Annotated in this window: 54 protein-coding genes and 2 tRNA genes (2 of these 56 only partly in view); 30 read left to right on the forward strand and 26 right to left on the reverse strand. The window is 35.5% G+C overall.

Features of this window, described 5'->3' with window-relative positions:
- Window positions 1-505, reverse strand: partial view of a class I SAM-dependent methyltransferase gene (locus AC6EIW_RS07250; protein ID WP_498520011.1) — the 5' portion only. 707 nt of this gene lie to the left of the window's left edge; only the first 505 of its 1,212 coding nucleotides appear in the window; it begins with the start codon at window positions 503-505; its stop codon lies beyond the left edge, outside the window.
- 231 nt (window positions 506-736) lie between these two features.
- On the opposite strand from AC6EIW_RS07250, the gene AC6EIW_RS07255 reads away from it, so the two are divergent.
- Window positions 737-1,201, forward strand: coding sequence for a GNAT family N-acetyltransferase (locus AC6EIW_RS07255; protein WP_498520012.1), 465 nt, complete (start codon window positions 737-739; stop codon window positions 1,199-1,201).
- Between the two features lie 19 nt (window positions 1,202-1,220).
- On the opposite strand, the gene AC6EIW_RS07260 is transcribed toward AC6EIW_RS07255, so the two are convergent.
- The 4 genes from AC6EIW_RS07260 to psbZ form a co-directional block, all read right to left on the reverse strand.
- Window positions 1,221-2,723 carry a glycosyltransferase gene (locus AC6EIW_RS07260; RefSeq protein ID WP_498520013.1) on the reverse strand — a complete coding sequence of 501 codons (1,503 nt, stop codon included), beginning with the start codon at window positions 2,721-2,723 and terminating at the stop codon, window positions 1,221-1,223.
- Between the two features lie 303 nt (window positions 2,724-3,026).
- Window positions 3,027-3,098: transfer RNA gene (locus AC6EIW_RS07265), tRNA-Gly, on the reverse strand.
- 84 nt (window positions 3,099-3,182) lie between these two features.
- Entirely contained in the window at window positions 3,183-3,659 is a 477-nt protein-coding gene (ribH, locus tag AC6EIW_RS07270) for a 6,7-dimethyl-8-ribityllumazine synthase (protein WP_498520014.1), read from the reverse strand.
- A 106-nt stretch (window positions 3,660-3,765) separates the two neighbouring features.
- A complete protein-coding gene (gene psbZ / locus AC6EIW_RS07275) occupies window positions 3,766-4,011 on the reverse strand; it encodes a photosystem II reaction center protein PsbZ (protein ID WP_498461676.1) in 246 nt (81 codons plus the stop codon).
- 123 nt (window positions 4,012-4,134) lie between these two features.
- Here psbZ and mutS point away from each other — a divergent pair, with 123 nt between their 5' ends.
- Window positions 4,135-6,885 carry a DNA mismatch repair protein MutS gene (gene mutS / locus AC6EIW_RS07280; protein ID WP_498520015.1) on the forward strand — a complete coding sequence of 917 codons (2,751 nt, stop codon included), beginning with the start codon at window positions 4,135-4,137 and terminating at the stop codon, window positions 6,883-6,885.
- Window positions 6,886-6,950: 65 nt separating this feature from the next.
- Here mutS and AC6EIW_RS07285 read toward each other — a convergent pair whose 3' ends face one another.
- Window positions 6,951-7,583 (reverse strand): precorrin-8X methylmutase, encoded by a 633-nt coding sequence (locus AC6EIW_RS07285; RefSeq protein WP_498520016.1) that lies wholly within the window; start codon window positions 7,581-7,583, stop codon window positions 6,951-6,953.
- 57 nt (window positions 7,584-7,640) lie between these two features.
- On the opposite strand from AC6EIW_RS07285, the gene holA reads away from it, so the two are divergent.
- The gene (gene holA, locus AC6EIW_RS07290) at window positions 7,641-8,669 is read left to right on the forward strand and encodes a DNA polymerase III subunit delta (protein WP_498520017.1); all 1,029 of its coding nucleotides are present in this window, start codon (window positions 7,641-7,643) and stop codon (window positions 8,667-8,669) included.
- Window positions 8,670-8,696: 27 nt separating this feature from the next.
- Window positions 8,697-10,463 carry an aspartate kinase gene (locus AC6EIW_RS07295; protein ID WP_498520018.1) on the forward strand — a complete coding sequence of 589 codons (1,767 nt, stop codon included), beginning with the start codon at window positions 8,697-8,699 and terminating at the stop codon, window positions 10,461-10,463.
- 7 nt (window positions 10,464-10,470) lie between these two features.
- Here AC6EIW_RS07295 and uvrB read toward each other — a convergent pair whose 3' ends face one another.
- Together uvrB and AC6EIW_RS07305 are read right to left on the reverse strand one after the other, a co-directional pair.
- On the reverse strand, window positions 10,471-12,507 hold the full coding sequence (gene uvrB / locus AC6EIW_RS07300; RefSeq protein ID WP_498520019.1) for an excinuclease ABC subunit UvrB: 2,037 nt from the start codon (window positions 12,505-12,507) through the stop codon (window positions 10,471-10,473).
- A gap of 78 nt (window positions 12,508-12,585) precedes the next feature.
- Window positions 12,586-13,374 carry a DUF561 domain-containing protein gene (locus AC6EIW_RS07305; RefSeq protein ID WP_498520020.1) on the reverse strand — a complete coding sequence of 263 codons (789 nt, stop codon included), beginning with the start codon at window positions 13,372-13,374 and terminating at the stop codon, window positions 12,586-12,588.
- A 130-nt stretch (window positions 13,375-13,504) separates the two neighbouring features.
- Here AC6EIW_RS07305 and tilS point away from each other — a divergent pair, with 130 nt between their 5' ends.
- The gene (tilS, locus tag AC6EIW_RS07310; protein WP_498521625.1) at window positions 13,505-14,485 is read left to right on the forward strand and encodes a tRNA lysidine(34) synthetase TilS; all 981 of its coding nucleotides are present in this window, start codon (window positions 13,505-13,507) and stop codon (window positions 14,483-14,485) included.
- Between the two features lie 20 nt (window positions 14,486-14,505).
- Here tilS and AC6EIW_RS07315 read toward each other — a convergent pair whose 3' ends face one another.
- The 3 genes from AC6EIW_RS07315 to AC6EIW_RS07325 form a co-directional block, all read right to left on the reverse strand.
- Window positions 14,506-16,455, reverse strand: coding sequence for a ribonuclease J (locus AC6EIW_RS07315; protein WP_498520021.1), 1,950 nt, complete (start codon window positions 16,453-16,455; stop codon window positions 14,506-14,508).
- A gap of 72 nt (window positions 16,456-16,527) precedes the next feature.
- Window positions 16,528-17,436, reverse strand: coding sequence for a 4-hydroxy-tetrahydrodipicolinate synthase (gene dapA, locus AC6EIW_RS07320; protein ID WP_498520022.1), 909 nt, complete (start codon window positions 17,434-17,436; stop codon window positions 16,528-16,530).
- On the reverse strand, window positions 17,433-18,464 hold the full coding sequence (locus tag AC6EIW_RS07325; protein WP_498520023.1) for an aspartate-semialdehyde dehydrogenase: 1,032 nt from the start codon (window positions 18,462-18,464) through the stop codon (window positions 17,433-17,435). The genes dapA and AC6EIW_RS07325 overlap by 4 nt, the downstream gene beginning before the upstream one ends.
- Window positions 18,465-18,617: 153 nt before the next feature.
- Here AC6EIW_RS07325 and tig point away from each other — a divergent pair, with 153 nt between their 5' ends.
- The 4 genes from tig (at window position 18,618) to AC6EIW_RS07345 (ending at window position 24,043) form a co-directional block, all read left to right on the forward strand.
- The gene (gene tig, locus AC6EIW_RS07330; RefSeq protein ID WP_498520024.1) at window positions 18,618-20,036 is read left to right on the forward strand and encodes a trigger factor; all 1,419 of its coding nucleotides are present in this window, start codon (window positions 18,618-18,620) and stop codon (window positions 20,034-20,036) included.
- Window positions 20,037-20,079: 43 nt separating this feature from the next.
- A complete protein-coding gene (gene clpP, locus AC6EIW_RS07335; protein ID WP_498506270.1) occupies window positions 20,080-20,736 on the forward strand; it encodes an ATP-dependent Clp endopeptidase proteolytic subunit ClpP in 657 nt (218 codons plus the stop codon).
- A gap of 104 nt (window positions 20,737-20,840) precedes the next feature.
- Entirely contained in the window at window positions 20,841-22,199 is a 1,359-nt protein-coding gene (gene clpX, locus AC6EIW_RS07340) for an ATP-dependent Clp protease ATP-binding subunit ClpX (protein ID WP_498520025.1), read from the forward strand.
- 152 nt (window positions 22,200-22,351) lie between these two features.
- Window positions 22,352-24,043: a DNA polymerase III subunit gamma/tau gene (locus AC6EIW_RS07345; protein WP_498520026.1), complete on the forward strand. Its 1,692-nt coding sequence runs from the start codon at window positions 22,352-22,354 to the stop codon at window positions 24,041-24,043.
- Between the two features lie 14 nt (window positions 24,044-24,057).
- Here the strand turns inward: AC6EIW_RS07345 and AC6EIW_RS07350 are convergent, their stop codons facing one another.
- Both AC6EIW_RS07350 and AC6EIW_RS07355 read right to left on the reverse strand, forming a co-directional pair.
- Window positions 24,058-25,374: a glycosyltransferase family 2 protein gene (locus tag AC6EIW_RS07350; RefSeq protein WP_498520027.1), complete on the reverse strand. Its 1,317-nt coding sequence runs from the start codon at window positions 25,372-25,374 to the stop codon at window positions 24,058-24,060.
- Between the two features lie 45 nt (window positions 25,375-25,419).
- The gene (locus AC6EIW_RS07355; RefSeq protein WP_498520028.1) at window positions 25,420-26,841 is read right to left on the reverse strand and encodes a SpoIID/LytB domain-containing protein; all 1,422 of its coding nucleotides are present in this window, start codon (window positions 26,839-26,841) and stop codon (window positions 25,420-25,422) included.
- Between the two features lie 225 nt (window positions 26,842-27,066).
- Here AC6EIW_RS07355 and rpmI point away from each other — a divergent pair, with 225 nt between their 5' ends.
- The 7 genes from rpmI to AC6EIW_RS07390 all read left to right on the forward strand — a co-directional run bounded on the left by rpmI (window position 27,067) and on the right by AC6EIW_RS07390 (window position 31,864).
- Complete coding sequence (gene rpmI, locus AC6EIW_RS07360) at window positions 27,067-27,264, forward strand: 50S ribosomal protein L35 (protein WP_498461692.1); 198 nt, start codon at window positions 27,067-27,069, stop codon at window positions 27,262-27,264.
- A gap of 52 nt (window positions 27,265-27,316) precedes the next feature.
- Window positions 27,317-27,661, forward strand: coding sequence for a 50S ribosomal protein L20 (gene rplT / locus AC6EIW_RS07365; protein WP_498520029.1), 345 nt, complete (start codon window positions 27,317-27,319; stop codon window positions 27,659-27,661).
- A gap of 152 nt (window positions 27,662-27,813) precedes the next feature.
- Window positions 27,814-28,371: a tetratricopeptide repeat protein gene (locus AC6EIW_RS07370; protein ID WP_498520030.1), complete on the forward strand. Its 558-nt coding sequence runs from the start codon at window positions 27,814-27,816 to the stop codon at window positions 28,369-28,371.
- Window positions 28,372-28,399: 28 nt separating this feature from the next.
- Complete coding sequence (locus tag AC6EIW_RS07375; protein ID WP_498520031.1) at window positions 28,400-29,206, forward strand: thiazole synthase; 807 nt, start codon at window positions 28,400-28,402, stop codon at window positions 29,204-29,206.
- A gap of 49 nt (window positions 29,207-29,255) precedes the next feature.
- On the forward strand, window positions 29,256-29,423 hold the full coding sequence (locus AC6EIW_RS07380; protein WP_269609104.1) for a high light inducible protein: 168 nt from the start codon (window positions 29,256-29,258) through the stop codon (window positions 29,421-29,423).
- Window positions 29,424-29,479: 56 nt separating this feature from the next.
- Complete coding sequence (locus AC6EIW_RS07385) at window positions 29,480-30,673, forward strand: NAD-dependent epimerase/dehydratase family protein (RefSeq protein WP_498461696.1); 1,194 nt, start codon at window positions 29,480-29,482, stop codon at window positions 30,671-30,673.
- Between the two features lie 36 nt (window positions 30,674-30,709).
- Complete coding sequence (locus tag AC6EIW_RS07390; protein ID WP_498520032.1) at window positions 30,710-31,864, forward strand: glycosyltransferase family 4 protein; 1,155 nt, start codon at window positions 30,710-30,712, stop codon at window positions 31,862-31,864.
- 3 nt (window positions 31,865-31,867) lie between these two features.
- Here the strand turns inward: AC6EIW_RS07390 and AC6EIW_RS07395 are convergent, their stop codons facing one another.
- The 5 genes from AC6EIW_RS07395 to AC6EIW_RS07415 all read right to left on the reverse strand — a co-directional run bounded on the left by AC6EIW_RS07395 (window position 31,868) and on the right by AC6EIW_RS07415 (window position 37,658).
- On the reverse strand, window positions 31,868-32,128 hold the full coding sequence (locus AC6EIW_RS07395; protein WP_498520033.1) for a hypothetical protein: 261 nt from the start codon (window positions 32,126-32,128) through the stop codon (window positions 31,868-31,870).
- A 123-nt stretch (window positions 32,129-32,251) separates the two neighbouring features.
- Window positions 32,252-35,158, reverse strand: coding sequence for an aminomethyl-transferring glycine dehydrogenase (gene gcvP / locus AC6EIW_RS07400; protein ID WP_498520034.1), 2,907 nt, complete (start codon window positions 35,156-35,158; stop codon window positions 32,252-32,254).
- 101 nt (window positions 35,159-35,259) lie between these two features.
- Complete coding sequence (gcvH, locus tag AC6EIW_RS07405; RefSeq protein WP_498520035.1) at window positions 35,260-35,646, reverse strand: glycine cleavage system protein GcvH; 387 nt, start codon at window positions 35,644-35,646, stop codon at window positions 35,260-35,262.
- 21 nt (window positions 35,647-35,667) lie between these two features.
- A complete protein-coding gene (locus AC6EIW_RS07410; RefSeq protein ID WP_498520036.1) occupies window positions 35,668-36,933 on the reverse strand; it encodes a methionine gamma-lyase family protein in 1,266 nt (421 codons plus the stop codon).
- Between the two features lie 35 nt (window positions 36,934-36,968).
- Window positions 36,969-37,658 carry a DUF8644 domain-containing protein gene (locus AC6EIW_RS07415; protein WP_498521626.1) on the reverse strand — a complete coding sequence of 230 codons (690 nt, stop codon included), beginning with the start codon at window positions 37,656-37,658 and terminating at the stop codon, window positions 36,969-36,971.
- 127 nt (window positions 37,659-37,785) lie between these two features.
- Here AC6EIW_RS07415 and AC6EIW_RS07420 point away from each other — a divergent pair, with 127 nt between their 5' ends.
- From AC6EIW_RS07420 to AC6EIW_RS07440, 5 genes are read left to right on the forward strand one after another with little or no spacing between them, the layout of a single operon-like run.
- Complete coding sequence (locus tag AC6EIW_RS07420; protein ID WP_498520037.1) at window positions 37,786-38,715, forward strand: acyl-CoA desaturase; 930 nt, start codon at window positions 37,786-37,788, stop codon at window positions 38,713-38,715.
- 41 nt (window positions 38,716-38,756) lie between these two features.
- Window positions 38,757-39,215 carry a 50S ribosomal protein L9 gene (gene rplI / locus AC6EIW_RS07425; RefSeq protein ID WP_498461703.1) on the forward strand — a complete coding sequence of 153 codons (459 nt, stop codon included), beginning with the start codon at window positions 38,757-38,759 and terminating at the stop codon, window positions 39,213-39,215.
- Between the two features lie 57 nt (window positions 39,216-39,272).
- On the forward strand, window positions 39,273-40,691 hold the full coding sequence (gene dnaB, locus AC6EIW_RS07430) for a replicative DNA helicase (RefSeq protein WP_498520038.1): 1,419 nt from the start codon (window positions 39,273-39,275) through the stop codon (window positions 40,689-40,691).
- Window positions 40,692-40,725: 34 nt separating this feature from the next.
- A complete protein-coding gene (gene mnmG, locus AC6EIW_RS07435; RefSeq protein ID WP_498520039.1) occupies window positions 40,726-42,696 on the forward strand; it encodes a tRNA uridine-5-carboxymethylaminomethyl(34) synthesis enzyme MnmG in 1,971 nt (656 codons plus the stop codon).
- A 5-nt stretch (window positions 42,697-42,701) separates the two neighbouring features.
- Window positions 42,702-43,289, forward strand: coding sequence for a chorismate lyase (locus AC6EIW_RS07440; protein WP_498520040.1), 588 nt, complete (start codon window positions 42,702-42,704; stop codon window positions 43,287-43,289).
- Window positions 43,290-43,295: 6 nt separating this feature from the next.
- On the opposite strand, the gene AC6EIW_RS07445 is transcribed toward AC6EIW_RS07440, so the two are convergent.
- Both AC6EIW_RS07445 and AC6EIW_RS07450 read right to left on the reverse strand, forming a co-directional pair.
- The gene (locus tag AC6EIW_RS07445; protein ID WP_498520041.1) at window positions 43,296-43,829 is read right to left on the reverse strand and encodes an RNA helicase; all 534 of its coding nucleotides are present in this window, start codon (window positions 43,827-43,829) and stop codon (window positions 43,296-43,298) included.
- A gap of 89 nt (window positions 43,830-43,918) precedes the next feature.
- Window positions 43,919-44,467, reverse strand: a complete 549-nt coding sequence (locus AC6EIW_RS07450; protein ID WP_498520042.1) for a SprT family zinc-dependent metalloprotease — start codon at window positions 44,465-44,467, stop codon at window positions 43,919-43,921.
- Between the two features lie 118 nt (window positions 44,468-44,585).
- Here AC6EIW_RS07450 and AC6EIW_RS07455 point away from each other — a divergent pair, with 118 nt between their 5' ends.
- The 3 genes from AC6EIW_RS07455 to AC6EIW_RS07465 are packed head-to-tail and all read left to right on the forward strand — an operon-like array spanning window position 44,586 to window position 47,276.
- On the forward strand, window positions 44,586-45,008 hold the full coding sequence (locus tag AC6EIW_RS07455; protein ID WP_498520043.1) for a hypothetical protein: 423 nt from the start codon (window positions 44,586-44,588) through the stop codon (window positions 45,006-45,008).
- 17 nt (window positions 45,009-45,025) lie between these two features.
- Window positions 45,026-47,098: an NAD-dependent DNA ligase LigA gene (gene ligA, locus AC6EIW_RS07460; RefSeq protein ID WP_498520044.1), complete on the forward strand. Its 2,073-nt coding sequence runs from the start codon at window positions 45,026-45,028 to the stop codon at window positions 47,096-47,098.
- A 19-nt stretch (window positions 47,099-47,117) separates the two neighbouring features.
- Window positions 47,118-47,276 carry a hypothetical protein gene (locus AC6EIW_RS07465; protein ID WP_498520045.1) on the forward strand — a complete coding sequence of 53 codons (159 nt, stop codon included), beginning with the start codon at window positions 47,118-47,120 and terminating at the stop codon, window positions 47,274-47,276.
- A gap of 1 nt (window position 47,277) precedes the next feature.
- Here the strand turns inward: AC6EIW_RS07465 and AC6EIW_RS07470 are convergent, their stop codons facing one another.
- The 3 genes from AC6EIW_RS07470 to AC6EIW_RS07480 all read right to left on the reverse strand — a co-directional run bounded on the left by AC6EIW_RS07470 (window position 47,278) and on the right by AC6EIW_RS07480 (window position 51,238).
- Window positions 47,278-47,895 carry a TVP38/TMEM64 family protein gene (locus AC6EIW_RS07470; RefSeq protein ID WP_498520046.1) on the reverse strand — a complete coding sequence of 206 codons (618 nt, stop codon included), beginning with the start codon at window positions 47,893-47,895 and terminating at the stop codon, window positions 47,278-47,280.
- 12 nt (window positions 47,896-47,907) lie between these two features.
- Window positions 47,908-50,709 carry a valine--tRNA ligase gene (locus tag AC6EIW_RS07475; RefSeq protein ID WP_498520047.1) on the reverse strand — a complete coding sequence of 934 codons (2,802 nt, stop codon included), beginning with the start codon at window positions 50,707-50,709 and terminating at the stop codon, window positions 47,908-47,910.
- Between the two features lie 73 nt (window positions 50,710-50,782).
- Entirely contained in the window at window positions 50,783-51,238 is a 456-nt protein-coding gene (locus tag AC6EIW_RS07480; protein WP_498520048.1) for a protein phosphatase, read from the reverse strand.
- Between the two features lie 63 nt (window positions 51,239-51,301).
- Here AC6EIW_RS07480 and AC6EIW_RS07485 point away from each other — a divergent pair, with 63 nt between their 5' ends.
- Entirely contained in the window at window positions 51,302-51,553 is a 252-nt protein-coding gene (locus AC6EIW_RS07485) for a hypothetical protein (protein WP_158467456.1), read from the forward strand.
- Window positions 51,554-51,580: 27 nt separating this feature from the next.
- Here AC6EIW_RS07485 and AC6EIW_RS07490 read toward each other — a convergent pair whose 3' ends face one another.
- Both AC6EIW_RS07490 and AC6EIW_RS07495 read right to left on the reverse strand, forming a co-directional pair.
- Window positions 51,581-51,931 carry an AIR synthase gene (locus AC6EIW_RS07490; RefSeq protein ID WP_498520049.1) on the reverse strand — a complete coding sequence of 117 codons (351 nt, stop codon included), beginning with the start codon at window positions 51,929-51,931 and terminating at the stop codon, window positions 51,581-51,583.
- 20 nt (window positions 51,932-51,951) lie between these two features.
- Window positions 51,952-52,023, reverse strand: a tRNA-Val gene (locus AC6EIW_RS07495).
- A 141-nt stretch (window positions 52,024-52,164) separates the two neighbouring features.
- Here AC6EIW_RS07495 and mazG point away from each other — a divergent pair.
- Genes mazG through speB form a run of 3 tightly spaced genes read left to right on the forward strand, consistent with a single transcriptional unit; the run spans window position 52,165 to window position 54,750 of the window.
- Window positions 52,165-52,977 carry a nucleoside triphosphate pyrophosphohydrolase gene (gene mazG, locus AC6EIW_RS07500; protein ID WP_498520050.1) on the forward strand — a complete coding sequence of 271 codons (813 nt, stop codon included), beginning with the start codon at window positions 52,165-52,167 and terminating at the stop codon, window positions 52,975-52,977.
- Between the two features lie 10 nt (window positions 52,978-52,987).
- On the forward strand, window positions 52,988-53,854 hold the full coding sequence (gene speE / locus AC6EIW_RS07505) for a polyamine aminopropyltransferase (RefSeq protein ID WP_498520051.1): 867 nt from the start codon (window positions 52,988-52,990) through the stop codon (window positions 53,852-53,854).
- Window positions 53,851-54,750, forward strand: coding sequence for an agmatinase (gene speB, locus AC6EIW_RS07510; RefSeq protein ID WP_498520052.1), 900 nt, complete (start codon window positions 53,851-53,853; stop codon window positions 54,748-54,750). The genes speE and speB overlap by 4 nt, the downstream gene beginning before the upstream one ends.
- Window positions 54,751-54,769: 19 nt before the next feature.
- Here the strand turns inward: speB and AC6EIW_RS07515 are convergent, their stop codons facing one another.
- Entirely contained in the window at window positions 54,770-54,985 is a 216-nt protein-coding gene (locus tag AC6EIW_RS07515; protein WP_498520053.1) for a metal-binding protein, read from the reverse strand.
- 130 nt (window positions 54,986-55,115) lie between these two features.
- Between AC6EIW_RS07515 and gcvT the strand changes: the two genes are divergently transcribed.
- Together gcvT and aspS are read left to right on the forward strand one after the other, a co-directional pair.
- On the forward strand, window positions 55,116-56,234 hold the full coding sequence (gcvT, locus tag AC6EIW_RS07520) for a glycine cleavage system aminomethyltransferase GcvT (RefSeq protein WP_498520054.1): 1,119 nt from the start codon (window positions 55,116-55,118) through the stop codon (window positions 56,232-56,234).
- A 74-nt stretch (window positions 56,235-56,308) separates the two neighbouring features.
- Window positions 56,309-57,671, forward strand: the 5' portion of a protein-coding gene (aspS, locus tag AC6EIW_RS07525) for an aspartate--tRNA ligase (RefSeq protein ID WP_498520055.1). It continues 458 nt past the right edge of the window; 1,363 of the gene's 1,821 nt are visible here — the first part of the coding sequence; the start codon lies at window positions 56,309-56,311; its stop codon lies off the right edge, out of view.

A 57,671-nucleotide genomic window follows, 5' to 3' on the forward strand; every position in this document is an offset into this window, starting at 1 on the left:
AAGCCAATAAATCAGGATGAATTGGATTAATATGAGTAGGATCTATATGAAAAGATTTAGTCGATACCAAAAGATTATCAATACTTGGTGTTTCCAAAATAAGTAAACCATCAGACTTTAAAACTCGTTTAGATTTTTCAATAAGTTCTTTAATATTTGAATAAGTCATATGCTCAATAACATGAAAAGCACTAACTATAGAAAAACTATTTTCTGAAAATTGATCTAATAGGGATAATGCGTCTCCCTGTTTGATATTTAACCCTAATTTCCTAGAATGATTTACCATTTCGCAATCTAGCTCTATACCAATAGAGTTAAACCCCATTTGATCACATTTCTGTATCCATTCACCTCTGCCAGAACCAATATCTAGAAGAGAGGGATTATTATCTATATTTAAAATATAATCTAACAAACCATCATAATTAGACTGAACTTGCATTATTTGTTCTCGACTACCACGAAAATTATTTTCGAATTCTAAATAAAAATCTGAATCCATAATTAGTAATAAATTCAGTTTTAAAATCTAACAATCATAATAGTTGATAATCTTCAATTGGAATTCTATAGAAAAAAAATTATATAGTTATAGTACTATTCAAGGGTTTGCGATTCGATTTATCACTTTGCTAATAATTAAGCATTCGCAATCATTGTACTATTATTAGAAATGCAAGATTAATTCTTGTAAATTAGAATTTAAGCATTAGGAGGGCCTCTAATAATTGTGATGAAGACGAAAGAAATATCGCTAATCACACATGCCCCAACAGCACCTGGACTCCGTTTGTTAGGCATTGGCCCTGGACTAAAACCTACTAATGGCTTACTTAAACTTCAGGCATTTCTGAATGAGAACGCTTTTTGGGCTAAAGGTAGAAATAAGAAACAGCTATGCAAAATGCTCTTAAACAGCACAGTAGTTGTAAGCCTTTGGAATAATAATCAATTAATAGGTTTTGGGAGAGCGACAAGTGATCTTGTTTTTAGGGCTGTACTGTGGGATGTAGTTATTGCTAGTGATCATCAGGGGCTAGGCATGGGGAAATTAATAATTGAAGCGATATTAACAAATAAAAAAATCAACTCTGTTGAAAATATTTACTTAATGACTACTAACAGTTCAGAATTTTATAAACAATTAGGATTTAAGATAAATTCTAAGCAATCTTTGCTAATACTAAATCAAAATTAATTCTGATACTTAATCAATACTAACTTCTAGATGTGACCAAATCAAGAATAGTGGCTTCAAAATTACCTTTAAGATTATCAAAAGAAGATTGGTACTTCCGAATACGATCCTTAATCTCATTTTCAATATATAAATCTAAACCATTTAATAAATTAAGTTCATATATCCAATGATCAAGGTTAGAAAGATCAAGTAATCTGAAATTTTTATTATTTTTGACAATATTTCCAATCTCTCTATGAGAAGGAATATCACTAACTATAACTCTCAAGCCAAGTGATGCAGCATCCAAAACTGGTATTCCAAAGCCTTCAACACATGATGGTGAAATAAACGCATAAGCATTCAAAAACAGCCAAGATTTTTCAGTTTCGTCTACATAATCTAATAATTTAATGTTGGGATAACCCTCACACATTCTCTTTATATCTTCCCCGTATTTATCATCATGTATCTTACCAGCTACACATAAATCAAAACCTTTATTAACTAGTTCACTGCTTTGAAATATATTAATTAAAAAGTGTAAATTTTTTCTTGGAACAACTGAAGAGTTAAATAAAATAAATTTATTACTGAGACCTCTCAAATTCTTAACCCTACTAGCCAATTTTAATTTATTTATATTTAATGATGGCATTGGATAAATTATATTTTTAGAATCATTTGATGAAGACTTTTCAAGCAATAAACATATTTTGTCTCTAGAAGCTTTAGAGATAAAACAATTTTTAGTTTCCATCGCATCTTTAAGACGATTATAAAAAGCAAATGGATGATCAGGATGTTTTGAAAAAGATAGTGGTATAAAATCCATAATCAACTGTAGGCAACCAGAACAGCTTTTATTATTACTTTTGACATCAATGCTCAATGGACAAGAGGTAATTAATAAGTCTATATTTAACTTTCTCAAATCAATACATGGAGCTTTAATCAAAAACCTTTTACTTCTTAAGGTAGAAAAATTATAAATATCTTTAATAGATAAAAAACCTGAGATCTTGGATAGATACTCTACTCTTTCTTGGCCAAAATAAGGACTATTTTCAAAGTTAGATAGATTAATTAAACGTCCTGAAAATCTGCCTATTTGTAGATAAAATCTAAATATAGAAAATAGTAAATTAATACTAAATTTTGACTCGTTTTTAAATTTTATAAACTTATTTGTTAATCTTTTCATTAAATCTTCATCAAGATCTAGATCTTTCTGCTTTTTTATTTTTTTTAATTGATTTGATGGTTCACAAAATTGATCAAGTATGTCTGCACAGTCAACTTCTAGGACTGACTTTTCGCTCATTGAAAGTTTCATAAACGGATTTAAGCGTCGTCCATAAAATCCAGTCAATAAATAAACTTCTGCTCCAAGATCAGATAGAGATGTTATTAAACTTTTTGATAAGTATGCAATTCCACGATGCTCTGCCTGCTCCAGATCAACAGCTGTTATTGCAACTCGCATATGGGAGAGAGGCTTTTCTTTTGAATAAATAGAATCAGCCAATTCAATACCCATGAATAACTTACTTTATTATTTTATTTGTAATAAGCAATTTATCATTAATTGATTGGTATATTCAACTTGAATAGACTAAGAAATATCAAACATAAGCAGGGTGTACTAACAAACATTGGAAAACTAAAAGCAGAGATTATATATTTTTAATATTAATCGTAAATAATTTACATGTAGTTGTGCTGGATAATTCAATCACCCTAATTATATCTTTATAAGCTGAAATCAAAAAATAAGTTAACATGAATATCTTTCTAAGAATGACCTGAAGCGTATATAAAATTAAGTTTGATCGTGAAATGAAGCGGATGAAGAGATTCGAACTCTCGACATTCTCCTTGGCAAGGAGATGCTCTACCACTGAGCTACATCCGCATTATGTCCAAAAATATTTTACCAATTAATAGGCCATAAGTTTAATAAAAATAAGCAATTGATTTCTTTTCCTTAAAAAATTGTCTAACCAACCACTTTCATTAACGAACCCATTTCAAGTGCTTGCAATGCATAGCTCCACCCTAAATTATTCTTAATTCCCGCTCTCTCCAAAGCCTGTTGCATAGTATCAGTTGTCAAAACTCCCAAAACGATAGGAATTCCTGTTTCCCTAGAGACAGTTGCAATTCCTTTACTAGCTTCAGAAACAACTACATCAAAATGAGGGGTATCTCCCCTTATCACTGCACCTAGGGTAATTAGAACTTCATATTTCCCTGTGCGAGCAAGACCTTGAGAAACAATTGGGAGTTCAAAAGAACCAGGTACCCATGCAATATCTAATTGTGAACTTGATTCTGATACATCAATGCCATGCCTGGACAAACAATCAAGGCAACCGCTTAAAAGTTTATTAGTAATTAAATCATTAAAGCGAGCAATTACTATTGCTACCCGCAAAGATGATGAATTTTCGAAGGTACCCTCTAAAGTCGCCATTTGTTAAGGCCTTACTTACTTACTAACAGTAACCTCCAGAGAGTAAATTTAAAACATTTCAATAAAATAACTCTAAATATATGTAATTTTCAATTAAAAATAGTCTCTAAACACTCATCTGATGTGTGATGTACTCACCTACCAATGCTTGTAGAAGGACCAAGTGGAACCACACACCTGCGAGTATTTCTATCTTTTTAATATTTGGATTTCTATTGTCCTCTGGGTTTGTTTGGGTCATGTAGAAAACAGGTACTCCAATTACCAAAAGCAATGAAGAAAATAAAAGTGCGTTTGCGACGATGGAATTAATAGCCAGCATGAGGGAGAAATCTGAAGAAGAATTACTCAATATCAGATAATTCTCCCACGGAAGTGTGATTTGATGAACCACCTCTTAATATTTGTAGCGAGGCTTCACATGCAAAAAAAATTAATTCTTCTAATATGCTTTCATCAAACAGTAATTAATTAAATGGCTGCCAGCCCAAATCCTTTGCAAGGCAGCCTTTTTAAAGAGGAAGATAAACCCTCTGCATCAAACCCTGAAGAGAATAATTCTTTCAAGATCTCAAACGACAATCTAGACAACGAACAACTTAAGGATGACGCTCAATCAAGACCACGCTCCAAAAAAACGAATAAACAAAAAAAACAACTTAAAGATTTTGATGGGTTATTGGTCCCAGAAATTGAAGAAACCAAATGGTCGCATCACAGCTTACCCAAAATCGATGATCTTACTCCTGCACTAAAACATTATGTAGAACTAAAAATAGAAAATCCAGACAGAATTTTGCTGTATAGGCTTGGTGATTTCTTTGAATGTTTTTTTGAGGATGCCATCAGACTGTCTGAACTTTTAGAACTGACTCTGACCAGCAAAGAGGGAGGTAAAAAGATTGGTCGCATTCCAATGGCTGGCATACCGCATCATGCTTCGGATAGATATTGCTCTCAACTAATAAAGAAAGGTTTATCAGTTGCCATTTGTGACCAACTGGAGGCTGCCCCATCAAAGGGGAATAAATTAATCAAAAGAGGTATTACAAGATTAATCACTCCTGGGACGATTCTAGAAGAGGGAATGCTTAGCGCAAAGAAAAATAATTGGCTGGCTTCAGTTTTAATTGACTCTCATTCGAATACCGAATTTATTCAATGGTCCCTTACGAAAGTAGACGTCAGCACGGGTGAACTTGTTGTACAAGAAGGAGAAGAAATTAATAATTTAAGACAAGAATTAATTAAATTAGAAGCAGCTGAGGTGATCTCAGAAAAAAATACAATAAGTAGAGGTCAATGGTACACGAGATCAATGAAAATATCCGAGTTCAATCAAACTTCATTTACAGAATTAGAGTCTGAAAGAGCAATATTAAACTATTATTATTTAAATAATATTGAAGGACTAGGGTTAGCCTCTCATCCTCTTTCAATTAGAAGTTTAGGGGGACTAATTGCATACCTAAATAAAACACATCCCAATCTAAGTAGTCATAATAAGAATTCAGTAGAAACTTATATATCCTTGGATTATCCACATATAAAATACGATAATGCTGGATTAATTATAGATAATCAAACAAGAAGAAATCTAGAAATTGTCTCAACTCAAAGAGGAGGACAATTTCAAGGATCTTTATTATGGGCAATAGATAAGACTTTAACTGGGATGGGAGGGAGATGTATCAGAAGATGGCTTGAAGAACCTCTAACAAATGTAAATGAAATACAGAACAGACAAGAAATAATTTCTTTACTAGTTAAATCGCCCTCCATAAGAAAAAATCTTCGAAAAACACTCAGATCGATGGGAGACCTTGAAAGGCTCTCAGGGCGAGCAAGTGCGCAACAAGCAGGCGCAAGAGAACTCGTAGCAATAGCAGAAGGCATTAATCGTTTACCATTACTCGCAAAAAATCTGAATAACGAAATTTTTGAAGAATCTAAATACTTCTCATCTATTATAAATTTAGATAAAAATTTAATAGAAATTGCATCAAAGATAAATAATGAGATCATAGAAAACCCTCCACTAAGTCTTACAGAAGGTGGTCTATTTTATGATGGTATAAACCTCATTCTTGATGGACTTAGAAATCAACTTGATGATCAAAATTCATGGCTAAGAGCTCAAGAAATTAAAGAAAAAGAAATAAGTAAAATAAATAATTTGAAATTACAATATCATCGATCCTTTGGATATTTTTTAGCAGTCAGTAAAGCAAAGTCAACTAATGTTCCAGATCACTGGATCAGAAGACAAACTCTTACTAATGAAGAAAGGTTTGTAACACCCGAATTAAAAGAAAGGGAAGGGAAAATATTCCAAATAAAAGCTCGAATATCACAGCTAGAATATGATTTATTTTGTGAACTTCGACTTCTTGTTGGAAAAAGAGCAAAAAGCATTAGAAAAGCTGCCAAAGCAATTTCATATTTAGATGTTTTGACTGGTTTAGCAGAGCTTGCTGCCACAAATAATTATGTTCAACCGAATGTCGTTGACAATACAAATTCTAAAAAGTCAAGAAAGCTATCAATTGTAGAGGGCCGACATCCAGTTGTTGAACAGATTCTTGTTGATAAACTTTTCGTACCTAATGATATCAATCTTGGATCAAAAACCGATTTAATTATTCTCTCTGGACCAAATGCAAGCGGTAAAAGTTGTTATTTAAGGCAAGTAGGTCTGCTACAAATTATGGCACAAATTGGTAGCTGGATCCCAGCAAAATCATGCACAATTGGAATTGCAGACCAAATTTTTACCCGTGTTGGAGCAGTAGATGATTTAGCAGCAGGTCAATCTACTTTCATGGTTGAGATGATTGAAACGGCTTTTATTCTTAATAAAGCAACAGAAAAATCATTAGTCTTATTAGATGAAATTGGTCGAGGAACATCAACTTTTGATGGCTTATCTATTGCTTGGTCAGTAAGCGAATTTCTGGCAAAAAAAATAAAAAGTCGTTCAATTTTTGCGACTCATTATCATGAATTAAATCAAATTTCCGAATTCAATGAAAATGTAGAGAATTTTCAAGTACTTGTGAAACACGATAAGAATTCACTTACTTTTCTTCACAAGGTTGCCAAAGGGGGCTCGATTAAAAGTTATGGAATTGAAGCCGCTAGACTAGCAGGAGTTCCAAAAGAAGTCATAAATAATGCTCGAAAAATCTTAAGCGATCTTGAAGAAAATAGCTTTAACAATATATAGATAATCCAAAAGAATAAAAATTTATAGGGTAGGTATTCAGGAATTCAAAAATTTACATAACAACACTAACAATCAGTAGCTCTCAGCAAAGCATTAACAGTTGCCGCCGCAAGAGATGCCCCTCCCTTAGAGCCCTCTAAAACGATATGTGAACAATCACTTTTTAATAATCGATTTTTACACTCGGAAACTCCTATAAACCCGACTGGCATTCCAATAATTAAACTTGGTCTTTTACTACCTTCCTCAATTAAATCTAATAAAGTCATCAATGCTGAGGGTGCACTACCAATTAGAACGATTGGTGCTTCCAAGTTTGCATCCGTTTTTTCTATGTCTAACCACATTTTTCGCATTCCCATTGAACTTCTAGTTTTCGACGATGAATCAATAAATTCAGGAGCCATTTCTAAAATACATTTAACATTTGAATTTAATGTTCTTTTAGCAACCGGAGAAACAGCTGCTTCTGCCATATAAGTATCAGTCAAAATATTGGCTCCTTTTTTTAGGGAATTAATAGCATTTTCACAAGCATTAGAGCTAAACCTCAAACAGCCCTGCATACCAAGATCACCGCTTGAATGAATAATTCGTTCTAAAACCAATTGCTGTAGTTTATTAAGCCCGGTAAATCCAATTTGAGATCTAATATATTGAACGCTTTTAAGAAAAATTGGATGTTCTGGAGTTTTCACTGCTTAAGTTCCTAGGCTAATTTAAGATCAGATCTTTTTAAAACATATCTCTAACTAATGCCAATACATCTAATATGGGGAGATGATTATGAGGCCAGTAACAGGGAAATAGAGGAAATAATTCAAAAAATTGTTGATCCAGCATGGAAAGATTTTAATCATAGTCAAATAGATGGGAATGATCCAAAGCAAAGTCTCCGAGCACTGGAAGAGGTAAAAAGTGCTCCTTTAGGAAGCGGAGGAAGAATTGTACTAGTCAGAAGAAGTCCTTTTTGTAACGGATGTTCCATTGAGCTTGCCAATAAGCTTGAACAAGCCATTGGATTAATTCCTGATGATACACATCTGATTTTAAATAATTCAAACAAACCTGATAAAAGACTTAAAACAACTAAATTAATACAGAAAACTATACAATTGAATTCTTTATCTAATGAAAAAAGCTTTATTCTTCCACAGCCATGGGATATCAATGGGCAGCGGAAGCTAGTTAAGAATATTTTATATAGATTGAATTTAAGAATGAATAATGAAACAATTGATTTGACGATAGAAAGTATAGGTAATGATAGCTCATTAATTAATACTGAGCTTCAAAAATTATCATTATTAGCAGAAGCAATGAATAAAAATTCAAATATCAATGAAACTCAAGAAATCACAAAGGATATAGTCAAAAAGATAATTCAAAATAATTCAACTAATGCTTTAGAAATTGCTAATTTTTTACTTAAAGAAGAGATAATCATAGCTCTGAATAAAATTCAATCCTTGCTTAAAAATGGAGAACCAGCATTAAGGTTAATTTCAACCTTGACTGGTCAAGCAAGAGGATGGCTATGGGTACACCTATTAGATTCCCAAGGACATCATGACGTCAAAGAAATAGCAAAACTTGCTGGGATTGCCAATCCAAAACGTATTTTCGTAATCCGAAAACAAATTCAAGGCAAATCATTGAAAACGTTACTTGAATTGATGAAAAAACTTTTAAAAATTGAAGTTTCAATAAAATCAGGAAGCAATCCAATCAATTCTTTTAAAGATAATCTGCTAACAGAAAGTATATTTTTGACTAATAACTGAAATAATTGATAAGTTACTGAGAGTTAAATGTCTTTGCTGGTTCAAAAATTTGGCGGCACCTCTCTTGGAAGCATTAAGCGAATAAAATCTGTTGCCCAAAAAATCAAAGCAAGTAAAGAGAAAGGAAATGATCTGGTTGTTGTTGTTTCGGCAATGGGACATACAACTGATGAGTTAACACAACTAGCCTCGGAAATAACTATTGATCCTCCTCATCGAGAGATGGATATGCTCCTATCAACTGGTGAGCAGATTTCAATATCATTATTGACAATGGCCCTGAATGAATTGGGGACACAAGCAATATCTTTAACTGGTACTCAAGCTGGAATTATTACAGAATCAGCTCATGGAAGAGCAAGGATACTCGAGATTAGAACAGAACGAATAAAAAATCTTTTAAATCAAGGTAAAACCATAGTCATTGCCGGCTTTCAGGGCACCAGTCTTGGAATAGGAGGAATTTCTGAAATCACAACTTTAGGAAGAGGAGGATCAGATACTTCTGCAGTTGCTTTAGCAGCATCTCTAGAAGCTGAAAAATGTGAAATTTATACCGATGTTCCAGGCGTTTTAACAACTGATCCAAGAATTGTTAAAAATGCACAATTAATGAAAAATATTAGTTGCGATGAAATGTTAGAGCTCGCAAGCCTTGGAGCTGCTGTTTTGCATCCTCGGGCTGTTGAAATAGCAAGAAATTTCGGGCTAACTCTCGTAGTCAAGTCAAGTTGGGACAACCTTGATGGAACGACTCTAACTAGTAAACAGAAAAATGTTTTTTCTAAAGGTGGAATAGAACATCGGAGCCCAGTAGATGGATTAGAACTTGTTGAGAATCAAGCTGTCGTAGCTCTATCTAATATTCCAGATCGCCCAGGAATTGCTGCTGAGCTTTTTGAATCTCTATCAGAAGGAGGTGTAAATGTAGATCTCATTATTCAAGCAACACATCAAATAAATTCTAACGATATTACTTTTACTGTTTCAGAAAATGAATTAAATAATGCACAAGCTCAATGTAAAAAACTTATTAATGCTATGGGAGGTGAAATTTCGTTTCAAAAAAATCTTACCAAGCTAAGTATTTTCGGAGCCGGAATTATGGGTAGACCTGGAATAGCATCTTCTCTGTTTCAAACTCTATCTGATTCTGGTATTAACATCAGGCTAATAGCTACTAGTGAAGTCAAAGTAAGTTGCGTTATTGACGCAGAATCAGGGAAGAAAGCATTACGCAATGTAGGAGAGGTTTTCAAGCTTTCTGATAAACAAATTACTCTTAATCCTATAATTGAAAATAATAACGAGCCGGAGGTAAGAGGAGTAGCTTTAGATAAAGATCAAATCCAAATTAGCGTTAAGAATGTCCCAGACAAGCCAGGTACTGCTTCAACGATATGTTCAACATTGGCTGAGAAGTTTATCAGCTTAGATACAATAGTACAATCAGAAAGAAAGCATAAGGATAAAACCAAAGATATTAGTTTCACATTAAAGAAAAATGATAGAAGCGAGGCTAAATATGCTTTAGAAGAATTGATAGCTAATTGGAAAGGGTCCAGACTCGAGGAGGGAGAATCCATAGCTCGAATTAGCGCAGTGGGTTCTGGAATGCCTTTCACTAAAGGAACAGCTGGCAAAATATTTAGAGCTCTTGCTAATCAGAAAATTAATATAGAAATGATTGCTACAAGTGAAATCAGAACAACTTGTATTATCTCAGAAAAACATGGTGAAAAAGCATTAAATGAAATTCATTCATGCTTTCAATTAGGAAAGAATTCAGAATAAAAATACATCATTTTCCAATTAACCTATGCCTTAATTTCTTGATACGATCTCTCAGAATTGCAGCTTTCTCGAAATCTAGATCTTTAGCTGTTAATTTCATTTTAGATTCCAATTTTTCAATTAATTCAGGCAGAGATTCTAAGGATGCACCGCTATCAGAATCTTTATCACTATAATCAATCAACTTATCAGCAATATCAACAAAATCATTAACATTTCCATCTTGATTTAATTTCCTGGATAACTCTAAGAAAGAGAGAATTGAATTATTAGCTTTCTTTCCTGCTGGCTTAGGAGTTATACCATTCTCAATATTGTAATTACTTTGTATTTCTCGACGTCTTTCAGTCTCACTAATTGCTTTTGCCATTGAGTCGGTCATTTTATCTGCATAGAGTAAAGCTAGTCCTTCAACATGCCTTGCTGCTCTACCGATTGTTTGTATTAAGGATCTCTCAGCTCTTAAAAATCCTTCTTTATCTGCATCTAGAATTACAACAAGAGAAACCTCTGGAAGATCTAAACCTTCTCTGAGAAGATTAACTCCAACCAAAACATCATATTCTCCCAATCTTAAATCTTGAATAATTTCAATTCTCTCAATTGAATGAATCTCTGAATGTAAATAACGAACTCTTATTTTATTCTCAGATAAATAGTCTGTAAGATCTTCAGCCATTCTTTTTGTAAGAGTTGTCACAAGTATTCTCTGATTTTTCGATGCTCTTTTTCTAATTTCAAAAAGCAAGTCCTCAACTTGACCATGTGTTGGACGTACTTCAACCAATGGATCTAGAACACCGGTAGGCCTAATAACTTGTTCAACTATATTTCTTGGACTTTGAGACAATTCCCAATCACCAGGAGTAGCACTAATAAAAACTGTTTGTTTTGCTTTATTCCAAAATTCTGTATCCTTTAGAGGACGATTATCAGCTGCACTTGGTAATCTAAAGCCATGATCTATTAACACTTTCTTTCTTGCTTGGTCGCCATTATACATAGCTCTTAATTGCGGACAAGTAACATGACTTTCATCAATAAGTAATAACCAATCTTTAGGGAAATAATCAATTAGGCATTCTGGTGCAGAGCCAGGTTCTCTACCAGATAAGTGACGAGCATAATTTTCAACTCCATTACAATATCCAACTTCTTTTAACATCTCTAAATCATAAATTGTTCGTTGTTCTAATCTTTGAGCTTCAAGTAATTTTCCCTCTTGATTAAAAAATTCTAATCTATCTTTTAATTCTTTTTTAATTTCTTTAATTGCAGAGTCTAGACGATCTTTCGGAGTTACAAAATGTTTAGCTGGATATATATTAATTGAGTCAAGTTTATTTAATATTTCGCCAGTAGTAGGATCGACATAACTAATACTTTCTATTTCATCACCAAACAATTCAAGTCTAACAAGTCTGTCATCATATGCTGGACCTATTTCTAATACATCTCCTCTAACTCTAAATCTACCTCTAGTAATTTCTATATCATTACGTGTATATTGGTTGGAAACCAATGATCTCAGAGAAGATCTTAAATCAATATTTTGTCCAACTCTAAACTTTACAGATGCTTTTAAATATTCACTTGGAATTCCCAAGCCGTAAATACAACTAATTGAAGCAACTACAATGACATCATCTCGCTCGAATAAAGACCTGGTTGCAGAGTGACGCAACATATCAATTTCCTCATTAATTGATGATGTCTTTGCTATGTAAGTATCACTAACTGGAACATAAGCTTCTGGCTGATAGTAATCATAATAAGAAATAAAATATTCAACAGCATTCTCAGGGAAAAATTCCCTTAATTCATTACATAATTGAGCTGCGAGGGTTTTGTTATGAGCTAAAACTAATGATGGCCTACCCGTCTGAGCTATTAAATTAGCTATAGTAAATGTCTTGCCTGTTCCGGTTGCACCTAATAAGGTTTGAAACTTCTCACCATCATTTACTCCTTCAACAAGTCCTTCTATCGCTGCAGGTTGATCACCTCTTGGAACGTATGGAGCTTGAAGCTTATATTCAGGCATATTCTTAATTCAATTCTAAAAAAAAATTTATTAATTCCATATTGTTATCATTTTGATCAAAAAAGGATTTCAATTACCTTATAAAATTGATTGATTAATTGTGGAAATAAGTTTTACAGAATCTAAAGCCTGACGAAGACCTTTGACAGTAGCAATCATAGCTATTTCAGTCTTCAATTTATTAATAGCTGAACCAATACCAACCCCATGAGCACCAACTGATATGGCCATTGGAACAGTCACTTCAGAAAGTCCAGAAGCGCAAATAACAGGCACATCATGACGACTCTCTTTTAAAGCATTGGAGATAGCAAAAGTTCCAGCCAACGTAGGTGAAGCTTTTTCTATTAATCCTAAAGTTCCAGGACTAATAGGATGAGAGCTCGTCCCTCCCTCAGTCTGAATTAAGTCGACCCCGTTATCTACAAGATCAACAGCTAATTGAGCTTGACTATCCAAAGGCAATATATGGGGAACAGTAACTGATAAAACAACCTCAGGTAAAAGCCTACGAGATTCCACCGCTAATGAGAGGACTTCCTCTGCCGAGAAAAAACGTCCATCTGGATAAAAAGAGTCGAAATTCCCAATCTCTATGATTGATGCTCCTGCCTGAACAGCTGGAGGGAAAAGTTTTGGTTCCACAGAACTTACACATACAGGAATATTTGATGTCTCCAAAGCCAGCTTTACTAATTTAGGCTCACAAGCAATATCCAGTAAATCTGCACCCCCAAGACCTGCGGCTTTAGAAATTAGAGATACTGATTCTGAATTAAAATTATTTAAACCAGAAATTACTTTTAATGTAGATCTATTTTGAATACTCTTTTGAAGTGAAAGTGGCAATGTCTGCAGGCGTGTCATAAAAATATCAGCTATTAACCTGATTGTGACACTGACTCAGCAAAAGAACTTAAAAAAGACGAATAGAGCTCTGAAACCAAAGCAAATGTCACCATCTACTAAAAATGACCTTTCATGGAGTAAATGGCATATGCGTTTACATAAAAGGTTAAAACACAATCAATCTCTGCTTCCGATCAAATCCACACTTCTTTTAGCAATATCTGGTGGTCAAGATTCTATGGCCCTTCTTAAATTAATTATTGATTTGAAAAGACTATATAAATGGCAAATCGAAGTCTGGCATGGAGATCACCAATGGCACAACGAATCCGAAAATATAGAAAAAGAACTAAAGCTTTGGTGTCTTAATAAGCAAATATCATTTCACTCTAATAAAGCAAATAAAGAAGAAGTAGTTAATGAAAAAAAGGCAAGAGATTGGAGATATAAAAAACTGGTAATGAAAGCTAAGGTGTTATCGTCAAAAAATATCAATTTCCCATATACAAGAATATTAACTGGTCATACAGCTACTGATCGAGCAGAAACGATCATTATGAACTTAGCCAGAGGCACTAATCTGATTGGTCTCAGCACCCTTAGAGAACAAAGATCTTTAGAGAATAGTATAGATTTAATCCGACCTCTATTAGTATTTAATAGAAACGAAACACTCGAAATTTGCAAAGAGTTTAATTTGCCAATTTGGATAGATCCTTCAAATGAAAATATTAATTTGACAAGAAATAAAATTAGAAAAGAAATTTTACCAATTTTAAATTCAATCCATAAAGGCGCAGACTCAAGAATATCATCGTTAGCTAATAGACTTGAAAGTTATACTAACGACCAAGAATCATTAGCAAAAATAGCAATAGAGTTTTGCCAAGGAGAAAAAATAAATTCTTTATCCAGAAAAAAACTAATAAATTTTACACACTCTGTTAGAAAAATAATACTTACTAATTGGTTAAAAATGTTAGGAGTCAAAAGAGTGACAGCTTTGCAAATCGAAGAAATAAATACCAAAATATCTCACAGTAATCCCCCTGGAAGAATCCATCTTCATGGAGACTTCCTAATACAATGGAACAAACAAGTTATTTACATATCAAATAAGACTAATTAAAAGAAACAAATATTCTTTTATCAGCTAATTGCAGATCTTCGACGTCTTGTTCTTCCAGATGGCATGTCCTCTGTACTTTTGTCACTATTTGTTTTTTGTTCTGTTGTTCCATTTTTATCTTGATTTGTTACGGATTCATTTCTCTGCTTAACTGCTGTATCTGCATTTTTCTTAACTACTTGTCGTGAGTCTGGCTGTTGATCAAGTTGAGGCTTATATGCACGAGTTCCACCAGGAGCAGGTTGAACAAGGCAAAGAATTAATGGCTCAGCCTGAACCTCCCTTCTTAATCGACGAGATAAACCTGATTCAACTTCTCTTTGCAAACCAATCCAATCAACCTCAATCGACTTACCTCCTGTCTTAAGAACAAGCTGTTTCCATCTATTTTCCAAGACCCAATTAATCTCTCTTTCAGTCCAATTGACCATTGTTTTAGCATCAACATTAGTAATAACACCTCGCAGATTGACCCTCGGAGGTGCAACCATTACGCCATCAGTGCTAATAGGAGTAAGAACCGTAATAACCCCGTCATCAGCCAGTTGCTGACGTTCTTTTAAGACGCGAGTATCAACAATCCCTGTTCTAGAAGAATCGAGTAATTCCACTCCTGATTTAACTGGTGACCCTTGAACAAGAGAATCTGGCCTTAATTCAGCTACGTCCCCATTTTCCATAACTAAAACATTATCTGGGTGAACCCCCATTGACACAGCAGTTTTTCCATGAAGAACTTGCATTCTGTACTCTCCGTGCACAGGAATAAAGTATTTAGGTCTAATTAATCCAAGCATCCATTTTTGATCTTCTTGACATCCATGGCCGGATACATGAATACCTTTATCTTTCCCATAAATAACTTTTGCACCCAATTTGATTAATTTATCAATCGTATGCATCACGGAAATAGTATTTCCAGGAATTGGACTAGCAGAAAAAATGACAGTATCACTGGTTTTTAATTGAACATGTTGATGCTCTCCCCTAGATATACGACTCAAAGCGGCCATTGATTCTCCTTGACTACCTGTCATCAATAAAAAAGTCTCTCTATCAGGCAAATCTCTTATCTGTTTAATTGGGAAAAACAAATCATCAGGGAAACGCATATATCCAAGCTCTCTTGCTTTCCCAACCACATTCAGCATTGAACGGCCTAACAAGCCGACTTTTCTACCGTTTTTCATCGCCAACTCTAGAAGCATAGCCACGCGATGAGTTGAACTAGCAAATGTAGTGACCATAACTCTGCCTTCAGCAGTAGCAATATATCTATCTAAATTTGGAAAAACAGAATATTCAGAGGGTGTGAATCCTGTGACTTCAGAGTTAGTTGAATCAGATAGAAGGCAAAGAACACCCTTATCTCCATAGTGAGCCATTCTGGCTAAATCTGAAGGTTGTCCATCAGGTGGCGTATGGTCGAACTTGAAATCACCAGTAAAAAATACTATTCCCACTGGAGTAGTTACGGCGAAGGAATAACTATCGGAAATTGAATGTGTATTTCTTACAAATTCAACTGAAAAATGTTGTCCAACTTTGATAACTTCTCTTGGGCCGCATACCTGTATTGTTGTCCGATCCGCAACTCCTGCTTCCTCCATCTTCCCCCTGAGCATAGACATAGCAAGGGGAGGACCATAAACAATTGGGATATTAAAGTTCTTTAAATGATGAGAAATCCCACCAATATGATCTTCATGTCCATGGGTAACTACTAAACCTCTTATTCGACTTTGATTTTCACGTAAATAAGTGGTGTCTGGCATCACAACATTTACTCCATGCATACCGTCGGTTGGGAAAGCCAGACCAGCATCAAGAATCATGATGTCATCACCATATTCAAATACGCAGGTATTTTTTCCAATTTCTCCTAGGCCACCTAAAGGAATAATCCTCAAACAAGGAGATTTAGATTGATTATTTTGTGAGCCTTGAGAATTCATTGAACTTGATGTCATGGAAAAATTTATGTAAAAAACTTGGTTGTTACCTAAATGAAAGTTGGATCCACTCGAAAACGAGGGAATAGATCAAATCAATCTCATAGAAGAGAGTATCTTCACGAGTTCTTCTTTCATTTCACTGTTTAAAGAGACTAAAGGACTTCGAGGAGGTCCAACAGACCAACCAATGAGTTGAAGTGCCGCTTTAACAGGAATAGGATTTGTGGTTGCAAAAAGGGATTTAAAAAGAGGTTGTAATGTCTCATGCAAATAAAGTGATTGATCATATTTACCTTCAAAGAAACTCTCTATCATTTTCTTCAAATTAAGACCAACAAGATGACTTGCCACACTGACCACACCTACTGCACCTACTGCAAGCATTGGTAAAACCAAAGCATCATCACCGCTATAAATAGCTAAATTTGATCCGCAATAGTTTCTTAATTGAGTCACTTCGTCTGTTGTTCCACTTGCAGCTTTGAAACTGACTACATTACTGCAATCCATAAGCTTACTTACAATACTAGGCGATATCGAACAACCTGTCCGTCCAGGAATGTTATACAGCATTAAAGGTAACTCCGGCGCGGCATTGGCGATAGAGCGAAAATGAATTTCTAATCCTTCTTGAGGTGGTTTGTTGTAATAAGGAACAACAACTAATGCCCCATCAGCGCCTGAATTGGCTGCTTCTTTGGTAGCTTCAATTGCCTCAGAGGTAGAATTGCTTCCCGTACCAGCCAAAACTTTAGCTTTAGAGCCTAAAGAATTTCTTACTGTTTCAAGCATCTTTTTTTGTTCTTGCCAAGTTAAAGTCGGCGATTCTCCTGTTGTTCCGCATACAACAATGCCATCTGAGCCCTGATTTACTAAATAAAGTGCCAAATCAGCAGCTAGACCATAATCAACTTTCCCATTTTCATCAAAGGGGGTAACCATTGCGGTTAACATTCTTCCAAAAGGAGCTGGTGATAGTAATGCAGACTGACTCATGATTTTGGCAATAAAAGTTCAGCAATTTGTATTGCATTAAGTGCAGCTCCTTTTCGTATCTGGTCTCCACATAACCATAGTTCCAAAGCATTGGGGTTACTAATGTCCTTCCTTACACGACCAACTGATATTGAATCTCTACCCGTTACATCTTCAGGCATAGGAAAACGATTTTTGTCAAAATCCTCAAGAATCTCAACTCCAGGAGCAAATTCCAAAATCTCATAAGCTTCTTTTACTGGGAACGGCTTTTCAAATTCAATATTGACTGCTTCAGAATGCGCCCTTAAAACAGGAACTCTTACACACGTTGCTGTCAAAGCAAGTTCTGGGACACCAAGAATCTTTCGAGTTTCATTAACCATTTTCATTTCTTCCTCGCAATAGTTATTTGATTGCAAGGGTGAGTTGTGCAAAAAAAGATTAAATGCCAACGAATAAGGAAGAACTTTGCTTTTTGGTGTTCCTCCATTTAAAACTTCTTGACTTAATTTTTCCAATTCTTCCATTGCCATAGCACCTGCACCACTGGCCGATTGATAAGTTGAGACAACAATTCTCTTAATAGGAATATGTCTATGCAATGGAGCTAGAACCAATGCCAATAAAATAGTTGTGCAATTAGGATTAGCAATTAAACCTTTGTGCTTACTTGCAGCATTGGGATTGACTTCAGGCACAACCAAAGGAACATTTTCGTCCATTCGAAATGCACTTGAATTATCAATCATCAATCCTCCATAACTTTTTATTGTATCTCTCCACTTACGGGATACTGAACCACCAGCCGAAGCTAGAACTAAATCTACATTTTGAAAGATCTCTTGAGTTGTTTCTTGCACTCTCAATGTGCTTCCACAAAAATTCTGAAGCTCACCAGCAGAGCGATGAGAAGCTAATAAAATTAATTTATGAATTGGGAAAGACCTTTCTTCAAGCAAAGCCAATAATTCCTTACCTACAGCCCCACTCGATCCCAGGATGGCAACTGTAAGAGGTCTATTTGGGAGAAGAGACTGTGGGTTCAAACTTGATAAAGAGAATAAAAAGGTTTAACAAAAAATTTTTTCTTATTGGAAAAATCAACAAATAACAAATTTTTAGATACTTTTTAGGCCACAATAGCTTTGGAAGTGAATTAACGCTTTCGTACGCTAACCAAATTTGAGAATTCCGTTTCAATGAGTGCTGCCAAATTAAAAGTATCAACCAGTTCAAAACCCAATAGCAGAATTGCTGTTGAGGTTGAGGTGCCCGCAGACCGATGCAAAAATAGTTACAACGAAGCTTTAAGTAAACTCAGCAGGTCTATTTCAATCCCTGGGTTTCGCAAAGGTAAAGTTCCAAAAGCAGTAGTCATCCAGCAGCTTGGAGTAAAAAGAATACAAGCCTCTGCTCTAGAATCACTTTTGCAAAAAGTATGGACAGAAGCACTAGATCAAGAAGGTATTGAACCTTTATGTGAGCCAGAGTTGGAAGATGGTTTTGAAACAATTTTAGAAAATTTTAACCCTGAAAAAATTCTTAAATTAAAACTTGAAACTGATATAGCCCCAATACCAACTTTAAAAAAGTCTTCAGGTCTAACTGCTGAAGTAGAAACTTTAATCTTTGATCCAAAAAAAGTAGATGAACTCATTGAGCAATCTAGAGTGCAACTTGCAACCAAGGTCCCAATCAGTGGTCGAGCCGCGAAAAAAGGAGATATTGCTCTTTTAAGTTTTAAAGGGAATTTCACAGATGATGGGAGCGAAATTCAAGGAGGAAGCGCGGATTCAATAGAAATAGAACTTGAAGAAGGCCGAATGATTCCTGGGTTCATTGAAGGGGTAATAGGAATGAATATTAATGATGAAAAAACATTAAAGTGTGAATTTCCCAAGGATTATCATCAAGAAGATGCCAAAGGCAGAAAGGCTGAATTCAAAGTCAATCTAGAAGATTTAAAAATCAAAGAATTACCTGAACTAAATGACGATTTTGCCAAGCAAGCGAGTGATAAAGAGAATATGACTGACTTACGTGCAGATCTTGAAAAGAGGCTCAAAGAGGATACTGATAGAAAACAAACAAAAAATCGTCAAGACTCACTGCTTGATGCTTTAGTAAAAGAACTTGAAGTGGAGTTACCAAAAAGTCTTATTGATCAAGAGGTTCGTGTAATTGTTGAACAAACAGCTCAAAATTTCGCTCAACAAGGAATTGATGTCAAATCAATGTTTACTCCAGAACTTGTGAAATCATTAATGGAGTCTTCAAAAGGGGAAGCAGAAAAAAAACTTCGTCAAAAACTCGCTCTAAATGCTCTAGCCAAGTCGGAAAAAATTGAGGTCTCACAAAAAGAAATCAATACAAAGCTGAGAGAAGTTCAAGCTGATATAAAACTATCAAATGAAAAAAATATCGACGAGAAACGTCTTAAAGATGCTGTTACTGATGATTTGTTGCAAGAAAAGTTATTTGCTTGGCTTGAGGAGAATAATACTATTTTAGAAAAAGCGCCTGGAAAGGCAAAGGATCCAAGCAAGGAGAAAAGTTCTAAAAAGAAAACAACAAAAATCAATAAAGAAAAGAAAAGTTCTAAAACCCCCAAATCCTAATTTCTACGCATAGATTAACAGTGTTGACTACTAAAGTTCTAAGTTGATTGAAGCAAGACAAAATCATCCCATTAATAATTTCTGGAATAACTCTTGTCTATTCTCAGGACCAGGTGTTCTACCTACAGTAATTGAACAATCAGGTCAAGGTGATCGGGCATTTGATATTTATTCTCGATTACTGCGTGAAAGAATCATCTTTCTAGGTACCGATGTTAACGACCAAGTTGCAGATGCGTTAGTGGCTCAAATGCTTTTTTTAGAAGCTGATGATCCAGAAAAAGATATTCAATTGTATATAAACTCTCCAGGAGGATCAGTAACTGCGGGACTAGCCATCTATGACACCATGCAGCAAGTAAGTCCTGATGTCATAACAATTTGTTATGGCCTTGCAGCAAGCATGGGAGCTTTTCTTCTCTCTGGAGGAACTAAAGGTAAAAGACTTGCATTACCCAATTCCAGAATAATGATTCATCAACCTCTTGGTGGAGCTCAAGGTCAAGCTGTTGAAATTGAAATTCAAGCCAAAGAAATTCTCTACTTAAAAGAAACTCTCAATTCACTTTTAGCCGAGCATACTGGGCAAAATATTGAAAAGATTTCAGAAGACACTGATCGAGACCACTTTCTTTCTCCTCAAGAAGCGGTTGAATATGGCCTGATCGACAAAGTGGTTTCAAATCTCAACTCCATATGAATCATTAAGGAAAGCTGACAAGGCATCAATCCTCAATGATCCTATTAACTGAGACTGAATAAAATTAATGATCGGTCCATCCAACCTGTTTTTTTTAGAGCTCGATGGCAAAGTTTGAGGCCCATCTTAAATGCTCCTTTTGTGGGAAAGCCCAAGATCAAGTGAGGAAACTCATTGCTGGTCCAGGAGTTTACATATGCGACGAATGTATCGACTTATGTAACGAAATTTTAGATGAGGAACTGATTGATAATCCAAATCATCAAAGAAGTGGACATGAACAAAGCCGTAAAGCAAAAGCTGCCACAAAAACCACAACAAAGCCTGCTCCAACTTTGGCTTCCATTCCAAAGCCAATTGAAATTAAAAAATTTTTAGATGATCAGGTGGTTGGTCAAGAACCAGCCAAAAAAATCCTGTCAGTTGCTGTCTACAATCACTATAAAAGACTTGCATGGAAAGGAGACGGTTCTGGCGAGACTGATCTAACAGCAACGAAATTACAAAAATCCAATATTTGTTTAATCGGACCAACTGGATGCGGCAAAACATTACTTGCTCAAACCCTAGCTGAAATGCTCGATGTTCCATTTGCTGTCGCTGATGCAACAACTCTTACTGAGGCTGGATATGTTGGTGAAGATGTAGAGAACATTCTCTTGCGACTCTTGCAAAAAGCAGACATGGATGTGGATTTAGCACAAAGAGGAATTATTTATATCGATGAAATTGACAAAATTGCTAGAAAAAGTGAAAATCCTTCGATTACCAGAGATGTCTCGGGAGAGGGCGTCCAACAAGCCCTATTAAAAATGCTCGAGGGCACGACGGCTAACGTTCCACCGCAAGGAGGAAGAAAGCATCCCTATGGTGATTCTATTCAAATCGATACAAGCCAAATACTCTTTATCTGTGGCGGAGCATTTGTTGGTTTAGAAGATGTAGTGCAAAAAAGACTTGGAAGAAATTCAATTGGTTTCATACCAAACGAAAGTAGAGCTAGAAGCAAAACCAATCGAGAACGAATTGGTGCAGACTTCATTAATGAACTTGAGCCTGACGATTTAGTGAAATATGGGCTAATTCCCGAATTTATTGGAAGAATGCCTGTCACTGCAATATTGGAACCATTAAATGCTAAAGCTCTTAAATCTATATTGACAGAACCCAGAGATGCCTTAATAAAACAATTTAGAACCTTATTAAGTATGGATAATGTAGAACTTTCATTTGATGAAGAGGCTGTTGAGGCAATTGCCCAAGAAGCTTACAAAAGAAAAACTGGAGCTAGAGCTTTACGAGGAATTGTTGAAGAAATCATGCTAGAGCTGATGTATAGTCTTCCATCTCAAACTAAGATCAAAAACTTTAATGTAACAAAAGAAATGGTCGATGAAATTACAGGCGGAAAGGTAGTGCCTCTTTTATCAAACGAAAAAAGAATTGTTAAAGAATCTGCCTAGAGAAATAAGCTTTTCAAATAACTTTATATATTTTAATTAGAGCAATTAGAAAATTTTCAAAAATAAAGTTAGTCAAATATTTCAGCAATAATTATCAACTTAGAATATGATCAAAAAACTAATATCAAATTCATATTTATCTGTAAGTACAAATGATAAATATTTATGAACCATTACACCATAAATATAGACCCACAAGCTTTGACGAACTTGTGGGTCAGGATCCCATCACAGCCACACTAAAACAAGCATTAATCACCAACCGTATAGCCCCTGCCTATATATTTTCTGGGCCTAGAGGAACAGGTAAAACATCCAGTGCAAGAATTTTCGCTAAATCTTTGAATTGCTTAAAAAGTGAAAAAGCTACAACCGACCCATGCGGAAAATGTGACTTATGCAAAGGAATTAATGCTGGGAATGCTTTGGATGTAATCGAAATTGATGCAGCCTCTAATACGGGTGTTGAAAATATTCGTGAACTAATAGAAAGGTCTAGATTTGCTCCTGCAAAAGCTCGCTGGAAAGTCTATGTAATAGATGAATGTCATATGCTTTCAACTGCGGCATTTAATGCACTTCTAAAAACATTAGAGGAACCTCCTCGACAAGTAGTCTTTATTCTTGCTACTACAGATCCCCAACGCGTTTTACCTACAATTCTTAGTAGGTGTATGCGCTTTGATTTTCGAAGAATAGGTCTAGGGGATTTAGAAAGTCATTTAACAAGTATTGCTAAAAAAGAAAAAATAGTAATCAATGAAGAAGCGATCTCCTTAATTGCGAAGCATTCCCAAGGGGGATTAAGAGATGCAGAAAGCTTACTTGATCAAGTTAGCTTACTTTCTCCGCCAATAACTCAATCAAATATCATTAATCTTATAGGGGCTGTACCAGAAGAAGAATTGCTAATATTAGCTAAATCGTTAATAAAGAAAGATCCTAATTCTATTTTAAATATTTGCAATCGCCTAATTAATATAGGGAAAGAGCCAATTGCAATTTTACAAGGAATTGCATCTATATTAAGAGACTTAGTTATCACAAAAGTCACAAATCAACCAACTGATTTATGTGAAATTTCTCAAGAGAATAGAGAAGGTTTAAATGACTTAGCAAAGTCTATTAATCTTGATCAAATACTAAGCCTGCAGTCTAAATTAAAAGGCTCAGAAAACTATATTAGAAATAGTAATCAACCTAGATTGTGGTTAGAAATTAATTTACTTGGAATGCTTTCAGAAGAAGATTTCAAAGAATTTAAAAGGATGAAAGAATCCATTAGAGGAGAAACTATCTCAAATAATTCTGATCCTGAAAAAAATACATCAGAGCAAATAGCTTCAATTAACAAAAAAGAAAAAATTGAGGAAAAATCTATTCAAAAAGAATCGAAACCAATTAAAGAAATAAATCTTGATCAAATCTGGGAAAAAGTTTTAGCTATGCTTGAGCTTCCTTCAACAAAAATGCTACTTTCACAACAAGCTAAATTAATAAATTTAAACTCAGATTCTGCTGAAATAGCAATCTCAGAAAAATGGATAAATATGATTCAAAGTCGTAAAAATCTTATTGAAGATGCTTTTTATAAAGCAACAGGGTCATCAACAAAAGTTCTTTTAATACAACAAAAAGATAGTCTATCTAATAATAAAAAAGAAGAAAAAGTTTTACAAAAATCTGAACCAAGCAATCAATTTAAAATTGATAAAAATCAAGATAAAAGTAATTTAAAAGAAGAGAGAATAGAATCAAAAAATAATTTAGAGACAAATTCTATTGATCAAAAAGCGAAGCAATTTGCAGATTTTTTTAACGGCGAAATTATCAATCTTGAATGATTAAAATAATTTAATCAAGATCCAATGTGATCTGTTTTTTCCCAAATTAATGTTTTACGAAATAATGACATTTTAAAGACTATAAATGGTATGACAATAAACCAATGTGCAAGGTAAATTGTTGCTCCAAGTATATTAATAAAGTTAGGAGATGGTAAGTTTGGACCTTCACTATTTTGAGAACATCCTTTCCAATAAGCTATACTAGAAATACCAAATGCAACAATAGATAAAGGCCAATATAGTGGCATTTCAAAATAGATAATTGACACAAGACAATCTATAAATGATACAACTGGTAAGACATATTGCAATAAGAAAAAACAAGATAAATCTATTTTTTTAAAGTTGGATAGTCGCTTGGAGAACAATAAGGGCCAATAATCAAAAAACCTTTGTAAGCCACCTTCAGCCCACCTTTTTCTTTGTCGAAATAAAGCCGATAAGGATTCCACTGCTTCCTCTTGAATAGGTGGATCCCACATGATTACGATTGGTGATCGAGTTAATAAAAAACGGAAACTTAGATCTAAATCATCAGTGATAGTTTGTTCATTAAATCCTCCACATGATTCAAGAACTTTTCTATTGATTAATTGACCATTACCTCTTAACTCCGAAACCCCACCACAAGCAAGTCTGCCTCGTTGAATAACAGCATCCATGGCCATCTCCATTGCTTGATACACAGCAATTTGATTTAACTCACAATTCACGACTGATTTCCTCAGCTGCACGCCAGACCATCCACCATTCAAAGCAAGGGCTACTGCCCTAAGTAATACATTGCTGTGTAATTGTGCATCAGCATCAAGAATAAATAACCATTCTCCATCAGTTTTAGTCAATACAGAATTCAAGGCACCTGATTTACCACCACCACTCATTGATGGACGACTTAACACATTAATCCGGGAGAAAGTTGTACGTAATTTTTGTAATAAATAAGGGGTACGATCTTGACTCCCATCATCAATTATCCATAGAGAAAGCTTATCCTCTGGATATTCAATTGACAAAAGTCTTGAAACTAATCGCTCTATTACATTTTCTTCATCGCGGGCTGCCACCAACACATCAACTTTAGGAAGAGTTTCAAAAAAAGTTTCATTATTGATTAGATACTCTTTTTGTAATTGATAATTTTGCCTACTCTCTCGTAAAACGACCCTTAAACCATAGCCACCCAGCAAGACAGCCAAAGTAATGGAAGGGAATAGATTATTGCTAGGCTCCAACAAATGAGGAAAAATTCCTACCAAAGCGCAGCAAATCAAAAACAATATTGATTTAATGCGTCGGTTTTCTCCACTGATTTTGGCTAAAGCCATGGAGTAGTCCTTTTATCAACTAATGACTCTAAGAGTCTTTCATCACTAAGGCAAAAATCCATATTTCGTATTTGGATAATAATGAGAAAGAATTTGTTTGGCAGTCCATCCATTTTTTGCTAAATCTATAGCCCCAGACTGAGACATGCCTGCTCCATGGCCAAAACCTCCACCAGAAAAAAGCCATTTACCTTCTTTAATTTCTTTAACAACAAATAACGTGCTTGGTAATTGTCTTAAGACACCACGAATGTCATCAAGTTTAAGAAAGGTTTCTGTGCCAGTATGTCCGTCAATTTTCAACGAAGTAACTCGACCACTACTTCCTCGACTTACAACCTTAATTTTTCTTGGGTAAAAAGTGGTTCTAACTTTTTGAGCTTGATTTAGCTGTTTAGCTATTTTAGAGGCGTCTAGCGTTCTCTCCCATCTAAAAAGTGGATGATCAGAACCAAAAGCCTCAGACTTTGAAAACAGAAAAGATCTCAGGTATTTCTCATTTGATAGAGGTAAATTAACCGTCCGAGTCCAATTCTTTGGTCCATCCAAGCGCATTTTCAAGTATGGAACTTGATTAATTGACCATGCTTCCTCGACAGAAGCCATTACCCCTCCATTTGTTGCGTGATAAACAGTATTTATTGGCTTTTGATTCCAAGTAAGAATTTTACCAGTAGTTTTTTTAATGGCTGTTTTAATTTTTTGATCGGCCTTAGATGTATTCTTATAAACCTGACATTGCGTATCGCTACAGAGATTGTATCCATCAACTTTGAATCTATGACTATTGGCGAAGGCCCATGTTCTAGCTAATATTGCCTGCGCTGCAAGTGCTTCTTCAGGAGAGCTGGCGCCTATTTCGTGAGGAACTACTCCATTTAAATATCTTTCGATAGGCACATGTTCAACTAGTGTCCAAGTTCCATAAGCATCTGACTGGACTGAAAACGGACCCAAATATATCCCCTTCCCCCAGCGCAACCCATCAGGGGCTTGCAAAGAGATAGGACCCTTGAGGGCAATCTTCCCACTACTTCCATCTAAATAAGGAAAAACAATCTTTGAAACTTTTATTTTCTGATAAGTCGACTTAATAGATCGTGGAATCTTGATCTCACCTGAAACCCAAACTTCCCAATCCAACGGATGAGCAATAACTGATTCAATACCTTTATCTTTTAAATCATTCGCCAGCCTTTCAGCAGACTCGAAACTTGAGAAGGGGCCAATTTTATTTCGAGCAAACACTTGTGGATTTATTAATTGTTTTGCTCCCCAACCAATGTTAATTTCTTTAGCTTTTCGAACTACTCCATTCGCATCTTTCAAAATCAAGTTTCTACCATTACTTAAAAGGTTCAAAACTGGCGAAAAATTGTCATTCATGATTTCCTTTCCTATGTATGGCTTAATCCCAACAAGCAGTACATTTTTTTCTAAACTTATTGAAGGTGTTTCTGGTGGCACCTGATGAGTTGGAAAAAACTTAACTTTGCGAGAATTCGCAAGAGAGACTTGATAGTAAAGATGAAACCCAATCAAGAGAAAAAAACCAAAAACAAAAAAACGCTTTTTAACGCGTAAATAGCTTTTAATCACAACAAAAGTCTCCTTCCAGCAAGAATTTAATAATTTTGGGTTGGCTTAAGTGAGCTCAAGGACGTATTCTTATAGACTAACCACGCTTTATCAATGCCAAAGCTCAAGACCCGCAAAGCTGCTGCAAAGCGGTTCAAAGCAACAGGCACTGGCAAGTTCATGAGACGTCGTGCGTTTCACAATCACTTACTCGACCATAAGAGTCCTAAATTAAAAAGGCACCTTAAAACAAAAGCAGTCGTAGACGAACGTGATGCAGACAACGTAAGCCTTATGCTTCCCTATGCTTAAGACTTCTTCGGAACGTTTATTAGTTCAATTTTTTGATTTCTAATTTTTAATTATGGCACGAGTTAAAAGAGGTAATGTTGCTAGAAAACGTAGAAACAAAATCCTTCGTCTAGCCAGAGGTTTTAGAGGAGGGAATGGAACTCTGTTCCGAACTGCAAATCAAAGAGTAATGAAAGCTCTTTGTAACGCTTATAGAGACAGAAGAAGAAGAAAGCGAGATTTCAGAAGACTTTGGATTGCAAGGATTAATGCCGCTGCAAGATTAAATGGGCTAAGTTACAGTAAATTTATTGGTGGATTAAAGAAAGCAGATGTAAGAATCAACAGAAAAATGTTGGCTCAATTAGCTGTAACAGATCCTCAAACATTCACAAATATTGCAGCTAATTCAAAATGATAAATCTGCTTGAGTATTGTTTTTACTTTTTTAAACCCTGTAGAAATGATTAATTAAGATAAAAGAATAAAGAAGAAATTCCAAAAATTAAGAATATGCTAATAATAAATAATTACTATAAAATCAACAAACTAGTACTTAAGTTTTAGATTATGATTATTGATCTTCCACAAACTTATTTAATAGGACTTTGTTTACTATTAGTAATTATTGCTATTTTAGTAGGGAGGCAACTATTTAAAGTAAGAAAAGATGAATTGAAGCTCATAAAATTAGAAAAAGAAGATTCAAATACAAAAGAAGATTCAGCTAAAATGTATGAGTTAGCATCTGTTCAATTAAAGAAAAGATTATATCCTCAAGCCACATCAACTTTAAAACAAGCCCTAAAAAAACTTGATGGCGAACCAAAAGAAGCTAAAGCACTTATTGAAAATGCATTAGGATTTGCACTTGCAGCTCAAAATGACTTTAAATCAGCAGTAATTCACTATAAAAAAGCATTAACAGCAAAATCTGAATATCCAGTTGCACTAAATAATCTCGGTTTTGCATATCAACGTTTACTAAAAGAAGATGAAGCTTATAAAAATTATCAAGAGGTCTTAAAACTAGATCCAAAAAACAAAACTGCAATTTCTCAAATTAAAAGACTTGAACGTATAATTGGAAAAGATAAAAATCAATTATTGAATAAAAAAGGTTTCTGAATAAATCATAACTCTTCATATTTTACTCATGCATAAAACCAATCAATTTCTCAAAATAGGAAATAAACAATTCAACAGTCGGCTGCTTATAGGAACTGGTAAATACTCATCCTTAGAGGTAATGCAAAAAAGCATAGTAAATACAAAATGTGAAATAGTTACTGTCGCAGTCAGAAGAATTCAAGGACTAGAAAATGGACATAAAGGATTAATGGAATCAATAGACTGGCAAAGTATATGGATGCTCCCTAACACTGCAGGATGCACAAATGCTGAAGAAGCTATTCGAGTAGCAAGAATGGGCCGAGAATTAGCAAAGTTATCAGGTCAGGAGAATAATAATTTTGTCAAATTAGAGGTTATTCCTAACAAAAAATATTTATTACCAGACCCGATTGGAACTTTAAAAGCAGCAGAAAAATTAGTTAAAGAAGGATTTACTGTTCTTCCATATATCAATTCTGATCCATTAATTGCCAAGCAACTTGAAGAAATTGGATGTGCAACTGTTATGCCTCTTGGTTCCCCTATTGGATCTGCTCAAGGCATAAAAAATGCAGCAAACATTGCCATGATTATCGAAGAATCTAATATTCCAATTATTGTTGATGCAGGTATTGGAGTTCCAAGTGAAGCAGCTCAAGCATTGGAAATGGGTGCTGATGGGGTTCTAATCAATAGTGCTATTGCTTTAGCAAAAGACCCGGAATTAATGGCTCAAGCTTTCTCAAAGGCAACTGAAGCTGGCAGAGAAGCTTTTCTATCTGGAAGGCTCCAAGAGAGCCAACTTGCCTATCCAAGTTCCCCAACAGATGGAGTTATTTCAAAAAATTAGAGTAATTCGTTAAAAATTAGTAACGTTATAGGCTAATAAACAAAAAAACATGGCAGTCACTAAGGAAAGTCAAGGCAGGCTTAACGTTTTTGCGGATGAACCAAGAATTGAAATCCTTACAAAAGAAAGCAGTGGCAACAAAGGTTCTTGGCTTTTTACCCTTGCTGGAGTTATCCTTGTAATTGGGCTTATCGCATATTCTTTAACAATCAAGTGAAACCCTTGTAGTAGCTTGAATAAAATGAGCATTTGCTCTTTCTTTAGGAGTTTAGAGTGAAAGTTTTCGTTCTTGGTGGTGACGGCTTCTGCGGATGGCCTTGTGCAGTCAATCTTGCTGACAAGGGTCATGATGTATTCATCGTGGATAATCTCAGTCGTCGCAAAATCGATATAGACCTTGAAGTTGAATCCTTAACTCCAATAACAAGTATTGGTGAAAGGATTAAAGCTTGGTCTGAGATAGGTGGAAGGCCTATTAAATTTATTCATTTAGACCTTGCCTCTGAATATCAAAAGCTTTTAGATCTTTTGATCGAGGAAAAGCCTGATTCAATAATTCATTTTGCTGAACAGCGAGCTGCTCCATATTCCATGAAAAGCAGCGCAACCAAGAGATATACGGTTGATAACAATGTCAATGGTACTCATAATCTCTTGGCCGCAATTGTTGAATCTCAATTAGATATTCACATTGTTCATCTTGGTACAATGGGGGTATATGGCTATGGCTCCCATAGAGGCGCAACCATTCCTGAAGGTTACTTAAAAGTGGAAGTACCTCAACCAGATGGTAGTCGATTTGAAGAGGAAATTTTACATCCAGCCAGTCCTGGAAGCGTTTATCACATGACAAAAACGCTTGATCAATTGCTTTTTCTTTACTACAACAAAAACGATCAGATCAGAATCACTGATTTACATCAGGGAATTGTATGGGGAACAAATACTGATGTCACAAGCCGTGACCCAAGACTGACTAATCGATTCGACTATGACGGTGATTACGGGACAGTATTAAATCGATTTTTAATGCAGGCTGCCATTGGATATCCATTAACAGTCCATGGTACGGGTGGACAAACAAGAGCTTTTATTCATATTCAAGATTCAGTAAAATGTGTTCAACTTGCACTGGAGAACCCTCCAGAAAAAGGTGAAAGGGTGAAAATTTTCAACCAAATGACTGAAAGTCACCAAGTTGGGGAATTAGCAAAAAAAGTAGCATCTCTTACTGGAGCGAAAATTGATTATCTTCCAAATCCAAGAAACGAAGCAGTAGAAAATGATTTAATAGTTGATAATCGATGTTTTATTGAGCTGGGATTAGACCCCACCACACTCGATAATGGACTTTTAGAAGAAGTTGTTAATGTCGCGAAAAAATTCTCTAATAGATGCGATTTAAAACGAATACCTTGTGTATCTGCATGGACATCAACCCAAGCAAAAGCAATCAATAAATCCTAAATCTAACTAACACAAAATCTTGAACAGACACGCTCAGTGAAAATAGCTTTCTTTACAGAAACTTTCCTACCAAAAGTTGATGGGATAGTAACGCGTCTAACTAAAACAATTCAAAATTTAGTTGAGTCAGGTGATGAGGTTACCATTTTTTGTCCAGAAGGCTGTCCATCGAGCTATATGGGTGCAAAAGTTATAGGTGTTCCCGCGATGCCATTACCCCTCTATCCAGAACTCAAATTAGGGTTGCCTGGTCCGGGTGTTTCAGATGAATTAGACGATTTCAAACCAGACCTCATTCATGTCGTTAATCCTGCTGTGCTTGGATTGGGTGGTATTTGGTTAGCCAAAACAAACAATATTCCACTTGTAGCCAGTTACCATACTCATTTACCTAAGTACTTAGAACACTATGGAATGGGGATGTTAGAGCCACTTTTATGGGAATTGTTAAAAGCCGCTCATAATCAAGCAACCCTAAACTTGTGTACTTCCACTGCAATGGTGCATGAGCTCTCAGAAAAAGGAATTCAAAATACCGCTTTATGGCAACGTGGAGTTGATACAGACATTTTTAAACCAGAACTAAGAGACGAACAAATGAGAAAGCGTCTTTTAGGAAACTTTAGTGATGAAGGATCTTTATTGATATACGTCGGTAGACTCTCAGCCGAAAAGCAAATTGAAAGAATAAGACCTGTACTTGAGGCATTGCCAAGCACTCGACTAGCTCTTGTTGGAGATGGTCCACACAGACAACAATTGGAAAAATTTTTCCAGGGAACCTCTACTACATTTGTGGGATATCTAAGTGGGAATGAATTAGCAAGTGCTTATGCATCTGGAGATGCTTTCTTATTTCCTTCAAGTACAGAAACTTTGGGATTAGTTCTTTTAGAAGCAATGGCTGCTGGATGCCCAGTAGTAGGAGCAAATAAAGGTGGAATCCCAGATATCATTTCAGATGGAAAAAATGGATGTTTATACAATCCCGATGGAGATGATGATGGGGCTTTAAGTTTAATTGAGGCTACAAAAAAGTTATTAGGGAACGAAGTAGAACGTACTGCAATGAGAAAAGCAGCTCGCTCAGAAGCGGAAAGATGGGGTTGGGCAGGAGCTACAAAACAATTAAGACGTTATTACGCAGGCGTACTAGATCAAAAACAATCAAAGTCAAAGCTTGCTGCCTAGTTTTCAAGCAGCATGAGGAGGTGGAGTTGGGGAATCAAATGATTGCAAAGGTAATACCAAAGTTGCCCATGTAGAAAGTTTGGCTGGCCTTTGTTTCTTAGGCTGACGAACCCCAAATGGGACTCGAACTACATTTGTTCCAGCAACTTGTAAAAGTTCTCCTTTATTTAAAACAGACTCAAAGCAATTAGAAAAAGAGGGCAAGGACAAGTCATCCTTTTTGTTCTTTTGATCTTCCAGATCAAAAGATGTCTTGTTGTTCATTTGGTCCCCATGTAATTTAAAGCCGCGGCAAAAATTAATAAAAAAATTGCAAAACAGCCTAATAAAACCAATAATTTGGTTTTCGCTTGAAATTTAACTAATAAAACAAGTTTTAACCAGTCTTCACAAAGAATTAATATTTTCTAAATCCTGAACCGAAGGACAACTACATATTAAATTCCTGTCTCCATGAGCATTATTTATACGAGAAACTGATGGCCAAAACTTATATTTTTCTTGATCTGGCAATGGGTAAGCTGCTTCTTTACGAGAATACGGTCTATCCCAATCATCAGATGTGACTGTTTTTAAAGTATGAGGAGATTGTTTTAAAGGATTATTAATAGGATCAATCTTTCCTAATTTTATTTGTTCGATTTCTTCTCTTATTCCTATCATCGCTTCACAAAAACGATCTAGTTCAGTCAAACTTTCACTTTCTGTTGGTTCAACCATCAAAGTTCCTGCAACAGGCCAACTTATGGTTGGAGCATGAAATCCATAATCCATCAATCTCTTGGCAACATCTTCAACTTCGATTCCTAACTGACTCTTTAAAGGTCTTAAATCTAGTATGCATTCATGAGCTACTAAACCATTGGGATCCTTAAACAGGACTGGATAATGAGGATCAAGTCGTTTTGCCAAATAATTAGCAGAGAGAATTGCGATTGAACTTGCTTTGCGTAACCCATCTCTACCCATCATCCGAATGTACATCCAACTGATGGGCAATATTCCGGCACTGCCAAATGGAGCGGCTGAGACTGCCGAAATAGCCTTTTCGCCTCCACACTTAACAATTGAATGCCCAGGGAGATAAGGGACCAAATGACTTGCCACAGCTATGGGACCCACTCCTGGGCCTCCTCCTCCATGAGGAATAGAAAAAGTTTTATGAAGATTTAAATGGCACACATCTATGCCGTAAGATCCAGGCCTGCAAATACCTACTTGAGCATTCAGATTGGCACCATCCAAATATACTTGACCTCCCTCTTGATGAATGATTTGGCACATTTCACGAATATTTGGTTCAAATACTCCATGAGTTGAAGGATATGTAACCATCAAAGCAGCTAAATTATTTGAATGAATTTTTGCTTTACTTCTTAGATCTTCTAAATCAACATTACCGTACTCGTCACATTTAACAGAAACAACTTTAAAGCCAGACATGACTGCGCTAGCTGGATTGGTGCCATGTGCACTTGTTGGGATCAAGCATATATTTCTATGCACCTCTCCAATAGACTGATGCCATGAACGTATTACTAGCAAACCAGCAAATTCTCCCTGAGAACCTGCATTGGGCTGAAGAGAAACTCCCTGAAAGCCAGTTAAAGCAGATAGCCAATCTTCAAGGTCATTAATTATCTCCTGGAAACCCATTAATTGACCTTGAGGAGCAAAAGGATGAGGAGAAGCGAACTCGTTCCATTCAATGGGTAAAAGTTCAGCCGCTGCATTCAATTTCATTGTGCAACTTCCAAGAGGAATCATTCCTTGAACTAAAGAAAAATCTTTCGACACTAAAAAATGTATATATCTCATTAAGTCAGTCTCGCTTTGATATTTATTAAATACCGGTTGTTGAAGCCAAGGTTTTTCGCGGAGTGGAATATCTATTAAAAGTTCATTTTCATTAATTAATACAGATAAATCTTTGATATTTTTTCCTTTAGCCTTTGCAAGTATTTGATGTAATTTATAAATTTCTTCATCACAAGTTAATTCATCAAAAGTCACACCAAAGCCTTTAGCATTTATAACATCTGATCCGATAGGAAGCACTCTTAAATTATATCCTTCTTCGGAGGCAAACTGAACAACTTTTGATGCTTCTGGACAGTAAATATCTATACTATCAAACCTGGAATATCTATCTAAAGGATATTCAAGAGTACTTAGTATAGATTCAAAATATGATCTATATTTGACAATCTTTTTTGCTATTTGTTCAAGACCATTTGGGCCATGATGTACTGCATAAAAAGAAGAAAGAACAGCCAATAAAACTTGAGCAGTACAAATGTTACTAGTTGCTTTGTCTCTTCGAATATGTTGCTCTCTCGTTTGAAGGGCAAGCCTCAAAGCTTGATTGCCTTCTAAGTCAACTGACTGGCCAACTATTCTTCCTGGTATTTGCCTTTTATATATTTCTTTTGTTGCAAAAAAAGCTGCATGTGGTCCACCAAATGCAATAGGAACTCCGAATCTTTGCGCGCTTCCAACGACAATATCAGCACCGAACTCTCCCATGGGTTTAATCAAAACTTGAGCCAATGGATCGATTGCAATAGTTGCAATTGCATCACATTCATGTACTTGATTAATTATTGAAGTTGGGTCCCAAATCCGACCATTTTTGCCAGGTAATTGAATTAGTATTCCGAAGACATTATTGTCTATCTCAAAGTTGTTGTTATCAAATACCTCTAATCGAATTCCTAGTGGTTCACAACGAGTTTTTAATACATCAAAAGTTTGAGGCAAAACCTCTTGATCTACTAAAAATTTATTAGCTTTTTTGTTTTTCCTAACAGCCAAACTCAAACTTATTGCCTCAGCTGCTGCAGTTGATTCATCAAGCAAAGACGCGTTTGATATGGGCAGACCTGTTAATTCACTTATTAAAGTCTGAAAATTAAATAAAGCCTCTAATCTACCTTGCGATATTTCTGCTTGATATGGAGTATAAGCGGTATACCAATTTGGATTTTCCAGAACATTTCTTTGCACAACTGGAGGTATGACTGTTGAATGATAACCAAGGCCAATTAACGAGCGATATTCAACATTTTTCTTTGCAATTATATTAATTTCTTTTAACGCCTCATTTTGATCACAGCTATTTGGAATAGAAGCACCAGTAATTTCTGAATCAAAGATTTCATTAGGTATTACAGAAGATATAAATTCTTCCGAATTTTGAAAACCAAGTTTTTGAAGCATTAAAGCTTCATCTTCAATAGTGGGACCTATATGGCGAGACTTAAAAGTTGGATCCTTTAATTCTGCTTTTGACATGAGCTTGTTCTCAAGCACAAGCAAGTTAAGTTATTGGAAAGAAGGCTAGTGTAGAGAAAAATTTCCCAATTTGTTGTAAGAAAAAATTATTCAGTAAAATTTTACTCACCAATTTTCTTAGCATAACTTTCTGAATCCATAAGCTCTTTTAATTGATCAGGGTTATCAGGACGAATTATTAATAACCACCCCTCTCCATGAGGATCATTCTGAAGTTCCTCTGGACTTGCCAAAACAGAATTGTTTCTATGAACAATTTCCCCACTTATTGGCGCATACATATCTTCAACAGCCTTTACAGATTCAACTGAGCCAAAGCTTTCACCTTTGGCTATTGCAGTGCCTTCTTCTGGTAGATCAACAAAAACGATATCTCCTAACTGATCTACAGCAAATTCACTGATACCAATTCGAACTAAAGCATCATCAGCAAAAGCATATTCATGACTGTCAGCAAAACGAAAATGATTTGGGAAGGAAAAAGCCATTTGCGTCAAAACGTAAAACGCTTAATCATTCTGGGGCAATTTGATCAATCCTGCCTGAAATAAATTGGATAGTGCATGAATCAAAGCAATTTTGACATGTGAGCGATGAGATCCTCCTTGAATAAAAAGATCAAATGGAGGTTTCATAGGAGCATCAGCAGAAAATTCACTAGTACTACCATCTATAAAAGTTCCTCCAGCCATTACTAAGTTATTTTCATATCCTGGCATTGGGGCAGGTATTGGGTCGAGAAAAGATCCAATAGGTGACTTTGCCTGAAAAGACCTACAAATAATTTTTAGTATTTTTGGGTCGCCTATTCTGACTATTTGAATCAAATCAGTTCGAATAGAACCTGAGGTTGGTAACACTTGAAAGCCCAATTCGCTAAATGTAGTGGCAATAATTTCCGCACCAATTAAAGCCTCTGCAACCATTTGAGGTGCGAGAAAAAGTCCTTGTAAAATAGTTCTATTTAAGCCAAAAGTAACACCACCCTGAGATCCAATACCTGGAGCAGTCAAGCGGCAACATGCTTTATCAACCAAATCAGTTTTCCCCGCAATATATCCACCAGTAGGAACAATAGTTCCCCCTAAATTTTTTATTAAAGAACCTGCAATCAAATCTGCCCCTACTGACGTTGGTTCTTTATTTTGAACGAATTCTCCATAGCAATTATCAACAAAGCAAATACAATTAGGTTGCATCTTATGACATAAATAACAAATCTCCTTGATCACTTCAATACTCAAAGATGGACGCCATGTATAACCACAACTACGTTGTATAAAAATTAATTTTCTAGGTTTTTTTAAAGCTTTTTCTAAAGCTAGAAAATCTATATTTCCATCATTTGTTAAAGATATTTCTTCATAGTTAATACCAAACTCAATCAAAGATCCTTGCCCACTTCCCCTTAATCCAATTACTTCTTCAAGTGATTCATAAGGCCTCCCGGTAACAGATAATAAATCATCACCTGGTCTTAGAACACCAAATAAAGATGACGTAATAGCATGTGTTCCGCTTACGAACTGAAGTCTTACTGCTGCTTTTTCACAATCTAAAATATCTGCAAAAATTTTATCAATGATATCTCTCCCTAAATCTCCATGCCCATATCCTGTTATAGAAGCAAAATGTTGTACATTTAAATGAGAATCAGAAAAAGCCTTTAATACTTTTTCTAATTTAAATGTTATGCTATCAGTCTTTTCATTAATAGATAAATATAATTTTTTTTCAATATTTTCAATGAAATTTTTAGCAGAATTTTTAAACATATTGTCTTTTTATATAAATTAAAAGTTTTCGTAAGTTAATCTGAAAAAATAATTTCTAATTTTTCTTGATCCTTAAGTAGTAAACCTCTTTGGCGTAGATTTTCCAAAAAGTCATCAGCACCTTGCAAATTATTTGTATTTAACAATTTATTCGTTGCGTGTAAATCTAACAATTCACCATCAAGTTCTTCAGCGGTGTAATCTTTTAAACCAGCCATAACTGCTTCAAATCTTTCTCTTCGTTGTTTTTTACTTACTGGATATGCAGACATAACTTGTTGTCTACACATTCTCCAAGATCTACCTTTACACAAATAATCAGCCAAAGCAGCACTAAGCACAGGAGCCTCAGCTTCCTCAATAAACCAATCAAAAGAGGAAGGTAAAGAAGCTAAACCAACAAAAATCTCAAAAAAGTCCCCGGCAGAAAGTGGGTGACCATTATTGCCCTCAACAGCAATTGCCGACTCTTGAAGTGATTTATACAGCTCAGGATAAACGCTTGATATTTGATTTTCTATGTTTTCTAACCCACGAAAAAGTACTTGATTTACTTTACCCAATGCAAAAAATACTTCAGGACTTGGAGATACAAGTTTTCCATTTCTTAAGTTTGAAATCTGAGAACTATGAACCCTCCCTAAATCCAAGCATTCAGCCAAAACAGGCAAAACTTTATGAGACCAGCCATTACGCTCATGCCAGACATGCACAAGATGAGCCATCGCCCTTCTACCTGCATTCAATTGTTCCCGGAAACTAGAAGAGGTCACAAATCACATTCAAGACTAATCACAAGACCTGATTAGGATCCTTATCGTATATTATATACACTAAGTAGACGGATCACTAATGGTTTCAAGTTTAATCGAGGCTTCGGCTCCATTAAAAAAACCAGTTGCTGCTGAAAAAGCAATGGCTGCATCCAAAAAGCTCCAAGGACATGTACCTAGACGAATTCAGAACCAAAGATCCAGGAGGAGATGGGGAACAGTCATATTTATGTTGACAATCCACGCTCTAACAATATTTACCTTACAACCTAAATTTTGGAGCTGGCTAGCATTTTCTGGATTTATTTTCTTGTATTGGGTAACTGCTTGCTTGGGAGTAACTACAGGATATCATCGCCTTTTATCACATCGTTCTTTTCAAGTTCCAAAATGGCTTGAAAGATTTTTTGCAACTTGTGGAGCATTGAGTTGCCAACATGGACCAATTGATTGGGTTGGTCTTCATAGGCATCATCATACTTTTTCCGATACTGAAGCTGATCATCATGACAGCAACAAAGGATTTTGGTGGAGTCATATGGGATGGATGTTTGAAGATGTTCCTGCCATGAAAGCCGTTCCGAGACTTTCTGGAGATTTAATCAAAGACCCTTACTACCGTTTCTTAAATAAAAACTTTTTACTTTTGCAAATACCTTTAGGGGCAACGCTTTATTTAATTGGCCAATCAGCTGGTGTTGGTGGATGGGCAATGGTCCTATGGGGGATTCCTCTAAGACTTGTTTTTGTTTATCACATAACTTGGCTAGTTAACTCAGCTACTCATTGCTGGGGTACTACTGCATATGAGAGTGGAGACAATTCAAAAAACAATAAATGGGTAGCCGCACTGACATTTGGTGAAGGTTGGCATAATAATCATCATGCTTTTCCTAATTCTGCAAAGCACGGCCTTCAAAGAAAGCAAATAGATCTAACTTGGCAACACATACGGTTTTTGAAAGCAATTGGGTTAGCTAAAAAAATAAGACTCCCTATCGCATCGTAATATTATCAACATGGTTCAAAGTATTAATTCATTTTCAATCCATGGCTAAGAGAGTTCAAGTTGTTCTGAATGAAGACATAAAAAGTCTTGGCAAAGATGGTGACCTAGTTGAGGTCGCTCCTGGTTTTGCAAGAAACTTTTTATTACCTAACAAGAAAGCTTTACCAGTAACGCCCACTGTTCTAAAACAAGTTGAACATAGAAGAGCAAAACAAGCCGAAAAAGAAGCTGCTAAAAAGCAAGAAGCAATTGATTTTCAAACAGCTCTTACAACAATTGGAAGGTTTACTGTGAAAAAACAAGTAGGAGAGGATGGAGTCTTATTTGGAACGGTAACAAATGGTGATGTAGCAGAGGCTGTAAAAGAAGCAACTAAAAAGGAAATAGATCGTAGAGACATATCCGTCCCAGAGATACATGGTGTTGGCAAATACAAAGTACAAATCAAGCTTCACAACGAAGTGAATGCTGAAATAAACCTTGAAGTTACTAGTTACTAATAGTTGCATCTTTGGCTGAACAGGCCAAAGTAAGTGTCCTTGTCCAACAAGCAATAAATGATAAGCACCCCCTCTTCAAACAACGGGGATTTTTCAAAACAAACTAGAGATTTTGGAGCTTTTAATAATTCCAAGATTGATAAGCCTCGTTTTGAAGCTCAACCTGATCAGATACCACCACAAAATTTGGAAGCAGAAGAATCTGTTCTTGGTGGAATTTTATTGGATCCTGATGCAATAGGACGAATAGCTGATTTGCTACAAGCTGAAGCTTTTTACATATCTGCTCATCGAGAAATATATAGAACCGCACTAATGCTTCATAGCCAAGGAAAGCCTACAGATTTAACAGCTATGAGTGCTTGGCTAGCCGATACAAATTCTTTAGAAAAAGTTGGAGGAAATAATCGATTAGTTGAACTTGTTGAGAGGGTTACATCTACAGCCTCAATCGAACAAGTTGCTAAATTAATTAGCGATAAATTTCTGCGCAGACAACTCATCAAATCAGGGAATGATGTGATCAAATTAGGTTTTGATCAAAGCCTCCCAATGGAAGAGGCCATTGATCAAGCTGAGCAGAAAATCTTTGCTATTAGCCAAGAACAACCATCAAAAGGTTTAACACCTACTGCAGAAATCCTGACAAGTACCTTCAATGAAATAGAAAGTAGATCGCTTGGCACATCAGTAGCAGGAATACCAGTTAATTTTTACGATCTGGATGCAATGACCCAAGGACTTCAAAGGAGCGATCTGATAATTGTTGCAGGACGACCGGCAATGGGAAAAACTTCAATTGTTTTGAATTTGGCTAAAAACGTAGCTCAACTTCATGATCTACCTGTTTGTGTATTCAGTCTTGAGATGAGTAAAGAGCAACTGACTTACAGACTGCTTTCAAGCGAGGTAGGTATTGAAAGCAGTAGATTAAGGACAGGGCGTTTGCAACAAGATGAATGGCCATTACTTGGTCAAGGTATTAACACTCTTGGTCAATTACCAATATTCATTGACGATAAACCAAATTCAAGTGTTCTTGAAATGAGGTCATTATGTCGTCGCCTAATCGCTGAGCAAGGCAAAGAGCTAGGACTAATTGTGATTGATTATCTACAACTAATGGAGGGTACCTCGCCAGATAATCGAGTTCAAGAAATCTCAAGAATTACTCGAGGTCTTAAAGGCATGGCAAGAGAACTGAAAGTTCCTGTCATCGCTTTATCTCAATTAAGTAGAGGAGTTGAATCAAGAACAAATAAAAGACCAATGCTCAGTGATCTTCGTGAATCAGGTTCTATTGAACAAGATGCGGACTTGGTCCTAATGATTTATAGGGATGAGTATTACAATCCAGAAACTACTGATAAAGGAATTACAGAAGTTATCGTGACAAAACATCGAAATGGGCCTGTTGGAACAGTTAAATTACTTTTCGAACCCCAATTTACTAGATTTAGAAACCTTGCCGCTTAATTTTTCGAAAAAAAAATTCCTAAATGCTTAATTGATGGTTACTAAACAATCCTCAAATGAAAGTTTTGATGTAATTGTTGTTGGAGGTGGTCATGCAGGCTGCGAAGCCGCCCTGACTACTTCCAGATTAGGATTGAATACAGCTTTATTTACACTAAATTTAGATCGAATCGCATGGCAACCATGTAATCCTGCCGTAGGGGGGCCAGCTAAAAGTCAATTAGTTCATGAAGTTGATGCGCTAGGAGGAATAATCGGAAAATTAGCCGATTTAACAGCTCTTCAAAAAAGAGTCCTGAACGCAAGCAGAGGTCCAGCAGTTAGAGCATTAAGAGCACAAACAGACAAGAGATTATATGCCCATGAAATGTTGAAAATTCTTCAAAACGCTCCAAACCTTAAGATTAGAGAAGCAATGGTGACTGGGCTAGAAATTGAACATTATCCCAAAAAGATTGAAGACCATAAGCCAGAAATTCAAGAGAAAATTGGATTTATAAAGGGAGTTAAAACCTATTTTGGAAGCGTTTTTCATGCAAAAGCCGTTGTACTTACAACAGGAACATTTCTAGGAGGCAGAATTTGGATTGGCAATCAATCCATGAGTGCAGGTCGAGCAGGAGAGCAAGCCTCTGAGGGGTTAACTGAAGAATTAAGAAAGTTAGGCTTTACTACTGATCGTTTAAAAACAGGAACACCTGCTCGAATCGACAGAAGAAGTATTGATCTGGATTCTCTTGATGAGCAATTAAGCGATGCTTCCGACAAATTCTTTTCTTTTGATCCTCTTTCCTGGAAAAGTGGAGAACAAATGAGTTGCCACATAACTCGAACAACAAAAGAAACACACCAACTTATTAAAAATAATCTTCATTTAACACCTATTTATGGAGGTTTTATTGATAGTAAAGGCCCAAGATATTGCCCTTCCATTGAAGACAAGATTGTACGTTTTGCTGACAAAGATTCGCACCAAATTTTCCTAGAGCCAGAAGGTCGAGATACTCCAGAAATATATGTACAAGGTTTCTCAACTGGACTGCCAGAAAACTTGCAATTAGAGCTTTTAAGGACTCTGCCAGGCTTACAAAAATGTGTAATGCTTAGACCTGCTTACGCAGTAGAATATGACTATATTCCAGCCACACAATTAGAAGGAACACTAGAAACAAAAAGAGTAAGTGGTTTATTCAGTGCAGGTCAACTAAATGGAACAACAGGGTATGAAGAAGCTGCTGCACAAGGTTTAGTTGCAGGTTTAAATGCTGCAAGATTAGTAAACAATAAAGAAGGAATTATTTTTGAAAGAGAAAGTAGTTATATAGGAACTATGATTGATGATTTAGTTACAAAAGATTTAAAAGAACCATATAGGGTATTAACTAGTAGAAGTGAATATCGATTAATCCTAAGGGGTGATAATGCAGATAGGCGCTTAACCCCCTTAGGTTACAAATTAGGATTAATTGATGAAAGAAGATGGAAAATATTTAATGCTAAGCAAAAGTTGATCGATCAAGAGAAAGAAAGATTAGAAAAAGAACGAATTAAAGAAAGCGATACATGTGCAAAGGAAATATATTCCTCAACTGGAACACCTATCAAAGGTTCAATAACGCTAGCAAATTTCCTTAGAAGAACAAATATTCACTATAAAGACTTAATTAATTATCATTTAGCCTCCGAAAGTATTCCTTTAGATGTTGAAGAAGGAGTTGAAATAGATATCAAGTATACCGGTTATTTAGAACGACAAAAAGCTCAAATAAACCAATTTAAACAACAAAGTAAAAAATTATTACCAAAAAATTTAAACTATAATAATATAAAAACACTTTCGAAAGAAGCAAGAGAAAAATTAACAATTTCTCAGCCGAAAAGCCTTGGGCATGCCGCTCAACTCCCTGGTGTGAGCAAAGCTGACCTTACTGCACTTCTTGTATGGTTAAAAATAGAGCAAATGAAAAAAACTGAGAGAAAAGATCAACTTAAAATAACAAGCTGATAAAAGTGAATTCACACCAATCTCAATTACCTTCCCCTGAAGTAATTTGGAAAGCCTCGAAAGAAAGTGTTCTTTCAGGAAAAGGTAACTACAAACTATCTGGAGCATGGCAGTTAATGCTACTTGGTGATGGCAGCCCAACCAGGCATCTGAAGCTTTTAACAGGACATGAGGTTGCCATAAAGGTCATATCTATGGCTATGGAAAATAATAATCAAAATGGAGTTCCAGAAGAAGTTAATGAGCTTGAGCCACCTTTAATAAGAAGACAAGTTTGGCTTACATGTGGAGATTTAACACTGGCATGGGCTGAAAGCTGGTGGAATTATCAAGAAGCAGAAAAACATCTACAAAATAAGGATCAACCAATCTGGAAAAGCTTGACCCAAGGACGCTCAGAACTTTTTAGAGAAGTAGATGGATTAGGATTAGTTAATGCGAAGTGGCTGAAAGTAGAATTTAATGAAGATGGTCCTTTTTGGAGCCGACATTATCGTTTTTTTCGTCAACAAAAAGAATTAACTGTAATCAGAGAAGTTTTCAGCCCTAAGCTAGAAAAGTGGTTAGGACCAATACCAAGAAAAGCTTTTTAAAAACAACTAATACTTTTTTCGATTAGATCTTGGTATGTTTTTTCTTCTTTGAGGAGTTCGCTCGTTTAGAGAAAAATCTTCTATGTCAGGTTCATTTTGCTTCATTAAATTATCTTTTCTTTCCCACTTATTTAATTTAAAAGATTGATCATCTGGCCATTCATCCAGTTCGTCTGGATTTTTTCTCCTTCCTTCAATCTGAGGCGGTAAAGCTTTAGGAGCTCTTAAGGAAATAGCGCTTAATGGTCTTTTTACATCGTTTGTATTTTCTTGAAAAGATTCATCATCCAAGTCTTCAACATCGAACCAATCATCATCATCTTCAAAAAACCAATCAATTTTCTCTTCCATCCAACGACCAACTTTTTCAAAATTTGCTGAGGTGTCTTTATCATTCCATCCTCTCCTTCTTTGACCAGGGCGATTGCCTGCAACTCCATCTACCACCTGTTTCCCTGTTTGTATCCATTGATCCATTCTGCGATCAAGGGGTGCCCGAGATCGCTGGCGAATTTGATGACGATTTTTATATGATTTCATTTTCTAAATTTAACGCTTTTAAACCAACTAGTGAAACAACGTAATGATGAAATTTTTCCAAAATTACCAAAAAAGCCAATGAAAAATTTTTATGTACTTGTAGAAAAAGGTTGAAATTCAAGTACACATTTTTGATCCCATCGACCTTCAAAATAACTATTGCAACAGCTCCTACAGGCAGCCCCTTTAACAATACGACTGTAACTAAAACTTCTTTTACATGAAGGGCAAGTTGCCACCCATTTAGGGGTTTTTTTTGAAACTGGGAAAGAATGACGAACTGTTACCTGAAAATCATTTTGAAGAGAATTGATCTCGGCCATACGTTGATGAAAATTTGGGCCATGCGCCTCTTCAACTTTTAGTACAAGATCTATCCATGCATGAATCATTTCATGGCATAAGGTACTCATCAATGCGTTCTGTGGAAGATTCTCTAATACTGGTCTAGATAGAATTATTTCACTAGCTTTCACTCCGAAAAAATTCGTTTGTCGTTTGTACATCCCAGCCGTAGTACGCATACGGCCATCACTCCAACGCACAGAGACTCGAGGAACTCCTTTCTCAAACAGAGAGTTCTCAAAAAATTGTCTGTTTAATTTTAGAAACAATGGTAAAACAGGTATTAAAGACATTGATCCAGAGAACTCATTGGCTTTATTATTCCGATAACATTCTGTCTGACTATCAATAACAAACAAGCTAATCTCATGGCTAATAAGTCAGAATATTTAACTAAACGGAATTAAAAAAATGGATGGTGCTCTTGTCAAAGCAATTGGATTAAAAGCTCTCTTGGTTGGAGTTGGTGCACTTCTACTTTTTTGGACTTTTAACGCAATTAAACTCGTAATAAGTGCGAGAGGCATTAATCCTCTTGTAAAAAAGTTTTTTGATCAGATTGCAGCTGGTCGAATAGATGGAGCCTATAGACTTACGACAAAAGCTTATAAAACACATGTCAATAGACAAGACTTCATCAAATTTTTGGGTAGCTTGCAACTAAATCGTTATAGGAACTTGAAGTCAGGGCGCCCAAGGATAGAAGACAATCAAATAATGCTCACACTAAGCTTGAAATCAGAAGATAAAAAAAATGAAATGCCGCTGGACTTCACTTTTATTAAAATCAACGAAAATTGGCAAATAGATCGTATTGCCAAGGCCAATACTTAATGAAGCAAATGTGATAAGTGAATTCAAACTTGAATCAAAATTATGAACGTGCCAAGGAGCTTAGAGCTTTACTCAACAAAGCAAATTACTCTTACTATGTATTAGATACACCAGAGATAGAAGATGCTGTTTATGATCAACTTTACCGAGAATTAATTGAAATTGAAAATATCCACCCATCATTAGTTACTAATGATAGCCCTTCCCAGAGATTAGGAGGCGTTCCTTCTAAAGGTTTCAAAAATGTTGAGCATAATATTCCTCTTTTAAGCCTAGATAATGCTTTCAATATAAATGAATTAGAAGCATGGTACTCAAGAATCAAAAAATTAATAAGCTCTCAAAATAAAAATACTAAAGAGTTTGATAATCCAGAACTAATATGTGAATTAAAAATTGATGGAAATGCTATTTCACTTAGATACGAAAATGGAATTTTAACTAAAGCAGCTACTCGCGGAGATGGAAAAAATGGAGAAGATATCACTACTAATATCAGAACAATTTCTACAATTCCATTAAGTTTACTACTAGAAAATCCACCTACTTGGATTGAAATTAGAGGCGAAGCTTTCATGCCTAATAATATATTTAAAAAACTCAATATTGAGAGAAAAAATACTGATCAAGCACTGTTCGCCAATCCTAGAAACTCTTGTGCAGGAACATTAAGACAATTAGATCCAAAAATAGTTGCATCTAGAAAACTTGACTTCTTCGCATATAGTCTTTATTTACCAGAAAATTGGGAACCAACTGATAACAATTTAAAAAAACCAAAGTCTCAATCTGAATCACTTGAGTTTTTAAAAAATATTGGTTTTAAAGTTAACCCTAAATATGAAGCAAAAAAAACTTTATTTGAAGCAAACAGCTTTTACAAGTATTGGGAAATTGAAAAAGATTCTTTAGCATATGCAACTGATGGAATAGTAGTAAAAATAGATAATTTTGAAATACAAAATTCCTTAGGTGCAACAAATAAAGCTCCAAGATGGGCCATTGCTGTAAAATATACAGCAGAAGAGAAAGCGACTAAATTAAAAAAACTAATTTTCCAAGTAGGACGCTCTGGTGCTATTACTCCCGTAGCAGAGTTTGAATCGATAGAACTTGCAGGAACCTCTGTGAATCGTGCAACTCTTCATAATAAAAAAAGACTTTCCTCTTTAGATCTTCATTACGAAGACACAATTATTGTTCGAAAAGCTGGAGAAATTATTCCTGAGGTTATTAGAGTTATCAAAGAATTTAGAACAGTTGATTCAAAATTAGTAGAATTTCCTAAAAACTGCCCAGCATGTAATTCCAATTTAATTCAAGAAGGAAACGAAGTAATAACGAAATGTATTAATTCAAAATGCCCAGCAAAATTAAAAGGTCTTTTACGTCATTGGGTCAGTAAAGGATCCATGAACATAGAAGGATTAGGTGAAAAAATTATTAATCAATTAGTAAATGAAGGATATGTGAAGTCAATCGCAGATTTATACAAACTTGAAATTGATTCCCTTTTAGAACTTGAAAGATTTGGTGAAAAATCTGCAAATAATTTACTCACAGAAATTAACGAATCTAAAAACAAAGATTGGCACAAACAGCTCTACGGTTTAGGGATACCTCATATAGGAGAAGCAAATGCTAAATCTCTTTCAAAAAACTTTCATAGCATTGAAGAACTTAATACTGTTGCAAAGGAGGCACCAAAAAACATATCCAATATTTATGGATTTGGGAATGAAATGAAAGATGCGATAATTAAATGGTTTGATGATTCTAATAATCAAACCTTAATTAAAGAATTAAAAGAAATCGGATTCTCCCTCAAAGAGAGTTTAGAGTCAAACTACAACTCAAATAAATCGAATATTTTTGATGGTAAAGTTTTTGTCTTAACAGGAACTTTGGATTCGCTTACAAGAGATGAGGCAAAAGAATTGATAGAGAGTGCTGGAGGGAAAGTCAGCTCTTCAATTAGTAAAAAAACTGATTTTTTACTATCAGGAGAAAAAGCGGGTAGTAAATTAAAAAAAGCACAAGAGCTCGGAGTGAAAATAATTAACGAAAATGAATTTAGGCTATTATTGTAAAAATAATTAGAATTTAACAATGGATAAAAATCAAATCTTTTCTTTAATTAAAACAGAATGTGGACGCGCAAAATATGAGATGCTGGCTTCTAAAAAAGGTATATTTAATCGGATAAGACTTTATTGGTTTATCGTATTTGCAGCGATTGAAGATTGGAATTTAAAAGCTGATGATTAATCTAGTTTTGAGAATCCTGATTTAGTTTTCTTGTAGAACGTAAAACTAAAATAACAACTAAAATAGTCGATAAAATACTAATTAAGCTCCAAATAAATGAACTAGTATCAGATCTTCCTGAGAGTACTTCACCAAAACTTGAAACTTTGAGTGCTAAAGAACCTAAGCTACAATACAAAATTGTACCTGGTAATATACCAATCATTCCAAGAGTAAAATCACGAAGTTTTACCTCACTCAAGCCATATGTAAAATTAAGTAAGCCAAATGGAAAAAGAGGAGAAAGTCTTGTGAGAAGAATAACTTTTAGACCCTCGCGTTTAACAGCTTTCTCCATTATTTGAACTTTTGGAAAATTGGAGACCTTTTTTTGAGCCCATTCTTTTAAAAAAGTTCTCCCTAAATAAAAAGTTAAATGAGCTCCAAGAAAAGCACCTACAAACACAACCGAACTTCCAAGCCAGGTGCCGTAGAGAAAGCCAGACAACATGGAAAGCCATGAACCTGGCAACAAAAAAGACACCCAAAAAACATACACCAAAGCAAAAAACAAAATTCCAAAAGGGCTACTTAAAAAAGGAATGAAATTATTAACAATAGTCTCTAAGTTGTTAGACATAGTTTAAAGAGTTCAGTCCAATCCCATTAAACGCTCTTTGACAAGGCGAACTTGCGCTTCTGACTCCGTTAAATTTGCTCTGCATTCCTCAACAACCTCTTTGGGAGCTTTATCAACAAAATTCTTATTTGCCAGACGTCCAGAGAGACTTTCTATTTCCTTTTGTGCTTTGTTTAAATCTTTTTCAAGCCTTGATCGTAAAGAAGCTATATCTATCAATCCTTCAATAGGAAGAACCACCTCTAGCTCGCCACTTACGCCGGCTAGAGCTTTCATAGAAGGTAATGATTTTGCTTGCTCTGGAGATAATATTTGGACTTCCTTAGCCTTAGTCAAAGCAGCAATATCATTGGTTGATGTTTTTAGGGTGTTTTGCAAGACTTCCTTGCCAGAGACCAACATAACAGGAACTTTTTGAGAGGGTTTCAACCCAGCAACTGCTCGTAGATTGCGAATTAATCTGATAGATGCAAATAAATCAGTGAAAGAACTCTCTAAATCAATATTCAAGTCGTGTTCATTTGATTTTGGCCAAGGCTGCAAAGCTAGAAATTGATCTTCAGCTAAACCTGTTAATCCATGCCAAAGCTCCTCTGTTAAATGGGGCATTAAAGGATGAAGCATAATCAAAAGATCACTTAAAACTTTGTATAAAATACTTTTCGCTATTTTTTGATCTAATAATTCATCAGGAGACAAATTTTTTGAAGTATTCAGTCTACGTTTAATTAATTCTAAATACCAATCACAAAAATCATTCCAAGCAAACTCATATAATCCCTTAGCCGCCTCTCCTAGAGCATAATTTTCATATCGATTAGCAGTCTCGCGATTGACTCGAGCAAGCCTTGATAAAATCCACTTATCTGATAATTGCAACTGAAAAGAATCATATTTCTCCAAATTTTCAAAATCTTGATCCTCAAGATTGATAAGAGCAAATCTAGTTGCATTCCAAAGCTTATTAGCAAAATTTCGGGAGGCCTCAACCGTTGCTGAAGTTTGATTTTTACGATCAAAATCAAGACGTATATCTTGACCAGCGCCTGCAACTTCACGAACAAGAGCAAACCTCAAAGCATCTGTTCCATATCTTTCTATTAGTAATAAAGGATCAATACCATTTCCTGCACTTTTACTCATCTTTCGATTCTGCTCATCTCTAACAAGTCCATGAATGTAGACATCAGAAAATGGCATCTTCTCCGTAAAGACTCCAGCCATCATTGTCATTCTTGCTACCCAAAAGAAAATAATGTCAAAGCCAGTAACCAGAGTATTTGTGGGATACCAGCGTTGAAAATCAGGATGTGTTTCATCAGGCCAACCTAATGTAGAAAAAGGCCATAAACCGCTGGAAAACCATGTATCTAGAACATCTTCATCTTGCTCAATTTTGACTGAATCTCCATATTTTTCTCGTGCTAATTTCTTCGCTTCATCTTCTGTCCGAGCAACAATGTACGGTGTTTCATTAACAACTTTATTATCTGTTTGACTAATTACAAACCAAGCCGGAATGCGATGTCCCCACCACAATTGTCTACTAATACACCAATCTCTTATATCAGTTAACCAATCTCGATAAACTTTAGACCATCTATTAGGAATAAATTTAGGTTGTCCTTTATCAAAAAAATCAGAACAACTAGTCGCAAGAGTATCCATTTTGACAAACCACTGAGTGGAAAGAAGCGGCTCTACTGGTACTTTCCCCCTATCAGAGAAAGGAACACTATGTTTATAAGCTTCAATCTTTGTTAAAAGACCAATTTCCTTTAAAGAATTAATAACAGCTTCACGAGCCTCAAAACGATCAAGGCCTTCAAATTGACCAGCGTTATGATTCATAGTTCCTTTTTTAGTCATGACTGTTATTTGAGGTAAGTCATGTCTTTGGCCTATCTCAAAATCATTAGGATCATGAGCTGGAGTAACTTTGACACATCCAGTTCCAAAATCTTTATCTACATGAGGGTCTCCAATAACGGGAATAGTTCTACCAACAAGAGGCAAAGTAACTTTCTCCCCTATGAGATCTTTATATCTTTCGTCTGATGGGTTCACCGCAACTGCGACATCACCAAGCATCGTCTCAGGACGTGTAGTCGCTACTTCTAAATAACTAATTTTTCTTGCACTTGATACAGATGATCTGATTAACGGATATCGAAAATGCCATAGATGTCCATCTACTTCTCTCATCTCAACTTCTAAATCACTCACAGCCGAACCTGAGGCAGGGCACCAATTCACTAAATATTCTCCTCTATATATCAATCCCTTCTCATGTAAACGAACAAATGCTTCGGAAACAGCTTTACTCAAGCCCTGATCCAATGTAAATCTCTCTCTACTCCAGTCTACGGAATATCCCAAACGCTTTAATTGATCAACAATTCTTCCACCACTTTTTTCTTTCCACCCCCAAGCTTTTTCCAAAAAGGACGCTCTCCCAAGATCACGACGATTTATACCTTTTTCCTTAAGTTGTCTCTCGAGAATAGTTTGAACTGCAATTGAAGCATGGTCTGTTCCTGGAAGACAAAGAACATTATTTCCTTTTAATCTCTTGTACCTGACAACTGTATCGATTAAAGCGGTATTAAATGCATGCCCCATATGAAGACTCCCTGTGACATTTGGAGGAGGGATAACTACGCAGAATGGATCTCCAGAGGCCTCTGGATCAGCTTTAAAAGCTTCTTTTTCTTCCCAAGCTTTCTGCCAGCGATTTTCAGTGCCAGCTGGATCATATGTTTTAGAAAGCCCTAAGGCTTGCGATAATTTTGTCGTTTTTGCCCGCTCGATCACAGAAAAAAAATGTGTTTAATTTAATTTACTCATTCCCGAGAAAAGTTTTACATCATTCTTGCTTTTCCTAAATTCAAATGTCACTTTTCACATTCCAAGGAATCGAAACAATTGAATCATGCTTTTCCCATTTAGTCGAAGATAGAGAAACCTTTTCACTTAAACCAATCGTTTTTAAGGCTTGAATTATATCAATATCATTAATCTTCTTATCTACAGATATGGGCATTATCAAAACTTGCGCTTCTGCAGGATCAGCCATCACATGTATTGATAAATCTTCTAAAGCTCGTTCAAAAAATATTTTTCTCATTCGACTTGTTAAAGGAGAACCCATGGCTTTCGCAAATAATTCCAGGCTTTCTTTGTCTCCAGAAAGCCCACAATTTAAACTTAACCAGATTAAAAATTTAACCCAACTATCCACGCTCCATAGCGGCTGAAAGCTACCTCGCTTACTATAAATTAATTCCATCAATGCGAACTCAAATGCTTTTGCTTGAATAGACGTGCGAGATATTTGTTCCATAGAAGACATTTTCTCCAACTACAGCCAAACTAGTGTTTATTGTTCATTATCTGTTTATTTGTCATGGATCTGAACGACCCTGAACTTGAGTTCTCTGATCTTGTCTACGCATATCAAAGCTGGGTAATTGCAGTAATCAACGATGAAAAATTAAATAGTAAGGAGAAGTTACTTACAGAAGAAATATCGGATGATGCTTTAAATGCTATGAGATTCTTACCTGGTGAAGTCACCAGCGCAATTGAGACAAGTTTAGCTCGCGTCTATGAAGTTGATTCTGATGAACTTTCTTCAATCTTATTTCCAGAAGAATAGAGTCAATTCTCTAATTGTTTTAAAAAATTATTGAGCTTTTTCAAGTTTTCTAAAGCCTGATCCACATGGAGAAGCTTCTGCCCCTTTTGGCGTGCTAATCAGAAATCCACCTCCACTTAAATCACCAAAATAATTCAGCTTTAGACCTTGAAAAAATAGGACTTGATCTTGGCGAGCATACAAAGTAATCCCGTCAGCTCTTGCGAGGGGAACACCATCATTTTTCCCTGGCCTAATTCTTATAAATTTCCATCCCTCTCCACATTTATCATCAAGTAGATCAATATGCATAACTCCTGGCGATCCAGTAAAAGCAGCTTGCCTATTTAACTCTGCTACTGCTGTTGCTGAAATTTTTAATCCAGGACCATTTTGCATAAATTGAAAAATAATCTAGATGGGCGATCCAGGGTTCGAACCAGGGACATCCTGCTTGTAAGGCAGGCGCTCTACCGCTGAGCTAATCGCCCATACATCTTTTAGTCCAAGGACTAATTCATTTACTTTATACCTCAAGCTGCTCTGATGTTGAGAATTAATCATAATTAGATCAACGATTCAAAAAAAATCGTTTTAGAAGCTTCGTTACAGCTCTCTCAGGACAACTAAAAATGACAAACACAAAACAATTAAACTTAGACAAAAAAATCAATAAACTCATTGCAGTAGTTTCAAACCTAAGAGATCCAATCAATGGTTGTCCTTGGGATCTCAATCAAACTCATCTTTCGTTGATCCCATATGTTTTAGAGGAAGCCTATGAAGTTGCTCACTCAATAAGAGAAGGCAATCCTGACGAATTAAAGGAGGAGCTTGGAGATCTCTTATTACAAATAATTTTGCATGCTCAAATAGCAAAAGAAAAAAACTTATTTGATATGGGAGATATCATTGACATAATCACTGAAAAGCTAATTCGCAGGCATCCACATGTATTTCAAGAAAAAGCAACAGTAAGTATCAAAGAAGTGGAATACTCTTGGGAAAAAATCAAAAATAAAGAGAGACCATCAAATAACTCAAAAACTCCGATTAGTGACCGATTAAAATTAAAGATACGACCTCAACCTTCAACAAAAGCAGCACTAATAATCTCTATTAAAGCCTCAAAAAACGGATTCGAATGGGAAAAAAGTGATCAGATTTGGGATAAATTATATGAAGAATTAGAAGAATTAAAAGTTGCATTAAAAAACGAAAATACTTCCGAGGCTGAAGCTGAAATAGGAGACGTATTATTTACATTGATCAATATTGCAAGATGGCATAAGTTATCTATAGAAGAAGGATTAGCAAAAACTAATAAAAGGTTCCTTGAACGATTAACATATATAGAAGAAAATATAGATGGGGAATTACATTCGCAATCAAAAAAGAAATTAGAAAAATACTGGGAATTAGCGAAGATCAATCTTAAGCATTAATATAGTAATTATGAACGACAAACTAAAAAAAAGTTCAGAGTGGCTTGACGAATATCATCAAGGCGTTAGATATGGGCTACAGGGAAAAGTAATACTAGAAGAGTCAAGTCCTTTTCAAAAGATTACCATATATGAAAGTAAAAGATATGGGACAGCATTATTACTTGATGATTGTTGGATGACCGCAGAAAAGTCTGAAAAGTATTATCACGAATGTCTTATTCATCCTGCCTTGTGTTGTTGTAAACAAATAGATAATATTTTAATTATCGGAGGAGGTGATGGGGGTAGTGCAAAAGAATGTTTAAAATATAAAGATGTTAAATCTATCGATTTAATTGAAATCGATACAAGAGTTATTGAATTAAGTCAAAAGTATTTGCCAACTATTGGAAGTAATGCATGGTCTGATTCAAGATTGAATTTACAAATCAAGAATGGTATTGATTGGGTAAAACATACAAAAGAGAATTCATATGATGTGATTGTTATTGATGGGGCAGATCCTATTGGACCATCCAAAGAATTATTCAGCAATTCTTTCCTAAAAGATTGCAAACGAATACTTAAATCAGGAGGGGTTTTGGCAACACAAAGTGAATCCCCCGAATCTTTTCAGCAAATTCACATAAATATTGTCAAAGTTCTTCGTGAAATTTTTGACTACGCAGATCCAATGTATGGATCTGTATCTATATACCCAAGCGGTTTATGGAGCTGGACATTTGCATCTATGGAGAAGCCAAAATATATGCATCCAATAAAAAGTCGCATAGAAGAGATCTCCGAAAGTTGTCAGATTTGGAGTGAGCGATGGCAAAAAGGAGCATTTAACACTATCCCTGCATTCATAGAAAGGGAGCTAGCAAAGATATGACCAAATTCAACCTCAAAGACCTATCACTTTTTAATAATAATGGTGCAATATTTATGGGTGCACAAAGAGGCATCGAACAATGCAGAGTGTCGCTTTTAGGAGTTCCTTATGATGGGACTTGTTGTTTTAGACCTGGTGCGAGATTTGGTCCTTCTGCTATCAGGGAAGATAGTTATGGAATTGAAACATATTGTCCCCAATTAAATTTAGATTTAGAGGATATAAAATTTGCTGACGTAGGTTCATTAGATGTTCCCATTGGAGATGCAAAGTTAACACTAGATTATATAAGAGATGCTACAGATATTTTACTAAAAAATAATTTAAAGCCGCTTATTATTGGTGGAGAACATTCAATAACAAGTGGGGTTATTAAATCAATAATTACTAATTATCCTGAATTAATCATGCTTCAATTAGATGCTCATGCAGACCTTAGAGATGAATGGTTAGGTAGTAAATTTAGTCATGCATGTACTATGAAAAGATGTTTAGAAATACTACCTAGCAAAAAGATTTTTCAAATAGGAATAAGAAGTGGAACAAAATTAGAATTTCTTGAAATGAATAATACTAAAAGATTAATTCATCATACTTTGGGAGGGAATGGAAAATCTTTAGAAGAGGCCCTCAAAAGATTTAAAGGGACACCAATATATCTAACTTTTGATTTAGATTGGTTTGATCCATCTATAATGCCAGGAACAGGAACTCCTGAGCCAGGAGGCTATTTTTGGGGAGATTTTGCAACAATAATAGATGTGATTAAGTCTCATAACTTAATTGGTGCTGATGTTGTCGAATTATCTCCCAAATTAGATAACACTGGTATTAGTAGTATCCTTGCTGCAAAAGTTATACGTTCATTAATTATGTTATTGGACAAATCATCCTAAAAAATTTAAATTTAAATTCTCATTCAACTAATACCTTTTCAAAATCGAGTTGTTGATCAACAGATCTTTCAGAAATCTTTGGTACATAAGGCTCTTTTTTTATCCAATGACCACAAGAAACAAATGAAGATATCTCAGAATGTATTTTTATCTTTCTAAGTTTGCACCATGAGAATGAATCAAAATGACTTGAAACACACTGATTGCAGCTCATACAAGATCTTTTTGGAGTCATCAAGTCTTAACACAAGACTCATAGAGTAGTAAAACTTTCCGGATCGAGCCACAAAGCATTAAATTTAGTTCTAGAAATTCTTATAGGTTCACGTTTTTACTAGTGAATTTCTTTAAACGTTCAGCAAAAAATGAAATTACAGCAAACTCCTCTTTACGAAGAATGCCAAAAATTAGGGGCTAAAATGGTCCCTTTTGCAAATTGGGAAATGCCTGTTAGTTTTTCTGGATTAATAGAAGAACACAATGCAGTAAGAAAAAATGTTGGAATATTCGACATATCTCATATGGGTGTTGTGCAAGTAAAAGGTAAAAATATCAAAAGCTCAATTCAAAATTTAGTTCCTTCAGACGTTTTTCGAATAGGACCTGGTGAAGCGTGTTATACAGTTTTTTTAAAAGAAAATGGAGGAATTCAAGACGATCTAATCATTTATGATCAAGGAATTTTAGAAACAAATGAAGAGAGCATACTTTTAGTAATTAATGCTTCAAGAAAAGAATCAGACATTGAATGGTTAAATTTAAATCTCTCAGAAAAAGAAATCACAATATCCGAATTCATGCCTGAGGGTGCATTAATTGCCATCCAAGGTCCACAATCAATCCGTACGTTTGAGGAAATTCTTCAAGAGTCTTTATCCGGCATACCACGCTTTGGGCACAAAACTATTGTTTCTAATCCCAATTTAATTAACGGAAAAGACTCAATTTTTATTGCACGAACTGGATACACAGGAGAGGAAGGTTTCGAATTTTTGTCATCGCCAGAAACAGCAAAGTCAATCTGGAAGAATCTCATCGCATCGGGAGCTACTCCATGCGGGCTTGGAGCAAGAGATACGCTTCGATTAGAAGCTTCAATGCATCTATATGGCAACGATATCAACTTAGATACCACCCCCTTTGAAGCTGGCTTGGGTTGGTTAGTTCATTTAGAAATGCCTAATGATTTTATAGGCAGAAAAGCTCTAGAAAAACAAGCCGAAAATGGAACAGAAAAAAAACTTGTTGGTATTAAGGTGCAGGATAAAGGAATCGCAAGAAAAGGATATCCAGTTTTATACAACAACGAAACCGTTGGACAAGTTACTAGCGGAACTTGGTCTCCAACATTGAAAGAGCCTATAGCTCTTGCATATGTGCCTAGCGAAATTGCAAAAACAAATATTAAATTAGAAGTAGAAATCAGAGGGAAGAAACATCCTGCAATAATCGTAAAAAGACCTTTCTACAGAAAAGGTTTTTGAGCAAGTAGAAACTGTGTTGTGCATAAAAGCCGTTCTTTGTGGGAAACTCATTATTTATGATGATTGAGAATTTCATGCGCAATAAGACTTGTGGAGAAATACGAGCTTCCGCAATTGGCGCAAATGTTCAACTATGTGGTTGGGTTGATCGCAGAAGGGATCACGGCGGGGTAATTTTTATTGACCTAAGAGACCGCTCTGGAACAATTCAAATAACAGTTGATCCAGATCAAGGTCAAAATCTTTTTAGCATCGCTGAAAGTCTAAGAAATGAGACTGTTCTTCAAATAAATGGATTAGTTAGAGCAAGACCTGAAGAAGCTATTAATTCAAAAATACCAACCGGCGAAGTAGAAGTCTTAGCTGAAAATATAAATATTCTGAATGCTGTTACTGGCACATTACCTTTCTCAGTTTCAATTCATGATGAAGAGAGTGTTAAAGAAGAAATCAGGCTGAGGCATAGATATTTGGATCTCAGAAGAGAGAGAATGAATACAAATCTTCGATTAAGACATAACACAGTCAAAGCGGCTAGGAGTTTTCTTGAAAACGAAGGATTTATAGAAGTTGAAACACCTATTTTAACTCGATCAACTCCTGAAGGAGCAAGAGATTACTTAGTCCCCTCAAGAGTATGCGGTGGCGAATTTTTTGCATTGCCGCAATCACCACAATTATTCAAACAATTATTGATGGTTGGTGGCATTGAACGTTATTACCAAATCGCACGCTGTTTTCGTGATGAAGATTTACGCGCAGACAGGCAACCAGAATTTACGCAATTAGATATTGAAATGAGTTTTATGGAGGAAACAGAAATAATTGATTTAAATGAGAGGTTAATTGTAAACATCTGGAAAAAAATCAAAGGAATTGATCTCCCAACACCATTTCCAAGGATGACTTGGCAGGAGGCTATGGATCGATTTGGAACTGACAGGCCTGATACTCGATATGGAATGGAACTTGTTAACACAAGTGATTTATTTTCTAAAAGTGGATTTAAAGTTTTTTCAAATGCTATTTCTTCTGGTGGATGCGTCAAATGCATCACCATTGAGAAAGGAAATAATTTAATTAGTAATGTAAGAATAAAACCAGGTGGAGATATTTTTAGCGAAGCCCAAAAGGCTGGCGCTGGAGGGTTAGCCTTTATTAGAGTTAGAGATAATGAAGAAGTTGATACTATTGGAGCCATAAAAGAAAATTTAACTACTTTACAGATAAAAGAACTCCTATCAAAAACCCAAGCGAAAGCTGGTGATTTAATCCTTTTTGGTGCAGGACCCACAAATATTGTTAATAGAACCTTAGATAGAGTTCGTCAATTTATAGCTCAAGATCTAAAAATCATTGCCGACAACGGATTAAAAACACAATGGAATTTTCTTTGGGTCACTGATTTTCCTATGTTTGAATTCAATTCTGATGAAA

Source organism: Prochlorococcus sp. MIT2308 (assembly GCF_059772345.1).

What these genes read in the sequence shown, in the direction of transcription:
- AC6EIW_RS07255 (WP_498520012.1), top strand. Translation starts at nt 737, where the DNA reads ATGAAGACGAAAGAAATATCGCTAATCACACATGCCCCAACAGCACCT.
- AC6EIW_RS07260 (WP_498520013.1), bottom strand. Translation starts at nt 2,723, where the DNA reads ATGGGTATTGAATTGGCTGATTCTATTTATTCAAAAGAAAAGCCTCTC.
- ribH (WP_498520014.1), bottom strand. Translation starts at nt 3,659, where the DNA reads ATGGCGACTTTAGAGGGTACCTTCGAAAATTCATCATCTTTGCGGGTA.
- mutS (WP_498520015.1), top strand. Translation starts at nt 4,135, where the DNA reads ATGGCTGCCAGCCCAAATCCTTTGCAAGGCAGCCTTTTTAAAGAGGAA.
- holA (WP_498520017.1), top strand. Translation starts at nt 7,641, where the DNA reads ATGCCAATACATCTAATATGGGGAGATGATTATGAGGCCAGTAACAGG.
- AC6EIW_RS07295 (WP_498520018.1), top strand. Translation starts at nt 8,697, where the DNA reads ATGTCTTTGCTGGTTCAAAAATTTGGCGGCACCTCTCTTGGAAGCATT.
- uvrB (WP_498520019.1), bottom strand. Translation starts at nt 12,507, where the DNA reads ATGCCTGAATATAAGCTTCAAGCTCCATACGTTCCAAGAGGTGATCAA.
- AC6EIW_RS07305 (WP_498520020.1), bottom strand. Translation starts at nt 13,374, where the DNA reads ATGACACGCCTGCAGACATTGCCACTTTCACTTCAAAAGAGTATTCAA.
- tilS (WP_498521625.1), top strand. Translation starts at nt 13,505, where the DNA reads ATGCGTTTACATAAAAGGTTAAAACACAATCAATCTCTGCTTCCGATC.
- AC6EIW_RS07315 (WP_498520021.1), bottom strand. Translation starts at nt 16,455, where the DNA reads ATGACATCAAGTTCAATGAATTCTCAAGGCTCACAAAATAATCAATCT.
- dapA (WP_498520022.1), bottom strand. Translation starts at nt 17,436, where the DNA reads ATGAGTCAGTCTGCATTACTATCACCAGCTCCTTTTGGAAGAATGTTA.
- tig (WP_498520024.1), top strand. Translation starts at nt 18,618, where the DNA reads ATGAGTGCTGCCAAATTAAAAGTATCAACCAGTTCAAAACCCAATAGC.
- clpX (WP_498520025.1), top strand. Translation starts at nt 20,841, where the DNA reads ATGGCAAAGTTTGAGGCCCATCTTAAATGCTCCTTTTGTGGGAAAGCC.
- AC6EIW_RS07345 (WP_498520026.1), top strand. Translation starts at nt 22,352, where the DNA reads ATGATAAATATTTATGAACCATTACACCATAAATATAGACCCACAAGC.
- AC6EIW_RS07350 (WP_498520027.1), bottom strand. Translation starts at nt 25,374, where the DNA reads ATGGCTTTAGCCAAAATCAGTGGAGAAAACCGACGCATTAAATCAATA.
- rpmI (WP_498461692.1), top strand. Translation starts at nt 27,067, where the DNA reads ATGCCAAAGCTCAAGACCCGCAAAGCTGCTGCAAAGCGGTTCAAAGCA.
- rplT (WP_498520029.1), top strand. Translation starts at nt 27,317, where the DNA reads ATGGCACGAGTTAAAAGAGGTAATGTTGCTAGAAAACGTAGAAACAAA.
- AC6EIW_RS07370 (WP_498520030.1), top strand. Translation starts at nt 27,814, where the DNA reads ATGATTATTGATCTTCCACAAACTTATTTAATAGGACTTTGTTTACTA.
- AC6EIW_RS07375 (WP_498520031.1), top strand. Translation starts at nt 28,400, where the DNA reads ATGCATAAAACCAATCAATTTCTCAAAATAGGAAATAAACAATTCAAC.
- AC6EIW_RS07380 (WP_269609104.1), top strand. Translation starts at nt 29,256, where the DNA reads ATGGCAGTCACTAAGGAAAGTCAAGGCAGGCTTAACGTTTTTGCGGAT.
- AC6EIW_RS07395 (WP_498520033.1), bottom strand. Translation starts at nt 32,128, where the DNA reads ATGAACAACAAGACATCTTTTGATCTGGAAGATCAAAAGAACAAAAAG.
- gcvP (WP_498520034.1), bottom strand. Translation starts at nt 35,158, where the DNA reads ATGTCAAAAGCAGAATTAAAGGATCCAACTTTTAAGTCTCGCCATATA.
- gcvH (WP_498520035.1), bottom strand. Translation starts at nt 35,646, where the DNA reads ATGGCTTTTTCCTTCCCAAATCATTTTCGTTTTGCTGACAGTCATGAA.
- AC6EIW_RS07410 (WP_498520036.1), bottom strand. Translation starts at nt 36,933, where the DNA reads ATGTTTAAAAATTCTGCTAAAAATTTCATTGAAAATATTGAAAAAAAA.
- AC6EIW_RS07415 (WP_498521626.1), bottom strand. Translation starts at nt 37,658, where the DNA reads ATGGCTCATCTTGTGCATGTCTGGCATGAGCGTAATGGCTGGTCTCAT.
- AC6EIW_RS07420 (WP_498520037.1), top strand. Translation starts at nt 37,786, where the DNA reads ATGGTTTCAAGTTTAATCGAGGCTTCGGCTCCATTAAAAAAACCAGTT.
- rplI (WP_498461703.1), top strand. Translation starts at nt 38,757, where the DNA reads ATGGCTAAGAGAGTTCAAGTTGTTCTGAATGAAGACATAAAAAGTCTT.
- dnaB (WP_498520038.1), top strand. Translation starts at nt 39,273, where the DNA reads ATGATAAGCACCCCCTCTTCAAACAACGGGGATTTTTCAAAACAAACT.
- mnmG (WP_498520039.1), top strand. Translation starts at nt 40,726, where the DNA reads ATGGTTACTAAACAATCCTCAAATGAAAGTTTTGATGTAATTGTTGTT.
- AC6EIW_RS07445 (WP_498520041.1), bottom strand. Translation starts at nt 43,829, where the DNA reads ATGAAATCATATAAAAATCGTCATCAAATTCGCCAGCGATCTCGGGCA.
- AC6EIW_RS07450 (WP_498520042.1), bottom strand. Translation starts at nt 44,467, where the DNA reads ATGTCTTTAATACCTGTTTTACCATTGTTTCTAAAATTAAACAGACAA.
- AC6EIW_RS07455 (WP_498520043.1), top strand. Translation starts at nt 44,586, where the DNA reads ATGGATGGTGCTCTTGTCAAAGCAATTGGATTAAAAGCTCTCTTGGTT.
- AC6EIW_RS07465 (WP_498520045.1), top strand. Translation starts at nt 47,118, where the DNA reads ATGGATAAAAATCAAATCTTTTCTTTAATTAAAACAGAATGTGGACGC.
- AC6EIW_RS07470 (WP_498520046.1), bottom strand. Translation starts at nt 47,895, where the DNA reads ATGTCTAACAACTTAGAGACTATTGTTAATAATTTCATTCCTTTTTTA.
- AC6EIW_RS07480 (WP_498520048.1), bottom strand. Translation starts at nt 51,238, where the DNA reads ATGGAACAAATATCTCGCACGTCTATTCAAGCAAAAGCATTTGAGTTC.
- AC6EIW_RS07485 (WP_158467456.1), top strand. Translation starts at nt 51,302, where the DNA reads ATGGATCTGAACGACCCTGAACTTGAGTTCTCTGATCTTGTCTACGCA.
- AC6EIW_RS07490 (WP_498520049.1), bottom strand. Translation starts at nt 51,931, where the DNA reads ATGCAAAATGGTCCTGGATTAAAAATTTCAGCAACAGCAGTAGCAGAG.
- mazG (WP_498520050.1), top strand. Translation starts at nt 52,165, where the DNA reads ATGACAAACACAAAACAATTAAACTTAGACAAAAAAATCAATAAACTC.
- speE (WP_498520051.1), top strand. Translation starts at nt 52,988, where the DNA reads ATGAACGACAAACTAAAAAAAAGTTCAGAGTGGCTTGACGAATATCAT.
- speB (WP_498520052.1), top strand. Translation starts at nt 53,851, where the DNA reads ATGACCAAATTCAACCTCAAAGACCTATCACTTTTTAATAATAATGGT.
- AC6EIW_RS07515 (WP_498520053.1), bottom strand. Translation starts at nt 54,985, where the DNA reads ATGACTCCAAAAAGATCTTGTATGAGCTGCAATCAGTGTGTTTCAAGT.
- gcvT (WP_498520054.1), top strand. Translation starts at nt 55,116, where the DNA reads ATGAAATTACAGCAAACTCCTCTTTACGAAGAATGCCAAAAATTAGGG.